The sequence below is a fragment of the Bacteroides sp. AM16-24 genome (assembly GCF_003471885.1).
Taxonomy (GTDB): Bacteria; Bacteroidota; Bacteroidia; order Bacteroidales; family Bacteroidaceae; genus Bacteroides.
On the sequence record NZ_QRKI01000016.1, the window covers coordinates 57,672 to 115,342 of the forward strand.

The following is a 57,671-nucleotide window of genomic DNA, read 5'->3' on the forward strand; positions in this document are numbered from 1 at the left end:
TATCCATCTTATAAATCAGAGAATCTCTTATCCAGTATTGGAGTGTATCAATGCGGCCGGTAGGCTTCTCCACGATAAAAGCATCGGTTTCATCGAAATTCAGTCCCTTCAATAATGGTAAGCTATCTGCCGGAGCCGAGAAATAAAAGGAGAACTTCCGGGGTTCGGGTCGCTCACTCTTAATAAGACGTTGCGATAAAGCAAGTTCCTTGAAACAGCGCAATATGACATCATCCGGAGAATAGTGGGTATACATCTTCTCCATAATCGTATCTATCGTCAAAGAGTCTTTCCAGAGTGTATCAAAACGCATCCGCTGATCCATAGAAGGAATAATCAGGGAGTCTTCGAAAGCAATCACCTCGGTGGGCTGACTATAATAGAAGTTCTGGTCGGCATCCTGCAATCCATAGATACGGTATTCACCCGGAGCGACACCTCGAATCGTAAAACGTCCGCGGCTATCGGTGCGACCTACACGTTCGAAAGGCAACGTTGTAAAGGCCGAATCCGCCAGATTGGAATGCATACCTACCAGCATACCTTTCACCGGTTCCAGATTGAATGCATTCAATACGGTACCGGATACCGCCATCGAATCGATTACAGAACCGGTAGAGAAAGTAAATCCGAAATCAGGTAACGGATTACCTTCATTATTGTCCTGAACAGCATCCGAAAAGTCTATCGAGTAAGTAGTATTCGGTTTGAGAGTATCCTTCAAAGTAATCACAATTTTCTTTCCATTGGATTTTATCTCCGGCTGCTGCACCTGTGGAGGAGAAATCACAATCTTCTCACCCGGTTTATCAAGCTTGATGAATTCATCGAATTCAATCGTTATCTTTTTCCGGCTATTATTGAGTGCACCCGGCAAAGGCGTACTACCCACAAAGCGGGGAGGAGTTTCATCAATAGCACCACCCTCCGGACGACCGATGCTGGCGCAGGAATAAAGCACAGCAGCAACGATGACAACGCCTGCCAAACGATTGAAAAGAGATTTCATATTTGAATATCTGTTACGTAACATGCTGCAAAAATAAAGGTTATCCCTTAATAAGCAGTATGCTTTACAGTATTTTAATCAAAAAAGAGCAAGAAGGTATTAAATTATAAGGCTTTTGCCGGAAAAGGATGCAAAAGATGTCGCATCGACACATTGGAGCTGATACGTTAAGTAAGCCCGGATGAGGGTATAAATGAGACATGTTCTTTACGGGAGTCAATATATCATCAATGCCATTGATGATAGGCATCAATGGCATTGATGGTGGGCATCATCGGCATTGATGATTATCTCAGTACGAAATTCATCCTGCTTCAGCTACGGACTCAGCCTATTTCAGTCCTACTCTTAACTCTGCTCCATCCCTCCCCTTTATATAATATATGTATAAAACATAGTTAAAAATAGCCAGTAATAGAACCAACCTGTTCAAAAATAGATAATTTTGCAGCCGGAAAACCCGAAGAGTGCTTCTAGTTTTCCCCTTTGCCCTCCGTATTATCCAACTATGACAAAACATAAAAAGCCTTTTTACCAAGATAAAAAAATAAACCAAAAGACAGAGAATAATTACAAGTATGAAGAGTAGATTGATTTTATTGGCATGTTGCCTGTCACTGTTCAGTTGCGGACAAAGTGACAAAACTGCGGGTAAAGCACCCGAATTTGCAGTGATTACAGTGGAAACAACCACTGCCAACTTGACGAACAGCTATCCAGCTACGATCAGAGGTAAACAAGATGTAGAAATCCGCCCCATGGTAAGCGGTTTCATCACCAAGTTACATGTAGACGAAGGTGCAGTAGTACGTAAAGGGCAAGTGTTGTTCAGCATTGACCCTGTACAGTATCAAGCAGCCGTAAACTCAGCCAAAGCTGCTGTTGAAACAGCCAAAGCAGCCGTAAACACGCAAGAACTTACCGTAAACAACAAGCGTGAGCTGAACAAAAAGAACATCATCAGCAACTACGATTTGCAGATGGCGGAGAATCAACTGGCACAAACAAAAGCACAATTGGCACAAGCTGAAGCACAATTAGTAAACGCCAAGAACAATCTGTCGTATACCAGTGTAACCAGCCCCAGCGATGGCGTAGTGGGTAGTATCCCCTACCGTGTAGGTAGTTTGGTCAGCCCTTCCGTTGCCAGCCCACTGACTACCGTAGCCGATATCTCTGAGATGTACGCCTACTTCTCCATGACCGAAAGACAATTGCTGTCGCAAATCCGTGAAGGTGGTAGTATCAAGGAAATTCTGGAAAGAATGCCCGATGTACAGCTACAGCTTATCGATGGAACCATGTATGCCGACAGCGGACGTGTAGAAACCATCAGCGGCGTTATCGATCAGACTACCGGTTCGGTAACTATGCGTGCCCTCTTCCCCAACAAACACAATGTGTTGCGTAGCGGAAGTACCGGTAATGTGGTATTCCCCAACCCGATGACAAATGTTATTATGATACCTCAATCAGCTACTACAGAAATACAGGACAAGAAATTCGTATTCGTAGTGCAGCCCGACAACACTCTGAAGAACACGGAAATCCAGGTGTTCAAGCTGAATGATGGTAAGTACTACTACGTAACCGAAGGTTTGAAAGCCGGTGATAAAGTAGTAATGGAAGGTGTGCAAAACCTGAGAGACGGGGCATCTATCACTCCTATCACTCCTGCTGAAAAAGAAGCTGAATATCAGAAAGCACTGAAAGACCAGAAAGAAGGTAATATCCAAACTGCGTTTAATTAAGAGTTGACGTTTCTGAAACCGAGTCAACTTGCCAACTAAAATAAAAGAGACATGAAATTAGATAGATTTATTAATCGTCCGGTACTATCTACGGTAATCTCCGTGCTGATAGTGATCCTGGGTCTTATTGGTCTGGCAACCCTGCCTATCACCCAATACCCGGACATTGCACCGCCAACCGTATCAGTGCGCGCCACCTACACGGGTGCCAATGCCCAAACGGTGTTGAACTCCGTTATTGCACCGCTGGAAGACCAGATCAACGGTGTGGAAAACATGATGTACATGACTTCCAATGCCACCAACAGTGGCTCTGCCGATATTTCCGTTTACTTCAAGCAGGGAACTGACCCGGATATGGCTGCCGTAAACGTACAGAACCGTGTATCCATGGCGCAAGGTCTGCTACCTGCCGAAGTAACCAAGGTAGGTGTAACAACACAAAAGAGACAGACTTCCATGTTGATGGTATTCTCTATTTATGATGAGACGGACCAATACAACATCGAGTTCCTGGAAAACTATGCCAACATCAACCTTATCCCTGAAGTAAAACGTGTTGCCGGTGTAGGTGACGCAATGGTGTTGGGTACTGACTACTCCATGCGTATCTGGCTGAAGCCCGACGTAATGGCTCAGTATAAGCTGATTCCCAATGACGTAGCAGCAGTTTTGGCTGAGCAGAATATCGAGGCTGCCCCCGGACAGTTCGGTGAACGTGGTAATCAGACATTCCAATATACAATACGTTATAAAGGACGTCTGCAGCAACCGGAAGAATTTGAGAACATCGTTATCAAAGCGATGGAAAACGGAGAAGTACTTCGCTTGAAAGATATTGCAGAAATCGAGCTGGGACGTCTGACCTATAGCTTCAATAATACCGTAAACGGTCATAAGGCCGTCAGTTGTATCGTGTTCCAGATGGCAGGAAGTAATGCAACACAAACCATCAGTGACTTGGAAGCATTATTGAATGACTACTCCGAAAAACTGCCTTCAGGTTTACAAATCAATATCGCACAGAGTGCCAACGACTTCTTGTTCGCCTCTATCCATGAGGTTATCAAGACTTTAATCGAGGCCTTTATTCTTGTGTTCATCGTGGTATACATCTTCTTACAAGATTTCCGTTCCACATTGATCCCCGCTATTGCTATTCCGGTAGCATTGATTGCGACATTCTTCGTACTGAAGCTGATTGGCTTTAGTATCAACTTGCTGACCCTTTCGGCCATGGTGCTCGCCATCGCGATAGTCGTCGACGATGCGATAGTCGTCGTCGAGGGTGTCCATGCGAAGTTAGACCAAGGGTATAAATCTGCCCGTACCGCTTCCATCGACGCCATGAGTGAATTGGGTGGTGCCATCGTTTCTATTACGTTAGTCATGATGTCTGTATTTATCCCTGTAAGTTTCATGGGTGGTACGGCAGGTACATTCTACCGACAGTTCGGTCTGACGATGGCTATCGCCATCGGTTTCTCCGCATTGAACGCATTGACATTGAGTCCGGCATTGTGTGCTATCTTCCTGAAACCGCATGATGAACATGGTGAAAAGAAATCGACATTTATCAGCCGCTTCCACACAGGCTTCAATGTGGCTTACGACAAGATGTTGAAAAAATACAAGAATAATGTATTGTTCTTCATCCAGAAGAGATGGTTGAGTTTCGGTCTTGTAGCAGGTTCTATCGTATTGCTGATTTTCTTTATGAAAATTACCCCGACGGGCATGGTGCCTAATGAAGATACGGGTACCATCATGGGTGTAGTAACACTGCCTCCGGGTACTTCACAGGAACGCGCACAAGAAGTGTTGTACCGTGTGGACAGCCTGGTAGCAGCCGAACCTGCCGTTGCATCCCGCACGGTAATCTCCGGTTATAGCTTCATCGGCGGACAAGGGCCTTCTTACGGTTCTATCATCATCAAGCTGAAGAACTGGGAAGAACGTTCCACAATGCAGAACTCTAACATTGTTTACATCACGCTCTTTATGCGTGCACAAAAGATTATCAAAGAAGCACAGGTACTGTTCTTTGCTCCTCCTATGATCCCAGGTTACTCCGCATCCAGCGATATCGAGTTGAACATGCAGGATAAGACTGGTGGTGACCTGAACCACTTCTTCGACGTAGTAAAAGATTACAATGCCGCATTGGAAGCACGTCCGGAAATCAACTCCGCAAAGACGAGCTTCAACCCGAACTTTCCGCAATATATGTTGGATATTGACGCTGCTGCCTGTAAGAAAGCGGGTATCAGCCCAAGCGACATCCTCAGCACTATGCAGGGATACTTCGGCGGTCTGTACGCTTCTAACTTCAACAGTTTCGGTAAGATGTACCGCGTAATGGTTCAGGCAGAGCCCGAAGCAACCAAGAATCTGGAATCATTGTCCAGCATCAAGGTTCGTAACGGCAATGAGATGGCTCCGATTACTCAGTTCGTTTCCATCAAGAAGGTATACGGACCTGATATCATCAGCCGTTTCAACCTGTATACCTCTATGAAAGTAATGGTTGCTCCTGCTTCCGGATATACTTCCGGTCAGGCACTGGCCGCTATCGCTGAGGTTGCCAAAGAGAACCTGCCTGCCGGTTTCGCTTACGAATTGGGAGGTATGGCACGTGAAGAGGCTGAAACCAGCGGAAGCACCACGGGATTGATCTTCGTTCTCTGCTTCGTATTCGTTTACCTGTTGCTGAGTGCACAGTATGAAAGTTACATCCTGCCGCTTGCCGTACTGTTGTCTATTCCGTTCGGTCTGTTAGGTAGCTTCCTGTTCGTCAACGGTATGAGTGCCATCGGTAATATCTCCATTCTAAAGATGATAATGGGATCCATGTCCAATGACATTTATATGCAGATTGCATTGATCATGTTGATGGGTCTGTTGGCGAAGAATGCCATCTTGATTATTGAGTTTGCTCTCGACCGTCGTAAGATGGGTATGAGTATAACGTGGGCAGCCGTACTGGGTGCCGCAGCCCGTCTACGTCCTATCCTGATGACATCATTGGCTATGATTGTCGGTTTGATTCCGTTGATGCTGGCATCCGGCGCAGGTGCTAATGGTAACCGTACGCTGGGTACTTCTGCCATCGGTGGTATGTTAATTGGTATGATCCTTCAGATCTTTATCGTACCAGCCCTGTTCGTTGCATTCCAATACCTGCAGGAGAAGATTAAACCGATGGAATGGACAGATGTGGATAACTCTGACGCAGAACCTGAAATTGAGCAATACACGAAGTAAATTAAGAATGAAGAATGGAGAACTTCGTTCATCATTCTTCATTAATATAGAAAGATTATGAAGAAACAGATTATAACTTTGATGTGTGCAACTGCTCTTCTGAGCAGCTGCCACATCTACAAATCATACGACAGACCCGAAGATATTACGGCTGCCGGACTGTATCGTGATACAACATCTGTGAACGATACACTGGTTGCGGATACAGCAAACTTCGGTAATCTGCCTTGGAGGGAAGTATTCACTGACCCTCAGTTGCAAGCGCTCATCGAACAAGCACTTGCTAATAACCCCGATCTGCGCAGTGCCGCTTTGAATGTGAAGAAAGCAGAAGCTGCCCTTATGTCCGCACGTCTGGCTTATGCTCCCACGCTGGCATTGTCTCCGCAGGGAACTGTCAGCAGTTGGGATAAGGGAAAAGCTACACAGACCTATTCACTTCCTGTTACAGCAAGCTGGCAGATTGACCTGTTCGGCCAGATACTGAACCCGAAACGTGGTGCACAAGTATCTCTGAAACAGACACAGTTCTATGAACAAGCTGTTCAAACTCAGGTGATCGCCAATGTAGCCAATATGTACTACACATTGTTGATGCTCGACCGCCAGTTGCAAATTACAGAATCCACAGCCGATATCTTGAAAAAGAATGTGGAAACCGTAGAAGCGATGAAGGATGCGGGTATATATAATACGACTTCTGCCGGAGTAGAACAAACCCGTGCAGCTTACGCACAAGTATTGGCATCTCTGCCCAGCATGCGTCAAAGTATCCGCGAAACAGAAAATGCTCTTTGCCTGATGCTGAATCAACCAGCACAGGAAATAGAACGTGGGGTGTTGGAAAGCCAGCAATTACCGACAGAATTCTCAGCTGGTATTCCTTTGCAACTATTGTCTAACCGTCCCGATGTAAAAGCTGCCGAGATGTCTCTTGCTGCAAGTTATTACAATACTAACAGCGCACGTGCAGCTTTCTATCCGCAAATTACATTGAGTGGTTCGGCAGGATGGACTAACAGTGCAGGATCTGCAATTGTGAATCCGGGCAAATTATTGGCTTCAGCTATAGGATCGTTGACACAACCGTTGTTCTATCGCGGTGCTAATATCGCCCGTCTGAAACAGGCCAAAGCACAAGAAGAACAATCCAAAATCCAGTTCCAGACCACTTTGCTGAAAGCTGGAAATGAAGTGAGCAATGCTTTGTATCAATACCAAATGACCTCCGAAAAAGCCATTTCTCGCGAGATTCAAGTAAATTCTGCCCGTAAAGCTGCGGAAGATACAAAAGAATTGTTTAACTTAGGCACGTCAACGTATCTGGAAGTTCTGTCTGCTGAGCAATCTTACCTCAGTGCACAAATCTCCGAGGTATCCGACACTTTCGATCGCATGCAAGCCGTTATCAGTCTGTATCAGGCGCTCGGAGGAGGCAGAAAGTAATAACTAAAAACTAATTACTATGATAAGTCCATTAGCATTTGTAGATCCTGCCGCAAAGCTCGGCAAGAATGTAACGGTCCAGCCTTTTGCATATATCGAAGGCGATGTAGAAATTGGAGATGACTGTATTATCATGTCCGGTGCACGTATCCTCAACGGTACGCGTATGGGGCAAAAGAATAAAGTGCATCATGGCGCCGTACTCGGTACCACCCCACAGGATTTCCACTATACGGGTGAGAAAAGTCTGCTAATTATCGGTGACCAGAACGACATTCGCGAAAATGTAGTTGTGAGCCGCGCTACACATGAAGGAGATGCTACACGTATCGGGAACGAGAACTTTCTGATGGACGGTGTACACCTTTGCCATGACGTGCAAATAGGTAATCATTGTGTATTAGGACTTAAGACTATCGTAGCCGGCGATTGCCGTATCAGTGACTTTACCATTCTAAGTAGTAACGTCATTTTGCAACAGAAATGCCACATCGGAAGCTGGGTATTGATCCAGTCAGGATGCCGCATTGCGAAGGACGTTCCACCATATGTTATCATGAATGGTAACCCGGCAGAATATCATGGTATCAATGCAGTTGTACTGCAACACAAGCATCAGGTAACAGACCGCATTCTGCGTCATATCGTAAATGCTTACCGATTGATTTATCAAGGTAACTTCAGTATACATGATGCTTTGCAAAAGATTGAAGACCAGGTGCCGATGAGTGACGAAATACACAATATCCTTAACTTCGTGCGGGATTCTAAAGGGATTGTGAAATAAAGGAATACTCCTTATTCAGAAGGCGGTCGGGTTTACTCGTCCGCCTTTTTTGTTATCTTTGCACCACTTTACCCATTCAATTATGAGAAAGAAGAAGAAAAAACAAACGAATAGCAAGAAACAACTGTCGTTCCTGATTGTCCTGATCCTATGCGGCATCATCACCGCTTATCAGACAACGAACTCCAAAGAAAAGAATACTGCCCCTGAACAGACAGAAGGCACCGTTCAGAATGCTCCCCAAAATTCCGATATATACATCAAGCAAACCACTGCCCCAGGCACCCCCGAAATACTGCTGCAACGCACCGGATACCTCGTATCCTATAACTCCAATATCCGCATTGCCAACTGGGTAGCCTGGAAACTGACTCCCGAACGTTTAAAAGAAAATACCGAGCGAATCAATAACTTCCGTCCCGACCCCGACCTGCCCAAAAGTAAAGCCGTCACCACGCAAGACTATAAAGGTAGTGGCTGGGACCGTGGGCACCTTTGTCCGGCAGGTGACAACAAATGGGACCGTGAAGCCATGATAGAAAGTTTCTACATGACCAACATCTGCCCCCAACACCACAACCTAAACCGGGGTGACTGGAATGAACTGGAACAAAAATGCCGCAAGTGGGTGAAAAAAGACAGTTGTCTTTACATTGTAGCCGGTCCTGTCTTCTATGACCGGAAGCCACAGACCATAGGCGAGCATAAAGTGGCCGTACCGGATGCTTTCTTTAAAGTGATACTTTCTCTGTACAAGAAACCGAAAGCCATCGGCTTTATCTATAAAAATAATGAGGGGAACAATCCGCTGGACTCTTATGTAAACACTGTGGACGAAGTGGAACGGATTACAGGGATAGACTTCTTCCCCGCCCTTCCCGATGATATAGAAAAGGCGGTAGAAGCAAGCTATAATTTGAAAGACTGGAAATAGTTACTCAAAATTCAATGTACCGAAGAATTCGGGACAGTGGAAATTAGGTTTTTCCAGATTAATGGGATTCCATGAGAGGAAATGAGGCGTTTGTAATTTATCACCGCATTTGTAGAAATTGGCACGAACCGTCTTTCCTTCAAGACTGGTGATCTGATGCTTGAAAAAAGCAGAGTATGGAATAACCAATGCCAGTTCCCAGTTACACTCTCCCACACGTTCCTCAAAAGAATGGCGTCCCAAAGAAGACCAGCGTTGCACTTTGTCCATTACTTCTTGCGGGGCATGTTCACGGTTCTCACGTCCGGCACCGGCACCAACCAGGAGAGTTCCGGCACAGTTACATTCCACATTATAATAAATTCCATCCCCTGCGGGGATAGAAAAGAACTCTACGCAAGCATCTTCCCATACTGCACCATTATCTCCGGCAGCTACAGCACGCACACTGGCTTCTTTTACTTTGTAGTGAACCCAAATCGCATCATCCGTATGAGCTATACGGAACTGCACCTCCGGCTGATAAGGGAATGCTTTCCAATTCACCGTATTGATCGACTGAAAAGCCACCTTTTCTTTATCCAACAAAGCAGGAATGTTCTCTACTGCTACATTAGACAGACTTACTTTTTTTACATTCAACTCTTTCATTTCTTTCTTTTGGGGGTTAGTTGCAGACAAAGGATAAAAACAGAGCAGAGCTACTAACAAGACTACTGATTTCAATACCAAGCATGCAGGGATTCTTTTACTCATATTTTACAAGTTACAAGCTACGAGCTACAAATGGCTGCGCTACGTACCGAAAGGCACTCATAGCTTGTAGCCCGTAACTATTATAATGACGACTTTATAAACTCCTGCATTTCCGGTGTATGTTCTTCCACACTCTGCAACAGTTTGAATTGCGCTTTTGTACGTACAAGGTTGTGTTCCGGATATTTAATCTTATAATAAGTATCACCATTAATATAATCCGCCAGGAAACGAACGCATTGCATATAGGGAAATAATGCAGCTGCATACGGCAGGTTCTCAACCTCTATCGGAAGCAGGAAGACTTTCGCAGATTCCAGATAACCTTTTGCAAACGCCTTGAATATCTCCATATTGAAATTCACATTATCCAGATTCTCATCATCCTCGGCACCTGTATTGGCTGCAGAACGAAGGAAATCGCCGAAATCAGAAAAGATAAAGTTAGGCATCACCGTATCAAGATCAATGACGCAGAGCACCTTACCCTCTTCATCAAACATCATATTATTCACCTTTGTATCGCAATGACATACACGTTTTGGCAATTTGCCTTCGTGATGCAAGCGTTCACCTTTGCACATCTCCTCTGCACGTTTTTCTATCTCATCCAGATAGTACTGCACTTCTTTCACCCGGCCAACCGCATCCGCAGCCACCGCATCACGAAGTTGTTTCAGACGGAACTCCATATTGTGAAAATCAGGAATAGTCTCTCCCAGTTCATCAGGAATATCTGCAAGCATTGCCTGGAAATTACCAAAAGCTACACCGGCATAATAAGAATATTCTGCATCCACCATCTCATAAGTCTTTGCATTAGGAATGAATGTCATGATACGCCAATAGTTTTCACCATCGTACCAATACGTTTTTCCGGTATCAGCAGGAATAAAAGAGAGCACTTTACGATCTATATCATCCGCACCTTTTTCCACAAGCTTTTTACGGATATGCCGGGTTACGGCTTCAATGTTCGCCTGTAACATCTCCACATTCTGGAAAATAGCATGGTTCACACGTTGCAATACATAGTCGGGGGCATCTGCTTCAAGAGTAGTCACTTTATACGTGTCGTTAATCAGCCCGCTGCCTAAAGGCTGGATTTCATTAACTGTACCCTTCGTATTAAAATGGGATACAATGGATTGAAGGTTGTTCATGATATTCTATATATAGATTTAAAATTAGTATGCAAATATACGTCTTCCTCATCAATGAAAAAGTCCAAATTCGTCCGACAAACGCCCAAAATTATACATTTCAATAGACATAACCATAAAAATCAGATAATAAACTCCCCCCTTTAAGCAAAACGTCTTATATTTGTGTTTGAAACCTTAAAAATACCGGAGGAGAAGTGCAAAAGTTTATCAGAACGCTGTTTCTTGTCTTAGTAAGCATAGCTACAGCAAACCTACACAGCCAGAATATTACTTTCAATCATCTGACAACCGATGACGGTTTATCTCAGTTTAGCGTCAACAGCTTGTACATTGACGAGAACGGTATCTTGTGGATTGGTACGCGCGAAGGTTTGAACCGCTACAATGGTAATGATATACAAACCTATAAACTGAGCAAAAACGACCCTTACAGCCTTTTCTGCAATACCGTGTTGCGCATGGCAGGTGACCAAAACGGTAAAATCTATCTGCTCTGTACCGAAGGCATTGCCCAGTTCGATCTGACTACACAACGTTTTACGACTCTCCTTCAAGGTAGTATTAACAGCATCTATTATAAAAACGGACTGTTCATCGGGAAAAAGAATGAGATTTACCGCTACAATGAACAAACTGATAACTTCGACCTCTACTATCAGATGGCGGGAGAAAACATCGAGATCTCCTGCATGTTCGAGGATAAAGGACACATGTGGATAGGAACCACCAGCGAAGGAGTCTTCAACCTGAAAATAGACGGACATCAAGTCACCCACCCCATTGAAAAAGGAAACATTACCAGCATCTACCAGGATAGTTCAGGTGAATTGTGGATAGGCAGCTGGGAGAAAGGACTCTTCCGGATAAAAACAGACGGAACTATCAAGAACCTGCGAAATGACCCGAAGAATCCGCACAGTATATCTTCCGATTTCGTAAGAGCTTGTTGCGAAGATAATCTTGGCAATATCTGGATAGGAACCTTCAACGGCCTGAACCGCTATAATAAGACAACAGGACTTTTCCAGAACCATACTTCCAACGACATGCAGAACGAAGGTCTAACCCACTCTTCCATCTGGTGCATCGTAAAGGATAATCAGGGAACACTATGGTTGGGCACTTACTTTGGTGGCGTCAATTACTTCAATCCTGAATATGAAATCTACACCCGGTATAAAGCCTCCAGAAATGAGAAAGAGGGTCTGAGTAGTCCTGTAGTAGGGCGTACCATTGAAGATAAGAACGGTAACTTATGGATCGGTACAGAAGGTGGCGGACTCAATTTCTATAACCGCCGCACACGTGAGTTCAAATGGTATATTGCCGGAAAGGGGCACAATAGTATCTCCCACAGCAATGTAAAAGCCCTCTATTACGATCCTGCCAAAGAAATCATCTGGATTGGTACTCATCTCGGTGGACTGAACAAGCTCGATATCCGTACAGGAGCATTCACCCATTATCTCATGGAAGAAGGTAATCCGGAAACGCTTCCATCAAACATTGTTCGTGATATAACACCTTATCATGACCAGTTAATTGTCGCCACCCAGAATGGCGTATGTTTATTTGATCCCCATAGCGGAAAATGTCGGCAACTCTTCAAAGACACCAAAGAAGGACGCAAAATAACCATGGTGGCCGATGTAGAAGTAGATAACAATGGCACACTCTGGATTGCCGCCACGGGCGAAGGTATCTTCTCCTACCGTTTCGATACCAACAAGCTGGCCAATTACCGGCACGACGTGGCACAACCGCACAGCCTCAGCAACAACAATGTGAACAACATCATGCAAGATAATAAGGGTAATCTCTGGTTTTCCACTTCAGGAAGCGGACTCGACCTGTATCGCCCTGCCAGCAATGACTTCGAGAATTTCGACAAAGACAAGAACGGACTCATCAGCGATTGCATCTACGATACGCAGGAATCCCCTGTCAGCGGCAAACTGATACTTATCACCAATCAGGGGTTCTCCATTTTCGACCAGAAAACAGAGAAGTTCCAGAACTATAGTGTAGAGAACGGCTTCCCGTTAACGGCAGTCAATGAAAATGCACTGTGTGTAACGCGAGATGGCGAAGTATTCCTCGGCGGTACACAGGGTATGCTTTCGTTCAATGAGCTGGAACTTAACTTTACTCCAAAGCCATACAAGATTATCCTTTCCCGCCTCATCGTAAACGGCTCCGAAGTAAAAGTCAGCGATGAAACAGGCATTTTGACGCAATCCTTATGCCATACCCAAGAGATCACCCTGAACGCAAACCAGACCATGTTCAGCATTGAATTTGCCACTTCCAACTACGTGGCAGCCAATAAAGATGAAATTATTTACAAACTGGAAGGCTTCTCCGACGACTGGAACAGTACGCGTGGCCAGCCCATCATCACTTATACGAACCTGAATGCCGGAACGTACAACCTGCTGATTAAGCCCAAAGGGAAAGAAGAATCCCTTTGCCCACAGGTGCATCTGACTATTCACGTATTGCCTCCTTACTACAAAACCCCACTTGCCTATCTTATTTATCTGATAGTGACTGCTATCCTTTTATGGTATCTTGTAAGAACGTACAAATCGAGAATCAAACTACGTGAATCGTTGAAATATGAGCAAAAGCACATACAAGATGTAGAAGCCTTGAACCAGTCCAAGTTACGCTTCTTCACCAACATCTCACACGAATTCCGCACCCCGCTTACCCTTATCGTGTCGCAAGTGGAAACCCTGATGCAGTTACAAAACTTCACACCCACTATTTATAATAAGATATTGAGTATTTACCAGAATAGTATCCAGTTGCGCGAATTGATTACCGAACTCCTCGACTTCCGTAAACAGGAACAAGGACATATGAAGGTAAAAGTCAGTCCGCACAATATTGTGCATTTCCTCTATGAGAACTACCTTATTTTTATGGAATATGCCAGCAGCAAGCAGATCAATTTCAAATTCGAGAAAGATAGCGAAAGCCTTGAAGTATGGTACGACCAGAAACAGATGCAGAAAGTTATAAACAACCTCCTGTCCAATGCCATCAAGCACACCCAGGCAGAAGATACCATAACCCTTAGCATCACCACCGAAGGTAACGAAGCCGTCATCCGTGTGACTGATACCGGTAGCGGCATCGACGCCAAAGAGATAGATAAGATATTCGACCGCTTCTATCAGACGGAACAAATGAATAGCCTTACCACCGGCGTTGGCACCGGCATCGGATTGGCTCTGACCAAAGGAATTGTCGAACTGCACCACGGCACTATCAAGGTAGAAAGCGAACTCGGCAAAGGTAGCAGCTTCATCATTCGTCTCCATCTTGGAAATGCCCATTTCAGCCAGGAAGAAATCAGTAAGAAAACCGAAGCCGTGCAACAAATAGAGCAGACACAAATTTCTGAAATCGATGCTTCACTCAAAGCAGAGTTGGAAGAGAATGCTCCGATAAAACGCATGTCCGACGTTAAAATGGTTATCGTAGAAGACAACGCCCCCATCCGTGAAATGCTGGAGAATATCTTCCGCCCATTCTATCAGGTACTGACTGCCGCAGACGGAGAAGAAGGTCTGGAGCTGGTACAGAAGGAAATGCCAAACATCGTAGTAAGCGACGTGGTTATGCCTAAGATGTCCGGTACCGAGCTATGTAAACAGATCAAGAACGACTTCAACACCTGCCACATTCCGGTAGTGCTGCTTACAGCCCGGACTGCCGTAGAACAAAATATCGAGGGTCTACGCATTGGCGCAGATGATTACATCACCAAACCTTTCAACACGAACTTGCTGATTTCCCGTTGCAACAACCTGGTAAACTCACGTATCCTCCTACAAGAGAAGTTCAGCAAGCAACCGCAAGCCTATGCCCAGATGCTGGCAACGAACCCGATAGATAAGGAAATCCTGGATCGTGCTATCAGCATCATTGAAAAGAATCTGGATAATACGGAATTCAATGTCAATATCTTCGCCCGTGAAATGGCAATGGCCCGTACCAACCTGTTCACCAAGCTGAAGGCCATCACCGGACAAACACCGAATGATTTCATCCTGACCATTCGCCTGAAGAAAGGTGCCTTGATGTTACGGAACAATCCGGAACTGAACATTACCGAAATCTCAGACAAGATCGGATTCAGCTCTTCCCGCTACTTCTCAAAGTGTTTCAAGGATGTATACCATGTAAGTCCGTTGGCTTATCGCAAAGGAGAGGATGCGGATACAGGCAGCAAGGATGAAGAAGACGAAGAAGGTTAATAAGCCGTATTAACCTTCTCATCTTTCTCACCATGGTGAGAATCTTTTCTCATCAAACAGAGAATCTATTCTCATCGTATTGAGAAAAAACTCTCACCCTGTTGAGAAAAGGTTCTCTATAAGGAGAGAATATCTTCTTCTGTTGTATATTCCAGCGTTCTCATTAGCATTATGTACATTTTCGTCCTTCCCTTGTATTCCCTTATACACTCAATTCCGGAAAAGCCACTACCTTTGACCTCAGAAATAACAATCTAAAGTCAAAGAGCTATGAAACATTTTTCTCCTTTATGGTCCCTTCTTCCGGGCGCAGCCCTGATAGCCGGATGCGGAAATCCGTCGAAGAAAGAAGCAGCCGACACTACCCGTCAGAAACCTAATGTTATCTACCTGATTGCCGACGACCTGGGTATCGGTGACCTGAGTTGCTATGGCGCCACTAAAATAAGTACCCCCAATATCGACCGCCTTGCCGGACAAGGTGTACAGTTCACTAATGCCTATGCCACTTCTTCCACCAGTACCCCTTCCCGCTTCGGTCTGCTGACAGGTATGTATCCCTGGCGACAGGAAAATACAGGAATCGCCCCCGGCAACTCCGAGCTTATTATTGATACAGCTTGTGTCACCATGGCTGACATGTTTAAGGCAGAAGGATATGCTACCGGAGCCGTTGGTAAATGGCATCTGGGACTTGGCCCTAAAGGAGGTACAGACTTCAACCATCTTATCAAGCCGAATACCCAAGATATAGGATTTGATTACGAATACATCATTCCCGCCACAGTAGATCGTGTGCCCTGTGTATTCGTAGAGAACGGACACGTTGTAGGTTTAGATCCCAACGACCCCATTACCGTCAATTACAACCATAAAGTAGGTGACTGGCCTACCGGACTGGAAAATCCCGAACTCGTAAAACTGAAACCCAGCCAGGGGCATAATAATACAATCGTAAACGGTATTCCCCGTATCGGCTGGATGACCGGTGGAAAATCGGCTCTTTGGGTAGATGAAGACATTGCAGATGTCATCACCGGTAAAGCCAAAGACTTTATCATAAAACATAAAGACGAACCTTTCTTCATGTATATGGGTACACAAGACGTACACGTTCCTCGCGTACCTCATGCCCGTTTTGCCGGCAAGAGCGGCATGGGAACCCGTGGCGACGTAATCCTGCAACTGGATTGGACTGTAGGCGAGATTATGAATACTCTGGATAGTCTGAACCTTGCAGATAATACCATCTTTGTGTTCTGTAGCGATAATGGTCCCGTTATTGACGACGGCTATCAGGATCAGGCTTTCGAATTGCTGAACGGCCATACTCCTATGAAACAATACCGTGGCGGTAAGTATAGTGCTTATGAAGCCGGAACGCGTATTCCCTTCATTGTACGTTGGCCTGCTGGTATTCAGCCTTGCAAACAACAAGCTTTGTTCTCTATGATCGACGTGTATGCCTCCTTGGCTACCTTACTGAACCATCCACTTACCCCCACAACCGTCGCTCCCGACAGCCGTGACCAACTGTCTACTTTCTTAGGGAAAGATAATACCGGATGTGATTATGTAGTACAGCAGAATCTGAATAATACCTTATCAATTATTCAAGGAACATGGAAATACATCGAACCGAGCGATAAGCCCGCCACCGAATATTGGACGAAGATGGAATTAGGAAATAATCCCGAACCCCAACTGTACAATATTTCCATCGATCCATCGGAAAAAGACAATGTTGCAGCAATGCATCCGGAGAAGGTAAAAGAACTTTCAGCATTACTAGAGCAGGTGAAAGCTGGTAAGAACCAAGGGATAAGGTAAGGAATCGTACAGAACAGGTCTTCTCTATCGAGAATGTACAAATTCGTACTTTTTGCGAACTATTAGCGAAAGTCGCCTTCTATCCAATCACATACATTTGCATTGTGATTCGAGTCGTTTAACGAGAAAGAACAACCTTTTTAATAACTAATTAATTTAATATTTATGAAACAGAAAGTAACCTTAATTCTATTGGCAACTTTTCTCTGCTGCGTATTAGGCGTACAAGCACAGACAGGTAGCCAAGTTACAGGTAAAGTTGTTGATGCTATGGGAGAACTTCCCGGAGTCAGCGTCGTTGTAAAAGGAACTACTAACGGAACTATCACTACACTCGACGGTAGTTTTAAACTGGACAATGTTAAATCCTCTGATATCCTGCAATTCTCTTTTGTAGGTTATAAAACTCAAGAAATTAAAGTTGGAAACCAAAAGACTTTCAATGTTACTCTGCAAGAAGATGCGCAGGCATTGGATGAGGTAGTCGTTGTGGCTGTTGGTTATGGTGACGTAAAACGTCGCGACTTAACCGGAGCTATCGGTAAGGCTAATATGAGCGACTTGACCAAAACCCCTATCAACAACGTAGCAGAAACACTGGGCGGACGTATCGCCGGTGTACAGGTATCTTCTACAGATGGTGGTCTGGGCGACAACTTCAATATCGTAATCCGTGGCGCCGGTTCTTTGACTCAGAGTACTGCTCCGCTATACGTTATCGACGGTTTCCCAAGTGAGACTTCCGGAATGAGCGCCCTCAACCCGAACGATATTGAATCCATCGACGTATTGAAAGATGCTTCTGCAACAGCGATCTACGGTTCTCGTGGTGCCAATGGTGTTGTTATCATCACAACCAAGAAGGGTAAAGCCGGAAAAGCTACTCTTACTTATAATGGTAGTGTCAGCGTAAGCAAGGTTAAGAACACAATGGATATGATGAACGGTTACGACTTCGTCAACCTGCAAAAGGAAATCATGGAAGGAAACACCAAAGAAGTAGATGGAGAAAAAGTGGATGAGTTTGCTTACTACTATCTGAAAGATGGTATCACTCTCGATGATTATAAAAACTTCAAGAGCTATGATTGGCAGGACGAAGTTTATCGTACAGCTATCAGCCACAACCACTATGTAGGTTTAAGTGGTGGCAGCGATAAAATGGACTACTCTGCATCACTCTCTTACAGCAACCAACAGGGTGTCATCATCAACTCTGACCTCTCTCGTTACCAGGGCCGTTTTAACTTCAACCAAAGAATCAATAAGAGCATAAAGATCAATGCAAATGCAAACTTTGCAAGCAACGTGCAGAACGGTCCCAATCCTTCCACCGCAGAAACGACAGTATCCAACTCACTGATGTATAGCGTATGGGGTTATCGTCCGGTTTCTCCTTCCGGTTCCGATCTTCTGGCCGAACTGTACGATAGCGATGTGGACATGAGTAATGACTACCGTTTCAACCCGGTACTCTCTGCAAAGAATGAGTTCCGTCGTACCACAACCAACCATCTGCAAGCTAACTTAGGCGTAGAATGGGAAATCATCAAGAACCTGAAGTTTAAAACTACTGCCGGATATACCGGTCGTGACATCAAAAGAGAAGAATTCAACGGAAGCCAAACCAGTACCGGTAATACGCATCCGTCCAATACACGAAGCAAAGGTATCAATGCATTCCTGAGACAACAGGAGACAAGAAACTACCTGAACGAAAATACATTGTCATATGTATATGCCAAGAACGACCATAACCTGAATGCTTTGGTGGGTGCCACTTTCCAGAAATATACAAGTTACCTCAGCAGCATCACCCAGGAACAGATTACAAACGAGGCTTTCGGTATGTCCGGTATCGGTAAAGGTTCTGCTACTCCGGTTGTAACGGCATCACAAGGCGAAAATGCCATGATATCTTATCTGGGACGTATCAACTACAACTATGCATCCAAGTATTATGTTACAGCATCTATGCGTACCGATGGTTCTTCCAAGTTCTCTCCGGACAATCGTTGGGGCTATTTCCCATCGGCTTCATTAGCTTGGGCTTTCGGACGCGAAAAGTTTGTTTCCAATCCACTGCCTTGGTTGTCTAATGGTAAATTGCGCGTAAGCTGGGGTCTCACAGGTAACAACCGTATCGGTGACTTCGACTACATGGCACAATTGGTGACTAGCTCTAATGTGTACAAGTATCCTTGGGACAGTTCTTTCTATCCCGGTTATGTATTAGGCTCTATGGCCAACGAAAAACTGAAATGGGAAACAACCGAGCAATATGACCTTGGTTTGGATTTAGGCTTCTTTGACGGACGCATCAACGTGACGATGGACTACTACATCAAAACTACCAAAGACCTGTTGTTGGGCGCAGACGTTCCGGCAAGCTCCGGTTACTCCAGTGCTACACTGAATGTTGGTAAGTTGCGTAATAAAGGTTTTGAGCTCACTCTGGAAACCATAAACATCAAAGAAAAGAACTTCACATGGACCTCTAACTTCAACATTGCCTTCAACAGTAATAAGATTGTAGAGCTCAACGATGGACAGGATGATATGATCAGCTTCGTCAATTGGGATAATAAATACAGAACAATGCCTGCTTACATCAGCAAGAAAGGTGATGCAGCCGGAAGTATGTATGGTTTCATCTATGATGGCACTTACAAGTATGAAGACTTCAACACTTCGGTAGATGCAAACGGAAAGACCGTCTACACACTGAAAGATGACGTAGTTCGTATCTCGGATGCCGCACAACCGGGTGACCCGAAATACAAAAAGCTGAGCGACAAGGACGGTAATTTAATTACTGATGCCGACCGTACAATTATTGGTAACGGACAACCCAAGCACACGGGTGGTTTCAGCAATAACTTCATTTACAAGAACTGGGATCTCAACATCTTCCTGCAATGGAGCTATGGTAACGACATTTTGAATGCCAACCGTATGGTGTTTGAAAACCCGCAAGCTAAGAAGAATACGAATATGTTCGCCTCTTATACAAACCGTTGGAGCGCTGAGAATCCCACCAGCAACATGCCGCGTGCAAGAGCTATCGGTGCAGAATATTACAGTTCTCTGTATGTGGAAGACGGTTCGTTCCTGAAGTTAAAGACCATTTCACTGGGCTACAACTTCACGCCTAACACTTTGCGTTCTTTGGGTATCAGTGCAGCCAGACTCTTTATTTCGGCAGAGAATATAGCTACCATTACAGGTTATTCCGGTTCCGACCCTGAGGTTTCTACGCGTAACAGTGTATTGACCCCCGGTTTCGACTGGTCCGCTTATCCACGTTCATTCAACGCTTCACTCGGTGTTAACATAACCTTCTAATCACCTAAAATCAAGAAACTAATATGAAAAGTATCAAGAATATCTTCAAAAAAGCCTGCATCCTAGCAATAGTTGCTTCTATGGCGGGTTGTGACATGCTCGACACCAAGCCTTACGACTTTGTAGCGCCCGAAACATTCTATAAAAATGAAACTGACTGTACAATGGCACTGGCCGGCGTATACTGGACAATGGCAGCAGAGCATGTATATGGAAACCGTTACTCCTGTATGCTGTCCAATACCGATGACTTGAGCTATTACTATCGTGCAAACCAGACCAATGCAGTAGTTGCTAATTCACACAATACAGGTAATACTGATTTATGGTATACATGGGAATCTCTTTACTCAGGCATCAACAATGCCAATGTACTGCTCGATAATATAGATGCAGCCAGCATCTCTGACAATAATGTGAAAACACGTATTAAGGGAGAAGCTAAATTCCTGCGTGCTTACTACCACTTCTTACTGGTGCAAGGTTGGTATGAAGTGCCTATCCGCAAAGAAACAGTAAAAGATATCACCGTCAGCAGTCTGGAGGCTACCCCCCACGCCGAAGCACTCGACTGGATCATTCAGGAAATGGAAGACTGCCTCGATATGGTAGATAACAGTAGCTATGATCAGTCTCCTTCTCATGTAAAGAAAACTGTAGTAGAAGGTATTCTGGCCCGCGTATGTTTGTGGCGTGCAGGCGAACCATCAAAAGGTGGAAAGCCATATTATGAAAAAGCTGCCAAGTATGCTAAAGCAGTATACGACTCTAAAAAACATAAGCTGAACCCGGATGTATATGCCATGTGGAAAGCCTTAGCTTCCGACAAATATGAGACTACATACAATGAAAGCATGTGGGAAGTAGAATTTGTTGGAACACGTGACGACGGTAGTTATACTGAAAGCCGTATCGGTAATGTAATCGGCAACCTTCAGGAAAACTCTGCAGGAATAGGCGCCGGTTATACGTATGCATTCTATGCCGGTAGTTTGATTCTGTGGGATTTGTATGATGCAAAAGATGCTCGCCGCGATCTTGCTATGGCACCTTACAAACTCAATAACAAAGATGTACAGGTTGCTTGGAAAGATAATCAGATTGTAGACCGTCGTTGTGGCAAATACCGTCGTGAATGGGAGAGCAGCAGCCCTAAGCATAAGAACTATACTCAAGAGAACTATTGTCTCCTGCGTTATGCTGATGTACTGCTTATGCTCGCTGAAGCTGAAAACGAAGCAAACCAAGGCCCTACAGTATTAGCTTACACATGTATCAACGAAGTACGTAAACGTGCAGGAATTGACGAAGTGAAAGATTTGTCATACGGTGACTTCCAGAAATTGATCCGTGATGAACGCGGTCGTGAACTTTGCTTTGAGTCTCTTCGCAAGTACGACCTGGTACGTTGGGGCATTTACTACAAGGCTATCAAAGAGAATTTGGGAGCAGCAGTCAATGACGCACGTTGGTCTACTGCCAACAATGCCAAAGGAGCGGCTCAGTATGTAAGTAATACAACTGAAAAGAACCAGTTCCTTCCTATCCCCACCAAGGAACTGGGTGTAAACACCAAATTGGAACAAAACAAATATTGGAAATAATCATTTAATTACACAGAACTTCTAACCTTAAAATGAAATCAAATAGACCTTAATCAATTTGATATGTGTGGAGGAGAGTGACCGTGAGGTTCCTCTCCTCTTTTATAACTTTTAAAAAACAATATACCTTATGACCAGAAAACACTTGCTATTCACCCTTGCGTTGCTATGCAGCCAAGTATCTTTTGCTCAATTCATAGGTTTTGAGACAGAAATCCCCAAAGAGTTTACAACAGCCGATAAGGGAAAAATCGCCCTGTCCACCCGGTATTATAAAGAAGGGAAACAAAGCCTGGAATGGGATTTCCATTCCGGTTCCAAACTCAATGTTTCTCTGGAACAGCTTCTCACCCTTGATGAACAAATGGAAAATTCATACGGAATAACTTTATGGATTTATAATGAAGTCCCCCAGCAAGATTCCATTCGTTTTGAGTTCCTTTCCCCCCAAGGAGATGTGTCTTATTGGTTCAGTTTTCAGTTGGCATCGGCTGGCTGGCGCGCTTGCTGGATTGGCTTCCAACACATGAAAGGAAATAAACAAAACAAAGAAATAGCAAGTTATCGCCTGATAGCCCCTGAACGAAAAGGCCGCATATTTCTGGACCGTTTGACTTTCCCTGTGAAAAAGATGAACGACCGTACTACCCCCGACTTGCAAATACCTTACAATAACTCCCTTTCCTATCGTGACCTGTGGCATTGGTGCCGGGTTTGGCAATGGGAACAATATAAGTATGATATCCCACTACCTGCCACCCTCACTCAAGCAGAAAAAGAGGAACTGTGCACAGTGGAACAACGGTTGACCACCGCCCTCGATATTCAAAAAGCACCGAAAGAAGCAGTCTCCAAAGCATACGATGTTTTTCAGAAAACCAATATTCAGCGCTCCGGAACAGGATTCACAGGTGCTCCTATCCTGACTCCCGATGAACTGGACCGTTCTAAAGGAGAAATATCCTGGAATGACTTGGAAACAATGCTCTCCGGATTCGCTTACGATGCTTATTACAATCATTCCGAATCTTCCCGTCAGAATTACTTCACTGTCTGGGAGTTCGCCATCAATCAGGGATTCTCTTTCGGTAGCGGAATGGGAACCAATCATCATTACGGCTATCAAGTACGGAAAATATATACTACAGCCTGGTTAATGCGCGACGCTATCTGGAAGACTCCCAACCGGGATAATATCTTGTCTACCCTCATTTTCTGGTCTGCCTTGCAAGAAACCCGTCGGCCTTATCAATACGGCAGAGATGAATTGCTGGACAGTTGGCATACTCTTTTAATGGCTAAAACAGTTTCAGCACTGCTGTTCACTGACGAGCGGGAACGAGTACGCGCACTGAAAGGCCTTTCCCGTTGGGTATCCTCTTCTCTTCAATACACTCCGGGCACTATCGGAGGCATCAAAGTAGACGGAACCACTTTTCACCATGGCGGTTTCTATCCGGCCTATACCACAGGTGTGTTAGCCATGGTAGGACAATTCATCTCCTTAACCAATAAAACGGTCTATGAACCTACCGAAGAAGCCCGTCAAGTACTGAAATCCGCCTTTATTGCCATGCGTAACTACTCCAACAAATATGAGTGGGGAGTTGGCATCAGCGGACGACATCCTTTCGGCGGCTCGATGAAAGCGGATGATGTAGCTGCTTTTGCTTATCTTGCCTTGTCAGGAGACTTATCAGGAGAAGGTAATGCCTTCGATCATCATCTGGCAGCAGACTATCTACGGCTTTGTGAAAAGGATACCCCCGAAGCGCGTTACTTCAAAACGCAAGGTATCACTCCCGCCTCTGCCCCACAAGGATTTTTTGTATATAACTATGGGGCGGCAGGTATTTTCCGGAGAAGCGATTGGATGGTAACCTTAAAAGGGTATACCACTGACGTCTGGGGATCTGAGATTTACCGGAAAGATAACCGCTACGGACGTTATCAGAGTTATGGTTCCGTCCAGATTATGGGATACCCCTCACGCCTTTCCAGCGGTTACGATGAGAACGGTTGGGATTGGAATCGCCTACCGGGAACTACAACCATCCACTTACCATTCGAATTGCTGGATAGCCCGCTACCGGGAACTACCATGGCACATTCCAAAGAAAATTTCTCAGGCAGTAGTTCACTGGAAGGGAAAAACGGCATGTTTGTTACGAAACTGATGGAACGTGAACTGAAAAACTTCACCCCGGATTTCGTAGCCCGCAAATCAGTCTTCTGTTTTGAAAACAGGATGATCTGTTTAGGAACAGGTATTCATAACAGCAATAATGAATATCCAACCGAAACAACTCTCTTCCAGAGTACATTCCAAAAAGGAAAAAGCACCATCCTCGTTAACGGAGAAGAAGAAAAAGAGATTGGCTTCAAAAAGAAACTTTCCGGTACTACTGAAAAGTTACTTTCCATCCGGGACGGTTACAATAACCATTATTTCGTGAAAGACGGTAATGTACAAATACAGATCACAAAACAAGAATCCCGTCATGAAAAAACACGCGCTGTAACACAGGGCACTTTCGCTTCAGCATGGATTGAACATGGAAAAGCCCCTAAAAATGGAACGTATGAATACCTCGTATGGATACAGCCAACCGATCAGGAATTAAAAAACTATGAGGCTGCGCAAACATACGAAGTATTACAACGGAATGACAGTGCACATATCGTACACGACCGATTAACTGATATTACCGCCTATGCTGTCTTCGAAACCTATCGCTCGCAACGGGATAGCCTGCTTAGTCTTATTCCGGCAGAAACGATGGTTATGTATAGGAGGGACAAAGCGAATTTCATTATGAGCGTTTGCGATCCCAACCTAAATATTGAGGAAAAGGCATATACCACCAAAAATCCCAGCCGCGTTCTTGAAAAGAGACTGGAATTAAAAGGAAAATGGAAAATCAGTACGCCCAATGAAAAAGTAACCCTGACAGCAGACGGAAAGAATACCATTCTCACTGTTCATTGCCAACATGGACAACCTGTAGAATTCAGCCTACAGCAAAATTGAGAATCACGAAAGAATATTTGTAGTAATTACTCGGCTACATACCTGAGCCAGACTTGAGCTATACTTAGACCAGACTTGCTCCGTACATTCTCCACTCAGAGGTACCTCTACACGGAGAAAGTATGGGATTGGTACGGAGCAAGTATGGCTCAAGTATAGTTCAGGTATGATTTTAATGAACATGGTTATTCCGCTAAAATAGTTACCTTTGCAGAAATATTGAATAACTGATTGATATGCAGAGTACCCTCCCCATTCATTTTGCCCCGTTGCAAGGTTACACCGAGGCTATTTACCGACAAGCGCATGCCCGTATATTCGGTGGTATAGAGAGCTATTATACCCCTTTTGTACGTGTAGAGCACGGAGAAATCCGAAAAAAAGACATGCGCGAGATTGCTTTGGAAAACAACCGTGGCGTGCAGCTTATTCCGCAACTCATTGCGCCCGATGTGGACAAAATGGAGCAGATAATTGCCCTATTCATCGAAAAAGGATATAAGAATGTGGACATAAATCTGGGATGTCCTTTCCCTCTTTTGGCTAAACGGCACAATGGTTCAGGAATGCTTCCTTATCCCGAAGAGGTACGGGAGTTGCTGACTGCTGCCATAAAGAATCACCCCGACCTTCAGTTCTCTGTCAAGATGAGGTTGGGTTGGGAGAATGCGGAAGAATGTCTGGCTTTGCTACCCTTGCTGAATGAACTGCCACTGACACATATCATCATGCATCCCCGACTGGGTAAACAACAATATAAGGGGGAAGTCGACTTAAAAGACTTTGAAGCCTTCTACAACGAATGCCGCCATCCGCTTATTTATAACGGTGATTTACTTACAGTAGAAGATATACAGGCCATCAGAGAACGTTTCCCACAACTGGCAGGTATCATGATAGGTCGTGGACTGCTTGCCAATCCCGCCTTAGCTTTGGAGTATCAACAGGGACATCCGCTTTCCGAAAAGGATATGCAGGAGAGACTCAGACTGTTCCATGCTGATGTATTTGCCCAGTATGGTAATCTTCTGGAAGGGGGAGACAAACAGCTGCTGACAAAAATGAAGAACTTCTGGGAATATCTAATGCCGGATGGAGACCGGAAAGCAAAAAAAGCAATTCATAAGTCCAACAAGCTGGAAACTTACCAGGCGGCAGTCCGCAGCTTGTTGGGGTAATCATTGATCTTATTCCGGATTTACGCCCGGAATCGTATGTACATCTTTACGTATCTGCGCTACATGATGCAATTTCATCCAGTCGTGCAGGTACTCACGGTGTTGCAGCAGGATCTCTTTGTATCTCTCCTCGATGGCGAGATTGCGCATTTCACCGCGGTCTTTTTCCATATCAAAGAGTTGTTCACGATAAAGACCTTTGTCGTACAACACATATTTGTAGCGAGAGGTACGTAAAGCCCAGCCACGTGTGTTCCCGCCTTTATCGAAAGTGGTTTCAGTCACAATGTAGTCCTGATGCTTCAACGACGGATCGGCTTTCTCTACCAACGGTCTGAAAGAGACACCATGCAGGCCTTCAGGAAGCCGGATACCTGTCCAGTCACAAACTGTTGCAAAGAAATCCACACCATTATTCACGAGTTGCGGCATCTCCTTGCCGGCATTCTTCTTCCCCGGTAAGGTTACAATCAAAGGGATATTTACCACCTCTTCATACAAAGCCGATTTCTGGTTCCAATGGTGTGCTCCCACTCCGTCGCCATGATCACTGGTGAATATCACGACTGTATTCTTCCATAAGTCCTGTTTGTCCACAGCATTCAGAATCTTACCGATTTCTGCATCCACCTTTTCAACCAGACGGTAATAGAGGCTCCGGTAACGGCGCCAATCATCCGGAGTGTAGTTACGGGTAGGATAAGCCGAATAATTCAAGCTCTGCTCATAACTGATAACATCAGCGTCATAGGGATTCTTAGCGAAATTAAGAGGTAGTCCCGGCCACTCATTCTGTGGAAGGTCTTCTATATTTCCCCAAGGCAAATTCTGGCTACGCGCGTACTCACAGATATTATGCGGGTTATCGAATCCAGCCACAAGGAAAAAGGGTTTGGTATGTTTTTGTTCCAGAAAACCGACACAGGCTTCTGCCAGCCCATTATCACTATGAGGATGGATAGTAGTAAAACCGAACTCTTTATCCGGCATGGAGGCTGTATGTACATGCCATTTACCGGCATAGATACAATCATAACCGGCATCCTGCATCAATGTTCCCAAAGTCCGGGTACGCAATGAGTCCGGTATCGGCGTACCGTTTCGGGCAAGTCCTACTTCGTGCGAAGTATAGCCTGTAAACATAGCCGCTCTGGCAGGCCCACTCAGGGGCGTAGAGCAATAGGCATTACGGAACAGGATACCTGCCTGTGCCAGCTTATCCATATTCGGGGTATGCAAGTCATCGTTTCCCATGCAACTCATCGCAGAGGCGGTCTGCTGATCGGTTACAATATAGATGATATTAGGCAACTCTTTCGCCCAAACCAAGGAAGGAGCGAGAGCCGTTGCACACAACATTATATTCTTTACTTTCATCACAGCGCTATTTTAAGGATTAATTTCATTATCTCTTCAGCTCCACATCGAAGCTGGCGGCATCCCTACATATAAAACGCAGAACCGTTTGCTGCTTATCTTTGGAAATCATTTTGCAATAGGGAGTTTCTGCAACATTCCATTCACCCTTTAAAGTAACGGTTACAGGTATTTCACCACTATCATTGTCAATCCAGGGACGTGAATAGATGCTGCGTTCTATGCGTTTGCCATCCTTGTCAAAGGCCTCGTCACTCGAACCCCGGTACAGTGCCAGGTCCGGTTGGGAAACGGTCAATAAAAGTTTATCTCTGTCTTCACGTATCATGACGAGGCAGGAAGTATCGGCTTTCTGCAGCAATCCCTCCTCAGGCAATGCCTGTGGTGTTTCAAAAAGTACGTATGAGGTCAGCTTATCAGTCAGAGAACGAACGATATGAGCGTTGTGATCCTGTTGCAATACCCTGTAAGACGGTTTCTTTGCGAAAGCTTTCAAGGAAACTGCATCCGTACGGGGCAGGACAGCATATTCATAGGAAGCACCTTTCGGAGCCTTTCCATGCTCTAATACCAATGAAACCCAATCACCGGAAGTAGGTTTCGGATTACGTTCACCTACGGTAACTTGTGGGAAATTCTTTTCATATTTTGCCACTTTCATCGAGTTTTTCGACAAATAATAACCTACTCCGTTAGGATCGATATAGGTCTGTCCGTCACTTTTATAAGCTGCCCAGTAATCATGCATTTCGGGAGTAGTGGCTGCCAATTGGAAAACGGTAGTCTCTGTCGGGAACTCTTCATTTGTATTCTCAATATCCGTACCCAGACATACAATCGTTCCATTGAAGAAGTGATAAGACTTGCGGGCACGGTGTGAGCCGTTGTACTTGTCATGCTCATGAAGCTTCATACCGAAGTTACCATTTAATTTCGCCTGAGACAAGCCACCAGCAAAAGCCTCATCGGAATAAAGCATTTCTTCCATGCCGGAGAAAGTATCTACATTCATCACTTTAGCGCGAAGCTGATCGAATGGTAAATGAATAGTCGTCGTACCGGGGAAACGGTTCCAATCGAATCCTGCTTCTTGCCAGCCACTGGTGGTAAAAGTAACCATTTCATCGGGCTTTCCGGTTAATATTTGCATGCTGCCGTGAGCCAAATAACGACCGAAGAAGTTGGCATCCAGATAATGTTCTGCTGCCCAAAGGTAACGGGAATGTCCGCGTACCACAGCTGCCCAGTTATCCCGGCGCTGTACTGAAACACAACCGTACCCTAACGCCAGATTACCTTGCGGATTGGGTTCGGGGCGGAATCCCTGTGCTTCAAATAGCTGTTTTAGCTTTTGTTCGTAAGCGGTAGATGCCTTCGGCAGATAGTCAGGAGCATTCTTATCAGGAGTTTCCGTATAAGAAACCAGACGCAGATAAGCAGCAGCCAATTCTGGATCGTATTTTTGTTTCCCATCGGGAGTGCCAGCTAATGCCAAAGTAGCATATTGTACGGGGATCAATTGTCCCTTTCCATTGGGATGGCGTCCTGACATGGAAAGAGCCCATTGCTTGGTATTACAATAGAAACGCATGGTGAGCAATACATTCTTTACTGTTTCGTGTGCTATTTCAGATACTTTGAATCCTGTTCCGCTCAACAGATAAATCATATTTGTGGCACCATCCAGACCGCCGACCGCATAAGCCGGATAGTTATTGCGATGATGGAAACAAGCACCATCTTTTTTGAAAGAACCGGCCAATCCGAGTGCCGGACGGCAACCATAATCTATCCAGCGGGAGAAAGAACGGAGGTATTGAAGCTTTTCAGGGGTATCTTCCATAATCAGGATACTTGCCATGCGGCCCTGTGTCTGTGTATTGAAAGTATCTATATCAATGCCATTGATCGTGGGTTTAGGATATACTTCATTGGTAATGGCATACCAACGCAAGGTGCGTTCCGCTTCATTCAGCTTTCCGGTTTCCCTCAATACGTCTTTCATCAGGAAATAGGCCACATACAAACCGCGCATGCTGTATCCGTAATGATGGATATTCCCCCAACAACTGCCATAGGCTACTCCCTGATCGGTGATATGGTCGTACATGGCCAGGAACTTCTGTTTCAGTTCATCCTTTGTCACAGCATCCGAAGCATTGTTATAGGCATAGGCTATCCGGCGCATCAGATTGAAATACTCACTCATCTCCATCCCTAACTTGGTGAACATACCTTTATCCCAGTTGGGATACATACGTTCGTAAGCTTCTGCCTGTCGTACCATGAAGATGGGTAGTCCGCTTACAACACCTTCCTTGTAAGTAATCCCATAGAAATCATATTTCTTACGAATGCCTTCCATCTCTTTTTCTGTAAGTTTAGAAGGAGTATAAAGCATATCACGGAAACGTTTTTCCATCAACTGCATATCTTGTCTGTCCTTCTCACTAACCGGAGTAAGGGCTATTTCCGGTTTCCACAGGGAGTGTTCATAAATCACCAGCCAATGGTTGGTGGTTCCTTTATTAACGAAGGGTACCTGCACATCGGCTGTTTGCTGACGGGCATCCACCTTACTGGCAGTTATCAGATGGTCAATGAACAGCTCTCCTTTTACATCAGGTGCAATGATGCGCAGTTCATTCATCCCGGATTCAGGAATACCTTGCATATCACGCTCATAGCAGACCCAGGCAGCACGCCAGCCGGTGAAGTTAATACCGAAAGGAAAAGAAGTGCACTTCTTTCCGTCTTTCAAGAATTCAAACTCAATAGTAGTATCTTGGGCTTTTGCGTTGTACACCCAAACAATGAAAGCGGAAAGGTAAGTATCTTTTCCGGTAGGGTCTTTCTTCTCGAACTTCAGATCACGCTGAAGAGTCAACACAGAGCCAGGTTCGAAGGTCCATCGCAAACTGTGTGTACCGTCTTTATAATGTCGGTCGCTGATGCCGAGCGTGGCTTTCGTTGCGCTTAAACCGGTAGGAAGCTCGGGTTGTTCAAAAGAGAGTAACCGTTCATTCCTTACAATCTGTGCCGACAGGTTAAAGGAAAATAGTACAGTACATGCAGCAACAAGGGTAGATTTCATCAGATTAAGTTTCGTCATCATGGTATGAGAATATTAATAGAGTTAATTCAAATGTTCGGTACGGAAATTCGTGAAGCGGACATGATTTTGAAGAAGGCGCAAGCCAAAATGTCCACCGCCTGCACCGGCTTCAAGAGGCAGACGGAAAAGTTCCTCATCATCTACTAAGAAAGTGGTGCTATTATTTCGAACACGAATCCGGATATGATACCACCGGTTCGGCTTCAATAGATGAACGGGATCGGTATATTCTTTAATCAAAGGTTTGATGCGAGCTTCATCTATATCGTAAAACTGACCGTAGTAACGACGGAAACGGGTAGTGGTATTATCATTACCACCATAGCCTACATAGAACAGATTCAATGTATTATAATTACGGAAGATACCATTTCGCCAAGTGGAGCGGGCTAATAATTTGCCGGGGTGTTTCGGATCATTTGCAGCCCAGAAACAGTTCATGTCGCTCAGGCGGTCGTGTTCTCCGCCATTCATCACCATGCAAATATGATAACTGATTTCATAATCACCGGTCAGGCGGTCTTTATACCATAAAGTAAGCCCTTCGGGGACAATAAGTTCAAGCGTATCTTCACGGATAGTGAAGTCCATCATTCCCGACTGGTCTTCGGCAATCCAATGACCTAAGGAAGCGCGCTCTTGCGCCAATAAAGTACAAGGGAGAACAAGGAAAATACATTTCCACAGAATATGTATGAAAGTTGAATGTGTCATTTCCGGTATTAGTTTCGTTTACAATATTTCCACATTGCAAAGAAACGGTACTTTTTAGAGAAAAAGACACATAAATCGTACAGAAAAAGTATATTTTAGTAATTTAAGGATGCATCTCCTCAAAGGCCTTATTCTCTTCTTCTATCATAGTGATAGTTTCCGGCAACTCACTGATAGGAAGATCGAAGTTATACCAATCGGTATAGCAATCGGTGACATACCACTTTCCGTCAATTAGTTCGAACACCACACGAAGGGAAGCTTCCGACTCATCATAACCTGCCTCAAATTCTTTATGTTTGGGGTTGTTTACTGTGAAACGGGAGACATAAACTCCTCCTTCCTCGTCTGTGATACGCTCTTCTTTGAATGCATCTTCGCCCAGCAAAGCCCACTTCTCACGTGTAAACGGAAAAGTTTTCTCCGTCTCACCATCTTCCTCTAACAGGGCAATGGGAGTTTTCAGCGGAAACTTGATACGGGAATACTGGAAAGAGGCACTAGAAGTAAATTTCTTGAGGAATACTTGGAAGTCCTCATTAGTTGCGGCAGCATGACCATTCATAGTCGTCAGCATAAGTACCGCAAAAAGACAAAATACAAAGTGAATTGCCTTCATCTGGTTACAATGTCAAAGGGGTTATTAATCAGGCGCAAAGATAATGCAAAATCCGAAAGCGATACAAAAATAAGCAAGCTTATTTTTGCCGCAGATACTCAAACCCAAAGCGACAGCGCAGACAGTCTTTCTTATCGCAATACTCTTTCTGAAGTTGCAGTAAGGCTTGCGAGTCGGCAGCAGTAGATACAGGCAGCCCTGCCCCACTCCAATGGCGAATGATGTGATTATCTTCTGCCTTCAGGCTCTCAAGAAAACGGGTGGCACGTTCGCAGAGTGCTTCGTCTGCTTTATGCAAACCGTAAGCATAGAGGAAAGGAATGACAGTGTTAATCACAATCAGGTTTTGTGCATTCTTTCCGACTTGTTTTTCCTGTCTGGGAGAAGTCTTTTTAAAATTAAAATGCTCTTCCCAATACGGAGAGGTACTAACAGTCAGTAGTTTCCGGACAGCTTCCAGCGTTTCCGCTTCCATGATGCGGGAGAACAACGAACGTTCCCTATAATATAGGCTTGCCAACTGTGCCAGCCGGACATGGGGAAAATTGCCGGGACGCAAACGGAGAAAACGCCATTGGGTGGCGGGCATTGGAGCTGATAATTCAAACTTATGCTGCAAATAGCTGAACTCTTTCTGTAACTTCCGGTAATATTCATCCTCATCCGGCAATTCCTCATCCAGCAGCCCCGCTTGTCCGAAGAAGAAAGCTTCCACCTGAAAGAGATTATCTCGGTGCTTATCTATCGCCCGGAAAGGTAAATGATTGGCCCATGCCTCAAAAGCATCCCCATTCAGCCCGAAACCAAAGTTACGGGACAAGGTAATGAAGAATACATCTTCCCAATGATTATTGCAATGCTCCAATCGGGCGGCAATAACACGGGCCTTCTGTTCAAAGCGTTCCACCTGCAAAGCAGAAAGCCAAGAATGGACTGTTAATTTCGGAAGAGAAGCTAATATGGAATAGCAAGGAGGATAAATCTCCGCATGGCTCAGCTCGGTATAGTGCCGACGGATGGACTCGGGGCAAGAAAGCTGCAACTGGGGTACCGATGCACCGTTCGCACGAAACACTTCGCAATCTACAGTCTCCGCTACATGCAGGATCACATTATCATAAGCAACATCTTTATCGTGCCCATGCCGCATCCAGTCGGAGGCAACAGTATGTACTTCAACGTTTCCCACCCAGAGGGTACCGTCTATTTTCAGTTTGGCATTAAAGAAGTCGGGGCCTGCATTCGTGTTCGGTAGTCCGGCATCTATCACCTCAACCGGCTTGCCGGTAGTCGTCCGAAGCATCTTCAAAGGAAAGATTTTATGCTTCCAGACATAATGCAATAGTAGTTCCATTGTTAACAAGAAGTTAATATTGCCCGCAAATGTAAGAAAAACATTACCTTTGCGACCTATAAAATGTTGATAAAGTGAATTAAAACAGAAGAAAGAATGAAAATAGCATTAATCGGTTATGGAAGAATGGGTAAGGAAATCGAGAAGATTGCCCTTAGTCGCGGACACGAGATTGTCAGCATCATCGATGTAGATAACCAGGAGGATTTTAAATCGGATGCTTTCAAGAGCGCTGATGTTGCCATAGAATTCACTAACCCCATGGTAGCCTACAATAATTATATAAAGGCTTTCGAAGCCGGTGTGAAGTTAGTTTCCGGCAGTACGGGTTGGATGGATGAACATGGCGATGAAATCAAAGAGCTTTGTACCAAAGGAGGTAAAACGCTATTCTGGGCGTCGAATTTCAGTCTGGGCGTCAGCATCTTCTCTGCTGTGAATAAATATCTGGCAAAAATAATGAACCAGTTTCCGGCTTACGATGTGACAATGAGCGAAACACACCATATCCACAAACTGGATGCTCCAAGCGGTACGGCTATCACGCTTGCCGAAGAAATTCTGGAAAACCTCGACCGTAAAGAACGCTGGGTGAAAGGAACCATGCAGGCAGCGGATGGAACCGTTTCAGGTTCTACCGAATGTGCGGCCAATGAACTACCCGTCAGCTCTATCCGTGAAGGGGAAGTGCCGGGTATCCACGTAATCCGCTACGAATCGGAAGCTGACAGCATTATCCTTACGCACGATGCCAAGAACCGCAAAGGTTTTGCGCTGGGTGCCGTACTCGCTGCCGAATTTACTGCTAATAAGGAAGGTTATCTGGGAATGAGCGACTTGTTCCCTTTCCTGAAATAATAAAACAGACCATAAATAACAAGCTAAAATGAGAAAAGCAACTCGCGCCCAATGGGTTAAATTCGCAATCGTCACCGTACTTTACCTCGCTTTCCTGATATGGGTGAAAAGCTGGCTGGGATTGATCGTCGTACCTTTTATCTTCGACATTTACATCAGCAAAAAAATTCCCTGGGGCTTCTGGAAAAAATCAGAAAACCCGGCTGTACGCAGCGTGATGAGTTGGGTAGATGCTATCGTGTTTGCATTGGTAGCTGTTTACTTCGTCAATATCTACGTATTCCAGAATTATCAGATACCTTCTTCTTCACTAGAGAAATCATTGTTGGTAGGCGATTACCTCTACGTCAGCAAATTAAGTTACGGTCCGCGCGTGCCCAATACGCCGTTGTCCATGCCGCTGGCTCAGCACACCCTGCCACTGGTAAATACCAAATCGTACATTGAGTGGCCCCAATGGGACTACAAACGTGTTCCGGGTCTGGGTAAAGTGAAACGGAATGATATCGTCGTCTTCAATTTCCCTGCGGGAGATACCGTAGCCACCAACTATCAACAAACGGACTTCTATTCCCTTGCCTACAACGAAGGGCAGCGAATGTATCCGAATCCTGTAAATATGGACAGTCTGACGCGTAAGCAACAACGTGCCGTTTACGATTTGTACTACAATGCCGGAAGAAACCTGATACTTTCCAATCCTAAAATGTATGGTGACGTTGTTGTCCGCCCTGTAGACCGCCGCGAGAATTATGTAAAGCGTTGCGTCGGATTACCGGGAGATACACTTGAAATCAGGGATGCCCAAGTCTATATCGACGGGAAGCCTCTTGAAAACCCGGAAGACATGCAACTCAACTATCTGGTACAGACCACAGGCCCGTACATCACAGAAGATATGTTCCGCGAACTGGGCATCAGTAAGGACGATCAGGCAATGGTCACTAACGAAAGCCTGTTAATGGAGATGGGATTAACCCACCGTGATGCACAAGGGCGCCTAGCTCCTACCTACGATCTGCCGCTGACAAAGAAAATGCTTGAAACGCTATCTGCAAATAAGAAACTGGTCAGCCGCATTGTCATGGAACCGGAAATGTTCACCGGCCAGATGTATCCGCTGAATCTCTATACAAAGTGGGATCGCAATAACTACGGCCCAATCTGGATACCGAAGAAAGGTGCTACCATCAAACTGACCGAGGATAATCTGCCCATCTACGAACGTCCTATCAGAGCATACGAAGGCAATACTCTGGAAGTAAAAGAGGATGGTATCTACATCAACGGCAAAAAGACAGACGAATATACCTTCAAGATGGACTATTACTGGATGATGGGTGATAATCGCCACAACTCTGCTGATGCCCGTTCCTGGGGATTCGTTCCGGAAGATCATGTCGTAGGTAAGCCAATTGTAGTTTGGCTGTCACTCGATAAGGATCGCGGCTGGTTTGACGGTAAAATCCGTTGGAACCGAATATTTAAGTGGGTAAAGTAAGCACCTGAAATGAAAAAGGCATGGAAGATAACGGGAGCAATCATCGGAATAATACTCGTTGTAGTGTTACTCCGAGGTTGCGTTATGACTTCCTACCTTATTCCCTCATCGGGTATGGAGAACTCCCTGTTTCAGGGAGAGCGTATCCTAGTAAATAAATGGAGCTATGGGTTGCGCCTTCCCCTCATGGCGTTGTGGAATTATCATCGTTGGGGAGACAGTCCCGTAGAAAAGGAAGACATTATCGTCTTCAACAATCCGGCTAATCTTTCAGAGTCTGTCATTTCCCGACGTGAGGTTTTCATCAGCCGTTGTATCGGCGTGCCGGGGGATACGTTGCTGATAGATTCCCTGTTTTCCGTCATTCCATCGGAAAAGAATGCTCCCGATCAGAAGTTCCTGTACGCCTATCCCCGGAAAAAGGAGAAGCAACTTGATTCATTACTCACTCTCCTTTCCATATGTGATAATCGCCTGATGGGACAGGACAGCGTAAAGAATGTACGTAGTTTCAGCCGTTACGAATATTATCTGCTGGAACAAGTCATGAACGGAAACTGCTGGATAAAACTACTGGATAAGAAAGACTCCATAGAGGCCTTACGTCCGCTGATTGTTCCCGGTAAGGGAAAAGCTGTACGTGTATATCCGTGGAACCGGACTCTGCTACGCAATACCTTGGTGCTGCATGAAAATAAACAAGCTGAGATTAAAAACGATACCTTATATATAGAAGATAAACCTGTGCAACATTGCTACTTTACCAAAGATTATTACTGGGTAAGTGCCAATAACTCCATCAATCTCTCTGATTCCCGTCTGTTCGGTTTCGTCCCTAAAGACCACATTATCGGCAAAGCCTCGCTCATCTGGTTTTCTAAGGAAAGTGAAACCGGACCGTTCGGAGGGTACCGCTGGAAACGTTTTTTCAGTCCCGTACAATAGAAAAGGAAAAATTGTAAGAGAACTACCAAAGAATGAATTCAAAATGAAAACCGTATATCTTTCTTCTGCCTATCTGGCACCCATAGAATATTATGCCAAGTTACTGGCTTATGACAAGGTCTTTATCGAGCAGCACGACCATTATGTGAAACAGACCTACCGCAACCGCTGTACCATTGCAGCACCGGACGGTGAATTGGCACTTTCCATCCCTACCGTCAAGCCCGGCACCCTGAAATGTCCACTAAAAGACATCCGTATCTCCGATCATGGCAACTGGCGGCACCTGCATTGGAATGCTCTGTCATCTGCTTATAATCATACGCCTTTCTTTGAATACTACAAAGATGATTTCCAGCCTTTCTATGAGAAGAAATATGAGTTTTTAGTCGATTTCAACGAAGAATTATGTCGTCTTGTCTGTTCACTGATAGATATACAGCCGGATATGGAACGCACCGATATGTACAAGTTCGACTTTACATCCGAAGAAGATGATTTTCGCGAACGAATTCATCCGAAGAAAGATTATAAAGAGGAAGACCCGGACTTCATAGTCCAGCCTTATTATCAGGTCTTCCAGGAACGGCTCGGCTTTCTGCCCAATCTCAGCATCGTCGATTTACTGTTTAATATGGGACCAGAGAGCTTACTGATATTGCAACGTTCATTTTGAAAATTTCTGCAGGGACAGGAAGAATCACGCCTGACCAATAATCATAGTACGCAGGCCATTGATTTCATTGGCATCTTCTTGATGGCAGGAAAATCGGAATCTACCCCAATAATTTATGCAGACTATTATTTTCTGAAAGCATTAGTCCAAAAAGACGCTTTTAAGCAATAATTAATACTTTTTGATATAAGAGTTCATCTTTTTGAGACGTTTGTTATAGTAAACAAGCTACTTTTCCACTATTTTTGTAGCACAGAGATTTAGAATAAACTTATAAATGAAAAGACATGAAAAACTTATTCGACATTAAAGACAAAGTGATTATCGTTACCGGCGGTTGCGGTATCCTGGGTAAAAGTATTGCTAACTATCTTGCAGAACAAGGTGCCAAAATCGTAATCCTTGACCGTGTAGAAGAAATTGGTAAGGAACTGGAAGCAGAACTAAGTCAAAAGACAGAAGCTATGTTTCTTGTAACAGACGTTCTGAATAAAGAAATATTAGAAGAAAACAAAAAAGCTATCCTGAAACGTTTCGGCACCATCGATATATTGCTGAATGCTGCAGGTGGGAATATGCCCGGTGCTACTATCGCCCCGGATAAAACGATTCTCGACCTGGAAGTAGATGCTTTCAGAAAAGTAGTAGACCTGAACCTTTTCGGTACGGTATTGCCTACAATGGCATTTGTAGACGTGATGGCAAAGAATAAAAAAGGAGTTATCGTAAACTTCTGCTCTGAATCAGCTCTGCGTCCTCTTACACGTGTGGTAGGATATGGCTCTGCCAAAGCTGCCATAGCCAACTATACCCGTTATATGGCTACGGAATTGGCCACTAAATTCAGTCCTGAGCTTCGTGTAAATGCTATTGTTCCGGGCTTCCTGCTAACAAACCAGAACCGTGCCCTGTTGACTAACCCGGACGGGTCTTATACCGACCGTGCAAAGACCATCATCGCCCACACCCCATGCGGACGTTTTGCCGAACCGGAAGAATTGTTCGGAACCATCCACTACCTCATCAGCGATGCTTCCAGCTTCGTAACAGGTGCTTTGTCAGTAGTAGACGGTGGCTTTGATGCTTTCTCTATCTAACACTTACAGAGTGTTCTATATTTGCTTCATAAATATCTATTTATCAACATAGTACAAATCAATAAATCAAGCCTATTCATTATGATATTATGTGAACAAACCTGGCGCTGGTACGGTCCTAACGATCCGGTCAGCCTATGGGATATCAAACAAGCCGGAGCAACCGGTATCGTAAACGCTTTGCACCACATTCCCAATGGTGAAGTGTGGACAGTAGAAGAAATCATGAAACGCAAAGAAATGATCGAAGCTGTCGGTCTGCGCTGGTCAGTAGTAGAAAGCGTACCTGTGCATGAGCATATCAAAACCCAGACTGGAGAATTCCAGAAATACATTGATAACTATAAAGAAAGCCTGCGCAACCTCGGTAAGTGTGGCGTGAATATCGTAACCTACAACTTCATGCCCGTACTGGACTGGACGCGTACCGACCTCGCTTATGAACTGCCTGATGGTAGCCGCGCCCTGCGCTTCGAACGTGCCGCTTTCATAGCCTTCGACCTTTTCTTGTTAAAGCGTCCCGGTGCAGAAAACGACTACACCGACGAAGAAAAAAACAAAGCAAAAGCCCGCTTCAAGCAGATGACGGATGCCGACAAGCAGCTGCTCGTTCGCAACATGATTGCCGGACTGCCCGGTTCGGAAGAGAGCTTCACACTGGAACAATTCCAGCAAGAGCTTGATCGTTATAAAGACATCACTCCGGAAAAGTTGCGTGCCAACCTGATTTACTTCCTGCAAGAAATCACTCCTGTTGCCGACGAAGCCGGTGTAGAGTTGGTTATCCATCCGGATGATCCCCCTTGCTCCATCCTTGGACTGCCTCGTATCATGAGCAGTGCTGCCGATTTCCAGGCATTGATTGACGCTGTTCCTAATAAGAGCAATGGCCTTTGTCTCTGTACCGGTTCCCTCGGTGTCAGCAGTTCCAACGATCTGGAAGGTATGATGAAACAGTTTGGTGACCGCATTAACTTCGTACACTTCCGCAGCACACAGCGCGATGCAGAAGGTAACTTCTACGAAGCCAACCATCTGGAAGGTGATGTAGACATGTATCATGTTATGAAAGCTTTCCTCGAACTGCAACAAAGAAGACAAGTATCCATCCCTATGCGTCCCGACCATGGGCACCAGATGGTAGACGACCTGAAGAAGAAAACCAATCCGGGATACTCCTGCATCGGTCGCCTGCGCGGACTAGCAGAATTAAGAGGTTTGGAAATGGGTATAGCAAAATCTATCCTCAAAGAATAGATTCCAAAACCACATAGTTTAGACTAAAATAATAAGGGTATGCCTAAGGAGAAAAGCACATCTCCGGCATACCCTTCGCTCATTTCATAGAGAACTTAAATCAAAATAGAGAGCTTATATTAAATCACTACAACTCCTCCTGGCAAACAAACTTACATATCTCTCTTCAAGCACTTTCAATCTTATTGGCAAGGTATAAGTAAAGTCAACCTTCCCACCTGCGTGAATCATCATTATCGGAGAATATTCTCCCGGCTCCAAAACAGGCAGGATCACCAACACCTCTGTGTCAGTATACTTAAACACTCTTTTTACATGTATCAATGTGCCCTTATCGGAGACGGGAGAAAGCCCCAAGTAAATTGTTCCAAGCGAAGATAGACACAGATTCTCACCTGTAATTACGACTGGCGCATTCGGGGTGATAGTTCCGTCACGCAAACCCGTCAACGGATCATATACCTCTTTGATAACAGGAACTTTCTTTCCAAAAATCATTGGATATTCATTCCTTTCCTGATTCTTATGATGCAACTCGACCGCTATTTTCTTTCTATCTTTCATCATTTATTCTATTCCATTTTAGTTAGTCATTACAGTCTCCTAAACTGCACTACAAAATTACACCGCAATCCATATACTTTTGTGACAAGAAAAAGAAAGATCAAGTACTCAGACTTTCTATATATGACGATTCTAATCAATCGCAGCACCTTTTTCGGAAATGAGGTACTTCTAAAAATAAATGTTACGATTTTCGAAACAAGTAGCCCTCCAAAAGTGTTAAATAGACAATAGACAAACCTCTAACTCAGACAGAAGATTATGATAACAAACGAGTTAAACACAGGATTAGTTAATGCCGTCAGAGAAAAGCTCCCATCCAAAGAAAATCTTGCCAATACTTTAATGGACATTCTTTATATAGGCAAAGAAGCTATCTACCGCCGGCTCCGCGGTGAAGTACCTTTCACCCTGACCGAAGCCGCCATTATATCCCGTAAACTGGGTATATCGCTGGATAAAATGATAGGCGTGAGCTTTCAGGATAATGCCGTTTTCGACATGAATATAGTGAGTAGCAGCAAGCCTCTTGAAACCTACTACTCTATTCTGGAAAAGCAGGTAGAGTTATTCCGGAAGGTGAAGGATGAAGAGTACTCGGAAATCGGGACTTCATCCAATATCATTCCGCTGACCCTTTCACTGAACTATAATATGCTTTCTAAATTCCGGCTGTTCAAATGGATGTACCAGAATGAAAACATAAAGTGCAAGCATTTTGAAGAAATGGAAATCCCGCAGAAGATAGTGGACAAGCAGAAGGAATACGCCCATGCGGTAGACCATATCCACTCCGTAGATTACATCTGGGACAATATGATTTTCAGCCATCTGGTCAATGATATCCAGTACTTCTGCGACGTGCATCTCATCTCCGACGAAGATAAGAACCTCCTCAAGGAAGAACTGCTTTTAGTAGTGGACGACTTGGAAGAACTGGCCTCCCGCGGAAAGAGCAAGACGGGCAACGACGTCAAAATCTATATTTCGAATATTAACTTCGAGGCCACTTACAGTTACTTGGACACAAGCAGCATACAGCTCAGTCTGATCCGGATATATTCCATCAACTCCATCACCACGCAGGACAGCGAGATGTTCCGCGGTCTGAAGGAGTGGATTCAGTCGTTGAAGAAGTTCTCTACGCTGATATCAGAAAGCGGTGAAATGCAGCGCGTCCAATTCTTTAAACAACAGCGAGAAATTATCGGTGCATTATAGCCTTTACTTTCCGAAAACTGCAATTGTTCAGACAATTATTCTCTATTATCGAAAACAGATAGAACCCCTATCTGTTTTTTTTCGTCATTCAACTATTTCATATTTCATTCTTTTCAAATAGAAAATACTCACGTTTTCATCACATGATTTCAATCACAAAAGTTCCGTTAACAAGCTCTATATTTGTATATGCCACAAAATCGAGCTATGCATTTGATTATTAACAAAAAAAGAATAGGCTATGACGAAAAATTATATTGTAAAAGAGTTGATTAATGAGATGAAGGAGAGGATTCCGCAAGGGCAGAACTTAGCCAACTATCTCACGGATACGCTGTACATGGGAAAAGAAGCCGTTTACCGCAGGCTACGCGGCGAGGTTGCATTCACCTTTGATGAAATAGCCGTAATCTCCCATAATCTGGGCATCTCCATTGACCAGATTATCGGAAACCATCTGTCGAATCGGGTCACTTTCGACCTGAATCTGCTGCATTCGCCCAACCTGTTCGAGAGTTATCATGAAATCATCGAACGCTATCTACGGATTTTCAGTTCTATGAAGGGGGATAGCAATGCCGAGGTATATTCGGCTACCAATACCATTCCCTTTACCCTCTACTCATCTTATGAGTACCTGTCCAAGTTCCGTCTGTGCCGGTGGATTTATCAGAACGGCAAGGTGAAGACTCCCAATTCCCTGAGCGAAATGCATGTGCCCGAGAAAATAATTACTGCTCACAAGAAGTTGAGCGAGGGGCTGAGAAAACCCAAGAAGACATTCTTCATATGGGATAGCAACGTCTTCCAATCTTTTGTAAAGGAGATAAAGTATTTTGCAGGGCTGAACTTGATATCCACCTCGGACATGATGTATCTGAAGAATGAATTGCAACAATTACTCATCGATCTGGAACACTTGTCGGTGAAAGGAGAATATGGTGAGGGACATGAATTGTTTATTTATTTGTCGAACATTGATTTTGAAGCGACTTATACATATGTAAGCAACCGGGATTTCCAAATCAGCCTTTTCAGGGTATATTCCATCAACTCCATGGATTCGCAAAGTCCGCAAATCTGCGAAATACAAAAGAACTGGATACAATCGTTGAAAAGACATTCAACACTGATCTCAGGGAGTGGAGAAGCGCAGAGAATTGCATTTCTGGAAAAGCAGAGGAGTTTTATTGAAATGCTATAAGAAGAGGCAGCACCGAAGTACTATGAAAATGAGCTGTATCAGAAATGACTTAAATAAGGGGTATTTTATAATACAGCTCATTTAGTTAGTCTTATGGTATTGACGTTACTGTCCTCACGCAACGGTACCAAGCCCAATCTACCGATCCGCTCTCTGTCCATGCACTAAACTCATTACGCTGACGGTCCTTAGTCCAGTTATATCCAACTAACCAATATTTGTCTTCCCGTTCGGTCAACGCCCAGTGCACAGCAGCAATTTTCTGATAATTAATTCCCCAGTTCACCATACTGCCAAAACCTTGATTGTCGAGGCTAAAGAGCGAACCTCCCAGACTGTGAACCAGATACAGCTCACGCTGCGTGGGCAGACGCCAGCCATTTCCCTTGGCCTCACATGCAGCCTTTGCCTCTGCCCAAGTCTTACCATTACTGCTGGTGTTCTCTATCTGAAACATCGGAGCCACTTTGTTCATCGCTTCGGTCTTATCCGGAGTTACACCTGAAGCAAACAACGCCGAAGGGTCCACTCCTCCATTCGCATCCCGGGAAACAACAGTAACCCCTGAGGCACCCTCCGAAATATAAGGGTACTTTGTTCCGCTATTGGTATTGTCTCTCACACAACGGAAATAATTGGTAGTAGCATTGAATTGCGGATAACCTACCGTAAATCCCAGTTCAAAATAAGAGCCGGAAGTTCCCGTCGGATAATAGGACGAAGACCAGTAGTTACCACTCCAATTCCGATACCATCCATATATACCCTGCTCATACCCGGCATTGCTTCCTGTTGCATCACCACCCACAGCATCCAGATAGGCAAATGATAGTAGCAGCTCACTTGCAGTAGGCAAGCGCCAGCCATCACCTATATTTTCACATATAGTCTGTGCTTCGTCAACACTTGCTTTACGTCCCTCGTACCGTTGTCTTGTAACACCATTATCATCATCATAATCATTAAGAAGAAGCCGATTGTCGAACCGGATTGGGTAAAGGTAGAAAAGAGGATCTCCTTCAGTTGTATATGACTTCTTTTCGGACACCATCTGAAGTTCAAGCGTACGATAAAAAGGGAAAAAATCGTTTTGCGCAGTATGCATCACATTCCTAAACGTAATTCTTATTGTTCCCTTTTTCCCTTCTTTCCACTTCCCGGCATGGAGCTTTAGCCTAAAGTCATATCCACGCTTCCAAACATCCCATCCCTTACCATCATCATCAAAATCTACGACAGACTCCTGATACATCTTCGGTTCCGCATTCGTTCTGCCCACCACTATATCACTATCCGCGTCGGGCCGCATCAATCCGGTTCCGTCGTCACCGGTGATATCCAGTATTTCAACATTTTCAATTGTCCAGTTATTATTGACAAACAGTTGCAGATATTGCTCTGCTCCTAAAGGAACCTTAAAGGTACGACTATTACCAACAGTGGGGTAATATCGGAATGAAAACTGCAATTCGCCCTGATTGATAGGAAGGGGTACTTCATTAAGGTAAGTGCCATCCTTATCAAACAGATTGAAAACAAGATTGTCCCAACGCCACCACCAACCACCGGCACTTTCACTGGTACCGTCACCCGCACGCCTCGGATTGGGTTGCACGGTAAACGCCTGCACTTTTTCAGTGAATGGTTTCCTGCTATCCCTATACAATTGAGGAATCAGACCACCGTCAGAATACCGGACTCTGTCGATGCCATCGTCTTTATATAACTGGACATCCACTTTATCTACGGAAAACATCACATATACCGTCTGCGCCTCGATAGGAAGATCATCACCGTCAGGGTTTTTGATCGGGAAAAAAAGGCCATTCTCTAACTCATTCCCGTATGCATCGACAAATTTGATAATCCCCGGGTCTATCACTCCCTGCGTCACTTTAATATCGTAAGTCAACCGGCCTGCTGTCAGAGTGACGGTCGCCGTGCGGGTGGTTCCGGTAATTCCATTATGATAATAAGGAATTCTCAGCAAAAGTTGTGTATCCTCGTTCGCAACACCTGACACTGTAGCAGTTCCCGCAGAAAAGCCAAGCCAATCGCTCCCTTCCGTAACAGTAGCCTTCCAGCCACCGAGGTGGTCGGTAAAGACGTTGATAGCGTAACCGTTATTCTGGTGCTGCGTCACACTGATTTCCGATTCACCCACACCAAGCATATACTGCCCGTTGTAGACTACATCCTTGACCTTATCCCGGTCATAAAGTATCAACCGGAATTTAAGATTGGACATGACTGTATAGGATGCCAAAGCCTCCCTGAAACTTTCATAGCCAATGCCCGAAGCTTCCGTTACGGTAATAATGTATTTATAGTTTCGCCTCAAAGACAGGTATTCAACTTCCTCTCCTATCTTTTCGTTTTTTGTGAAATCCACACGGTAGAAGGTTGATTTACCGTCACCTATTTTTCCCTTTACAATCAGACAGACAGCGTCCTTACGGCTCGAAGCTCCGTCTTGTCCCACGCCACCGGCATTCTTCGCAGCAGGTGCCTCGAATGTATAAATCTCTCCGTTATAGGGCGTGTTTCCATTCACGGAATAAAGGATTGCATCCCCTTCCTCCGTCTTTTTGCCACTGTCGGCCGGAAGGTTCGGATCATCCGGAACCGGATCTTTAAGCTTTCCATTCGCATCCCATGCCGGAGCAATATATCCGATAGTATTATAATTAGCCAGATAAACCTCTTCGACCGTGAAGTTCGATGCGGAATTACGAATGTCGATACGCGCCAGCATACGTTTCATGTTGATTCCTGTTATAGAATTCATCGAAGGAGTGATTTTTGCCACTTCTATCTCACCGTACATAGGAATCCGTGTGTAACCATCAGCCGAGGAACCGTCTGCCGTCCATTTGCCGGTGTGGCTGTGAAGCAGATCTTTCATCACCTTAACTTTAGTGGTTTCTCCTTTCCTGAATTCCGACGCAATAGCGCCAAGTTCCCTATTCGCCACAACCACAATACAGGTTGATGCGGTAGTGGGAGAAAGCACAGCAGAGAAACTCACCGTAGAGTTATTATTAGCCAAATCCTGTGTAACTCCCATGCCACTAACCCATTCCAAATATACAGCAGGAGTTTTCGATGCATCAAAAACAAGTATATCCACGGTCTTTATTTCATCTTCCTTCTTGGCTACTCCCGTTCCGGCCATTGTACGTGAAGATACGGATGGCATTTCAACGTCGGGAACCGTCAGGGTGAACCGGACACCATTTCCTGTTTGGGGAGGTATTGACTCAAACTCCTCTTGCACACAACCGGTAAGCCATATTAATGCCAACAAGGCTGCCAAGAGAAAGTTCTTTCTAAAAATTAAAGTCTTATATTGCATATTCTTATTTCCTTTCTTTTATATATCATGTATCTACCACTACGGTACAGTCAATATTACCAGCATGGGTGGATTATCACCGTTCGTATTGCTCAGTGTAAGCGTGGCTTCTTTACCGGTCACAGCATTTGCTTTGAAATAGAAATAAACCGCATCACCGCTTATACCGCTTGACTCTATTATGGTTTCTGTATTGAGCAGAATATTATCAGCATCTTCCACTTGGGTTATTTTCCACTCCCACCAACCCGGATTGCCCGAGGTAAAAACAATCTTGCGACGTTGCATGATCCCACTTCCTCCATCACTGCTGTCCAATTGTACACCGTAGTGCATCCACACTCCGTCTACACTCCATTGTTGTAGAGACACTTGACGCCGCAGATTACCTGCACTAACATAGAACCTCGTCCACCGTTCAGATTCAGTATCAGAATCAAACTCGAGCAACATGACATTGATATTATAAGTATACACACCTTCCGAAACAGATGGCGGGGTTATATTGACCGTTGCCCACTTTTCCATGCCATCCGTGTCTAATTGCGCACCCGGATCATAGCCCGTATTCGTAATCGCGTTGTAGTTCGTTTTCACTTCTATATCAACTGTGGCAGGTTTACCGGCTGTCTGCACCTTGGTCTGCGATAACTTAAGATAATACTGCTTGTCGAAAATCACATTTACCGGGCTCTCGTCCCACTCAAGCGGAGTGGCTGACAGTTGATAGGTCTCATTCGATATCGTAAAGTTATAGTTGATATATTCTCCCGACTCCCAAGTATGCGGATTCTTAGTGACAATCTCGCTGAGCAGGAATTCATAATCGCCATAGTTAGTGGTGACAACGATCTTGGCTGTTGCTGAGAAGTTGTCGGTAGGCAACATGAGGAATGTATCACCAATCAAGGTGGCATCCTCGGTCACCGTCTTATTGCCGGTGGGGGTAGAAGCGATACTTCCGGTGGTAACATCGCTCCAGACAAACTTCGGTTTGTTATTCTTCGTAGCAGTGGTTGGTATTTCAGCCACAGTGAGCTTGCCGCTTTGTCCCACATTCTGAAACTCTATTTTCTCGATGGTTACTTCATCAGGTACCGGGGCCACCTTTTTGAATGTAAAGGTAACCTTAGTCAGCGTGTGGTAGAAGTGTATATTCACACCTTCAACCCATGCAGGTCCCGATACAGCCGCCAGTACATCCACATGATTAGAGGTTGCCGCATTCGTTGTATGGCTCAGCACCATTTCACCGGGGTCGGTGAAATCCGTAGTGGGTGCATTCGCACCGCTGAACGGATACCAGGAAAAGAACCTCATGCTCGCATTTTGCAAGCCGGGCCAATATTGCAGCGGCGAAATCGTAGCTGTCAGGTCGGTGTTTACTCTGGCACTTGCATTGAAATATTGTTGAGGAGCAGAAGAATTGGGTGTCAGAGAACCAAAAAGACCAAATGTTTCTCCTTTCAGGTCGGTATTCGAGGAGATAACCGTACCACGAGTGTCGACATTGCCGCCTTCTCCGATACGTTGCACAACAATCAATTCCTTATCGCACGTCATCTCTTCGCCGATACACGAATAGAGGACAGCCGAAAGGATAGCCGCTGTTATAATCATCCTGATATTATTTATAGTCTTTATCATCTTACTTCTTTTCCGAAATTAAAAAACACAACCGGTGAAAGGCATTACAAATCCATATCCAGATCAATGTCTTGCCTGTCACCCCAATCTTCTACGGTTATCGTCAGTATCTGAATACCGATTTTTCCTACACGTGCCGTTATCTGGTACACGTTGTTCCGCCGGATCTCCGTAAAAGGCTGCGCTGTCGGGCTGCCTTTATCATCAACCTTCGTTATGGTTTCAATCACCTTTTCAGTGATCCCGGTGATGTCCGAAGGCCCTTTCGGGACATTAGCCATACTGACAGCCAGCCGGTCGGAATAATCCGACTTGAATATACGCTCGGCAGTATAGAACGAGCAAAGTAATTTCCGGTTTTTAGCCCCGGTAGCCGATGAATATGCCCACGTTTCTGATGTTGTTGCCGTCCAGGCACCCGGTAATAAATCGCTTTCCGGCACGTCTTCCTTCACTTTTCCGTAGTTCTTCGAAGAGTCGGCGTTATCACGCGTACCGTTATCCACGTTTCCCATCACGAAGTAACTATCGCGGGAGAGATTGTGCAAAGTGACACTGGTACTTCCGGCTGTATATCCGGTCACCGCCCCGCCGTCTATAGCTTCGAGAAAGACATCTACCCGGGCTACGGCACGTTCGATTACCATTTCTACCGTTTTGGTTTCGGCCGGTGCTACAGATATACCTCGAATCACTCCTGTCATGGGCATTCCGGTCGTAGAAGCAATTTCACCATTGCTGTCCAGTATAGAGGCAATGGAGTAATCCAGTTCTTGCAACAGCGGTAGTTCGGTAATGCCGTTAAGTTCTGCAGTGAGACTTTGCGGCTCATTGGCTATGACTATAACTATTATATCCTTGTTGGGAACCACTTTGAGAAGTTGTGCGGTTATATCGGTGGCTGTGCCCGGAGTATCCAATATGACGAGTTTATTCACATCCAATATCGCGCCACTAGTCGCGTTACCGAATACGATAAACCGGATGGATTTTATCTCCTCCTGCCGTTCCGCATCTCCATTGTTCACCAATCCGATGCTGAGCTGCGCCCGGGTAAGGGTAGGCAGTTCATCGGCCGCATCTCTGCTACATGCGAACAAAAGAGTTGTGAATACCAAACAAATGATATGTAATAGCTTTATTCTCATTCTTAAATTTCAATATCATGAAGCCAGTAAATCCAGGCGCTCACGACAAGACCGATTTGAAGGAATCCTCCTCCGGGTTTTTCGACAACAGTAAATATCAAGCTCCATTCACTTTGACGGTCGAGATATTCCTGAAAAGGAAGTTCCGTTCCGTCGTAACGAGAGGTCGGCCGGGCAATACTCAACAATGTCATCAAGCTGTAGCTCCAGACTTCTGCACCAGTATCCGCATTTCTTATAATGAACTTATAGTCCCATCCGCTCCTGTTAAGCAGGCGCATGGTATTGAGACGTGCGGATACAACTATATCGGGAATTTCGCCCGGACCCGTATAATAAGGTATATAAGTAACGGGACCTTGGCCTGTGGGTTCATTTTCCCAAGAATAGGCTGCACTTTCCGGCGCCTGAATTTCAAACGTATATTGCGTTCCACTTGTTTCGTTATCTTCATATCCCATCAACGCGATGTTAAACCGATTGGTATTGCGTATCAAATTCACCGGATAAACCTTGTGACTGGTATTGGACGGCAAATGGTTCACATCCACAACTTCTCCAAAGTAGAGGTGCTGAAACTCGAAATCTACGGTGTCCGTCCCCCGCTTCAGGGCTACAATGACCTGTTGGAGAGTGGTTGAACCGGGAACCAGTTCACTGCCCGCATGGTTCGAAATCCGGAAGTTGTCGGATAAACTACCAACAGTCAGCACCTTATAGCTTCCGAATTCAAGTTCATCGGTCAGCGACATCCGGTTTCCTCCGATCAGTGCAGCAGCCTCGGCTCTTTTGGAAAAGAGCAGTTTATCATCGCTGTCGAACACAAGTACATCCACCGATTTGACCTGCGGATTGAACGCGTCTGCGTATTCCATATTGTAGTCGAACGTAAATTCCAGCCAAAGTTCGCAACGGGGTAAATCCTCGCGTATACTGTCACACGAAGCTAAATACAGCATCGAAACGACGATAAGGAACAGCGATTTAGTTTTTCCGAACATCTCTTTTCTTTTATGGGGCAACTTTGCAAAGTTGCCGGTTATATAGTCAGAGAACCTCTTTTAAAGTGGTGCTCCGGTTATTTCCGTTTTAGGGGGGCGCTTCTATCCATATATCACCTTTTTTTGTGAAATGATGCGCCAATGTATCTTCATGCTGTTTTTTTGAAAGCCTGTCATCGGCTTGTTTTTACTTATTTTCCAATGGCTCATGCCGTACGGAATATTAAAGGATATAGGGCAGGCAGATTTGCACTGCCCTATATCTTTTTAGTCAGAGAATTTATTAGATTTCAAAATCAGTTGCCCAAGATATCCATGGAGCTACATTAATTTCGAAATGAAGATAAGCACCTTCTTTATCGATTTCTTCTTCCGGCTCTTCAACCTCCGGATACCAAGGCGTACCTGCACCATTCACCTTTGTCAGTCGGAGTGTGTAATAGTTGTTGCGCACTACACCATACTTTCCATACTCCATGTGTCCCAAAGCACCGTTATCGTGACGAACCTCATAATAGTAATAGTTAAGGCTCTTCTGGAACCAACGAACTCCGGTTCCCTTAGCGATTTCACCACCATTGGTAATGCCAAGGTTGTCGAGGTCTGTTTGAGTAAGAGCTGCAAAATCAGCAATAGCTGAAATAGCTGAGTATATACCATCCAACTTCGTTTTGAAAGCTTCGCAAGAAATCACCAATGCTTTTTGTGCCGCATCCCTCTTATCTTCATCCAATGCCTTAGCAATGCCATAGGCCTCTTGCAGTTTTATCAACGTCTCATAATTCGTATAAACACCATTGAGAGAAGACTGATACCAGTCCTGTCCCATAGTATATCCGCTAGGCACGTAATTGGCTTTAAGCACCAGACGGGTAGCTCCGCCCAATTTCTGGTCAGCGGCAGCCATCGTATTCTCCGTACTGTAGGCAACTTTCTTAACTTTCTCATCTGTTACGTTCTCCTCATTCGCATCATACCATTTCACCTTAGGTTCGTAATCCTCAATCTGATTCAGAATGATACTGGTACGATGGTTAGGACTCGCAAAGTTAGGGTCTACTGTGTAGAAGTTTGTCTTATACTCAGTACCCGTATGAGAGGACGTCAACTTCGTTTTTTTCGCAAACGGGAAGAACTGGGAGTTCACGTAATCAATAGTCCACTTTGCGAATGCAAACTTGGCACCGGCAGGCAGTACTTCTATATCAACTCCGGCAGCTCCCTTAAGCGTAACCGCCATTTTTGCTGAAAGGCGTTCTATCTGAAGCTGCGCCCGATTCTTCACAGCATCAGCTTTTGCTTCTGCCTCAGTCTTATATTTACTGGCATCAATAATGGAGCCTGACACATCAAGCAGACAATCGTCCTTCCATTTATGATTGGCAGATGACGGATCGCTGTCATCGAACTCACCAGCATTAATCATGGTATACCCTGCATTAGGGCCGGTGGTACGTGCCACCTCTTCTATAAGATAAAGGTTATCGTCCGCAGTGATATCTTCAGCTACACTAAACACTGTATTTATATCAGTGTATGTTGCATTCTCCACCACCTTAGTAGCTATATGAGCCTTCATTTTTTCGCCCGGATTAGCTATAACAAGCAAGTATTTAGTAGCGAAAGACACCTTGAATGGTTCTAACGGACTAGTCCCGTCAGCTGAAAGGTGTGATGAATTCAAGATACTGTAATACGTGGATGCATCTTTATCCTTAACCACTTTCTGGTTTTCATCAAACAGAATCAGATAGACCTCGTTGATCTTTGTTTCAGATTCCAACGCACCTGTTTCAGTAGAACCGGCACGCGTTCGCGAAGCCTTAGGAACAGACAAGCTGATCGACATATAAGCCGCATCATAGCTTTTTTCATCACCGCCGCCAGGAGTGGTTTCACCATTATCCGAGCAACTCGCCAATGCCGCTACCGCCAGCAATGACACTAAAATAGATTTAATCTTTAGCATAAAACAAACATTTATTAGAATTAATACATATATAATTTACTCACTTTTATTCCTTCTCTTTATCTCGGCCGCATTAGCCTTTTTCTTAGCTAATTCTTCCAGATTTCCCTTTGCCGCATCCAGTCCCGACTGTTCGGCAGCCTTCAAATACTTTTCCGATGATTCATATTCTCCTTTCATTAATAGTAAAACTCCCATTGCATTGTTATATTCAGGCAGACAAGCGTCCGACTTCACTCTTTCCAGATAGCGTTCCGCAGAAACCAGGTCATTGCGTGAAAGGGCTGCGGCAGCCGCATTCATATTGGCAATCTCACTTTCCGGATAGATGCGGACGGCAGATTCAAAAATATCGATAAACTCCTGCGAACCCTTCGGATAGGTATTGGCCACCATGAACATCTCATTCAAGCTCAGATTCTGCGGACGTTTCTTGATCACCTCCTTCGCCTCCTCCAGATTGAAATTCCTCACATCGTAACTCACCTTACAGATAGCTACACGCAGACTTGGAAATATATGTTTCAGCATAAACCGATAAGGCACTCCCGCACGAAGCTGCATCAACTTCGTTTCCCTTCCCTTTTCAATAGAAATATTCGTAATGATGTCCAGCACTTCGTCCTTGTAATCCATCTCAAACGTATCGAGCGCCTTTATCAGCCCGTCCCAGTTTTCACCGCCGAAGATGATGTAATACTGGTCGCGCGGGAAGTCGTAGCGGGCAGCCAAATAATTACGCAATGCCATGGCACGACCTTCGGACAAACGTTTGTTCGCTTCCAATGTTCCTTCGGGAGAAGCATAGCCGATGATATCCAGACGCTTCACCTTCACGTTGGCATCAGACTTCAGATCGTCAATCATCGCACGTATCTTAGCCAGTTCCTGAGGATTGTTCATATACTCGGGACGGATATTCACCTTATTCACTTCGAAATTCAGAAAACATTCCGCCTGCACATCACGGCTCTTTATCTCCTCCACCGTAGGCTCTACGTACGAGAGATAGGGAGTCACCACATACGGCACCAGCATACGTTCGAGCGTAACCTTATCAAAAGTGTACTCCACATTCATCAGTGTGCTTTCGCCACAACCGCACTCATCACGCTGCACGTTCAGACGGGCATTCGCCATCCAAGCCTCGTAAGGCAACGTATATCGGTAGCGGATAACACCACTCTTCTTCTTCTGATTTTTCTCTATCAGATAAGGTGCCTTGTAGCTCTTCTTCGCCTTAGCGCTCATCACCGCCAGCCTGCGTTCATAAACCAGATACTCGTTTTTCCCCTTGATGGAAACCCGCGGAAGATCGTAGGTAACGGTGGGAGAAACCAATTGCGGGATAAAGTCCACCCCATGAGATGATTTCACCTTCACATTATCCATCACTATGTCAAAATCTATATGGATAGTTTCCCCCAGTTGCTCCAGTCGCACAGGCTCTATAGTGATAGTTCCTTCATAAGAGCGTTCCTGAGCCATGACTCCGCCGAGATTCAGGCATAAGGCAGTCAGCACCCATATGATGAATTGCATATTTCTTTTCATCCTTCTCATTCTATTTAATTACGTAAATAAGTGACACACTCGCTTTAGTAGGGCCCAGGTAGTTCTTGCCAGTATCTTTCAGTTTAGTGCCACACGTTGCACAGGGATACTTTTCATACACAATGCGTGCATATCCCAAACCGAGGGAAGCCTCTATACTCCAGCGTTTCCTCAATATCCATGAGTGGCCTATCGAAATGCCACCGCCATACAAGCGCCCTTGATAGCGCATATTCTGCATATTCTCACTGACGAACGGCCAGTCGGGCCATCCGCCCACATTGAAGTCTGCGTAATGGGCGTGCAGCCCGATGAATGTACGGTTGAAATTTTCGCAGAACCAGTACCGAAGTTCCGGCTGTATGCCCCAGTGCTTCAAACGGGTATCATCAAACTTCCAAGGGTTATAATTGACCGGAATATCCAATGTCCACTTGCGTGCCAATGCTACTTCCAGACCGAGATTCATAGTAGTGGTAGCATCATAAAGAAGGTTGCTTTTTACGGCAATCTTCTGAGCTTTACTTTCAGTCGGCAACAAACCCAATATGAATAGTATGCATACTAATATCTTCTTCATTCAATTCTCATTTTTATTATAAAATCATTTTATAAACCGGATCCGCATTCTCGCCTCTGAAACGTACCGAAAACAGCCTAAAATCTCAGTATGCAAATATCGGAGTAATAAGGGAGACGGTAAATTGTATCTATTTCTGTTATAGGCATTAAAAAAGTAAGGAGACTACTAATTAAGCGATTGCCCGGCAGAGAAGTTGCTGAAATAAGAAAAAGAAGGTTTTTGAAGAATTCATTTGCGCTATATGAATATTTAATATCCAATTGTTCCAATATCCGAAACTTATGAGAGAAAGATTATCAAATTATTTAATATATGAAAAGGAAAAAGATTATCAATATATACAAGTTAACGATACGTAAATATACAAGTTTACAGTTAAGATATGCCCTACAAGTATTTCTTGAGCCTTTTAGAAGGAATAAAGGCAAAATTCTATATGAAACAATTTTGTAATAATTACTGCATTAAAGGCTTTTATTCTTACTTCAATTATAAGAGATGGAGGAACTGCCACCGCCTACGGTCATCATCTTCACGACATTCTCACCGATAACGGCAATCTTTTTCGCTTTATTCAGGTCGATGGGCAATACGCCACCGTTGTTTTGCAACAGCACAATGCCCTCTTCACCAATGCGGCGTGCCGCCTCATAATGTTCGGGAGAAAGTATGGAACCTAAAGGACGGTTCGCATCCATCGTAGTGCGGAATGCCAGACGCAGGATGCGGCGCACCTTGTCGTCCAGTTCTTTCGTTCCTACCTTACCGGACTTAATACGTTCGAGATAAGGCATAGCCAGATAATAATTATCGTAAGCATTGCTATGCCCGTTGGAAAGGCCATCCGTCCAGCTGCCGAACTCCATATCGAGGCCGTTCGTAATGGATTGGTCGGTATCGTGCGTGCCGCCCCAGTCGGATACGACTACACCGTCGAAGCCCCATTCGCCTTTCAGAATATCGTTCAGCAGATATTGGTTGTGGCAGGCATGCTGGCCTTTATACAGATTGTAAGCACCCATAATAGACCACGTCTTGCCTTCCTGAACGGTTGCCTTGAAAGCAGGCAGATAGATTTCATAAAGGGCACGGTCGTCTATGATGACGTTAGTGGTGTGACGGTTGATTTCCTGATTGTTCAGCGCATAGTGCTTCACACAGGCAGCTACGCCATTCTGCTGCACGCCTTGCACGTAGGGAACTACCATGCGGGAAGCCAGATGCGGTGTACGGTAGATGTTGACTCCGGGGCCTAAAAGGACGGTCTTGTTGCGATAACGCGCTTCCTCACCGATGCTTTTTCCATAAAGCATGGACATATCGGGATTCCAGGTAGCGGCCAGACAGGTCAAAGCCGGAAAAGCCACACAGGAGTCGTTGGTCCATCCTGCCTGATCCCATTCATCCCAAAGAACTTCGGGGCGGATACCGTGAGGTCCGTCCGTCATCCAGAATTCAGGAATACCCAAGCGGGGCACGCCTGGACTGCTGAATTTACTTTGCGCATGCAGCATAGCCACCTTTTCTTCAATAGTCAGCCTTTTCAACGCATCTTCTACTCTTTCTTCAATAGGTTTGTCCGCATCCAGATCACAGGTTTCTGCTGCGCAAAGAGCGGAAGAGCAACAGCGAATGCGAAACCGAATAATACTTTCTTCATATTGATATTTATTAATAAGTACTCAATCAAAATTAATCCGTAATATAAATGATAATTTAGCGGTGTGATTTACGGGGGTATCTCCACTCCCCTCCTCCAGTCGGAGGAGGAGAATGGAGATAGTATCACTGTTTCATACCTAACGATTGTATATATCCTTCCTGCACCACGCAGTTCTTCAGTTTACATGCCTCGATAAAGTCCATCATTGCCTTGCGTGCTATCACCTGGTTGGGACGTGCATCGCGGATTTCCTTGTAGGAAGGTACGGGGAGCCTCGGAGAAATAAACGATATTCGCCCAATTCTTCTCACGCATCGTCTGGCAGAAAGCGGCCTGCCATTCATCCGTGTTATGACCTATTTCGTCCATATACATCGGCAGATTCACTTTGTCACGGAAATCAATAATACTCTGGATAGCTTCTTTTGTAGGATCGCCCCCATAGCGGTGACAGGTATACATGATCTTATCATCAAACTTAGAGTCCTTGAACGGCTTGAAGTTACCGTTCAGTTCTTCCATATTAGGGAAGTACGGAGCAATGGGTTCATTGAATAGCTCATAACCGAGGATAATCGGCTCATTCTTATACCGGTCTGCAATCTTGCGCCAAATGTCGCAATACAATTGCTGACTCGTTTCGCTTTCAAACAGCCAGGGATATCCGTAACTATCGTCGATATTATCGCCAGTCTGTCCATCCGGAGCATCGTACATATCGAGAATCAGATAAAGGTCAGCTTCACGGCACCATTCCACTACACTGTCTACACGGGCAAAGCCGTCCTGAGCGATGGTCAGGCCCCACCAGCTGGCTGAACATTTCATTGATGAAACGGGGCGAGTTGGTCTTGCTGAACTTAAACATATACCCTTCCGGGTTCAGCCAGTTGCCCAGGTTGGTACCCATGATAAAGAGTTTCGTACCATCAGGCTTTATCAGGTCTTGCCCCTGAATTGTTATAAACGCAGCAGAATCCTGTATTTTTTCTGCCTTTTCACCGCAACTCCCCAACATCAGAGAAGCTACTAAAAGGGATGTACCCACTAAAATCGATTTCAACATGGTATTTTAATACTATAAGATTATTTTTTCCAACGATAAGAAGCAACGGTTCCATCGGTATTTTCAAATGCAGAATACATTAACCCTTTTACGTCAGCACCTTTACAACCACCTTCACGCATATCCTCCATCAAACGCCTTTCCTGATTGCGTTCGTCATTCCACATGCCGATAGAAGTTTCCGTAAAGACAAGTTCTTTATCAGGACGTTTCTGCTGAATGTTATTCAATTCCTCACATCTGCCGCCATAGTTGTGGTAAGCAGTGGCAACCAACAAACAGCATCCTAATAAAAAAGGCAATTTCAAATTCATGGTATGTTTTTCAAGAGCTAATTAATCTCCCCCAAAGGTAGGCAAGATAAAGGCATTACGTACCTCCACATTATGAATATGTGGATAAGATGAAATATACAGTGACGATAACTCTCTAAAGAACAAGCAGATAAAAATCAATAGAGAAAGTGAAAAAGTGGATAGGGAATAAGGTCATGACGTATACTTAACGTATCTTCATAACGCATGTTTCAAAGTCATCGCGCGAAATACAGGCTTTATTTTTCACTTTAGCACGATAATTATAAATTGTATTGACGGAATAACGGAGGAACTCAGCAATCTGCGAACTATCATCAATAGCCAATCGAATTAAGGCAAAAATACGTAATTCTGTATTCAGAAGTTCGCCTTTGCGAAGTATGATCCGTTCCTCCGGTTGGAGCAGTTTATTGAATTTTCCTACAAAATCAGGGAAAAGGTGTAGGAAAGCCGTATCAAAGTTCTCATATAATTCTTTCAAATCCGTGTCGAGCACA

At 44.8% G+C, this 57,671-nt stretch carries 35 protein-coding genes and 4 pseudogenes (2 of these 39 cut by a window edge); 19 read left to right on the forward strand and 20 right to left on the reverse strand.

From position 1 onward, the window contains the following. Window positions 1-1,009, reverse strand: partial view of an Ig-like domain-containing domain gene (locus tag DW182_RS17060; protein WP_118296279.1) — the 5' portion only. Its footprint begins 914 nt before the window's first position; the window shows 1,009 of its 1,923 coding nt (coding positions 1-1,009); its start codon is at window positions 1,007-1,009; the stop codon falls past the left edge of the window. A gap of 578 nt (window positions 1,010-1,587) precedes the next feature. Here DW182_RS17060 and DW182_RS17065 point away from each other — a divergent pair. The 5 genes from DW182_RS17065 (at window position 1,588) to DW182_RS17085 (ending at window position 9,191) form a co-directional block, all read left to right on the forward strand. Next, entirely contained in the window at window positions 1,588-2,760 is a 1,173-nt protein-coding gene (locus DW182_RS17065) for an efflux RND transporter periplasmic adaptor subunit (RefSeq protein WP_007661493.1), read from the forward strand. Window positions 2,761-2,811: 51 nt separating this feature from the next. Beyond that, window positions 2,812-6,024 (forward strand): efflux RND transporter permease subunit, encoded by a 3,213-nt coding sequence (locus tag DW182_RS17070; RefSeq protein WP_115502375.1) that lies wholly within the window; start codon window positions 2,812-2,814, stop codon window positions 6,022-6,024. 57 nt (window positions 6,025-6,081) lie between these two features. Further along, window positions 6,082-7,470, forward strand: a complete 1,389-nt coding sequence (locus DW182_RS17075) for a TolC family protein (protein WP_007661489.1) — start codon at window positions 6,082-6,084, stop codon at window positions 7,468-7,470. A 19-nt stretch (window positions 7,471-7,489) separates the two neighbouring features. Then, window positions 7,490-8,257, forward strand: coding sequence for an acyl-ACP--UDP-N-acetylglucosamine O-acyltransferase (lpxA, locus tag DW182_RS17080; RefSeq protein WP_118296280.1), 768 nt, complete (start codon window positions 7,490-7,492; stop codon window positions 8,255-8,257). Between the two features lie 82 nt (window positions 8,258-8,339). Next, a complete protein-coding gene (locus DW182_RS17085; protein ID WP_118296281.1) occupies window positions 8,340-9,191 on the forward strand; it encodes a DNA/RNA non-specific endonuclease in 852 nt (283 codons plus the stop codon). On the opposite strand, the gene DW182_RS17090 is transcribed toward DW182_RS17085, so the two are convergent. Together DW182_RS17090 and DW182_RS17095 are read right to left on the reverse strand one after the other, a co-directional pair. Beyond that, window positions 9,192-9,947, reverse strand: a complete 756-nt coding sequence (locus DW182_RS17090; protein ID WP_118296282.1) for a carbohydrate-binding family 9-like protein — start codon at window positions 9,945-9,947, stop codon at window positions 9,192-9,194. Window positions 9,948-10,027: 80 nt separating this feature from the next. Continuing rightward, window positions 10,028-11,110, reverse strand: coding sequence for a phosphotransferase enzyme family protein (locus DW182_RS17095; protein WP_118296283.1), 1,083 nt, complete (start codon window positions 11,108-11,110; stop codon window positions 10,028-10,030). A 197-nt stretch (window positions 11,111-11,307) separates the two neighbouring features. Between DW182_RS17095 and DW182_RS17100 the strand changes: the two genes are divergently transcribed. From DW182_RS17100 to DW182_RS17125, 6 genes are all read left to right on the forward strand, one after another. After that, window positions 11,308-15,381: a two-component regulator propeller domain-containing protein gene (locus tag DW182_RS17100; protein WP_118296284.1), complete on the forward strand. Its 4,074-nt coding sequence runs from the start codon at window positions 11,308-11,310 to the stop codon at window positions 15,379-15,381. 270 nt (window positions 15,382-15,651) lie between these two features. After that, window positions 15,652-17,211 carry a sulfatase-like hydrolase/transferase gene (locus DW182_RS17105; RefSeq protein ID WP_118296285.1) on the forward strand — a complete coding sequence of 520 codons (1,560 nt, stop codon included), beginning with the start codon at window positions 15,652-15,654 and terminating at the stop codon, window positions 17,209-17,211. 165 nt (window positions 17,212-17,376) lie between these two features. After that, entirely contained in the window at window positions 17,377-20,556 is a 3,180-nt protein-coding gene (locus tag DW182_RS17110; RefSeq protein WP_118296286.1) for a TonB-dependent receptor, read from the forward strand. 23 nt (window positions 20,557-20,579) lie between these two features. Continuing rightward, window positions 20,580-22,160 carry a RagB/SusD family nutrient uptake outer membrane protein gene (locus tag DW182_RS17115; RefSeq protein WP_118296287.1) on the forward strand — a complete coding sequence of 527 codons (1,581 nt, stop codon included), beginning with the start codon at window positions 20,580-20,582 and terminating at the stop codon, window positions 22,158-22,160. Window positions 22,161-22,290: 130 nt separating this feature from the next. Continuing rightward, a complete protein-coding gene (locus DW182_RS17120) occupies window positions 22,291-25,191 on the forward strand; it encodes a chondroitinase family polysaccharide lyase (RefSeq protein WP_118296288.1) in 2,901 nt (966 codons plus the stop codon). A 236-nt stretch (window positions 25,192-25,427) separates the two neighbouring features. Beyond that, complete coding sequence (locus DW182_RS17125; protein ID WP_118296289.1) at window positions 25,428-26,369, forward strand: tRNA-dihydrouridine synthase family protein; 942 nt, start codon at window positions 25,428-25,430, stop codon at window positions 26,367-26,369. A 9-nt stretch (window positions 26,370-26,378) separates the two neighbouring features. Here the strand turns inward: DW182_RS17125 and DW182_RS17130 are convergent, their stop codons facing one another. The 5 genes from DW182_RS17130 to DW182_RS17150 all read right to left on the reverse strand — a co-directional run bounded on the left by DW182_RS17130 (window position 26,379) and on the right by DW182_RS17150 (window position 33,548). Continuing rightward, window positions 26,379-27,746, reverse strand: a complete 1,368-nt coding sequence (locus DW182_RS17130; protein WP_118296290.1) for a sulfatase — start codon at window positions 27,744-27,746, stop codon at window positions 26,379-26,381. A 28-nt stretch (window positions 27,747-27,774) separates the two neighbouring features. Next, window positions 27,775-30,840 (reverse strand): chondroitinase family polysaccharide lyase, encoded by a 3,066-nt coding sequence (locus DW182_RS17135; protein WP_199678609.1) that lies wholly within the window; start codon window positions 30,838-30,840, stop codon window positions 27,775-27,777. A 42-nt stretch (window positions 30,841-30,882) separates the two neighbouring features. Continuing rightward, a complete protein-coding gene (locus DW182_RS17140; RefSeq protein ID WP_118296292.1) occupies window positions 30,883-31,575 on the reverse strand; it encodes a DUF6250 domain-containing protein in 693 nt (230 codons plus the stop codon). A gap of 103 nt (window positions 31,576-31,678) precedes the next feature. Beyond that, on the reverse strand, window positions 31,679-32,194 hold the full coding sequence (locus DW182_RS17145; RefSeq protein WP_118296293.1) for a DUF4348 domain-containing protein: 516 nt from the start codon (window positions 32,192-32,194) through the stop codon (window positions 31,679-31,681). A 79-nt stretch (window positions 32,195-32,273) separates the two neighbouring features. After that, window positions 32,274-33,548 (reverse strand): DUF2851 family protein, encoded by a 1,275-nt coding sequence (locus DW182_RS17150; RefSeq protein WP_118296294.1) that lies wholly within the window; start codon window positions 33,546-33,548, stop codon window positions 32,274-32,276. Window positions 33,549-33,644: 96 nt separating this feature from the next. On the opposite strand from DW182_RS17150, the gene dapB reads away from it, so the two are divergent. The 6 genes from dapB to uxuA all read left to right on the forward strand — a co-directional run bounded on the left by dapB (window position 33,645) and on the right by uxuA (window position 39,882). Beyond that, window positions 33,645-34,406 (forward strand): 4-hydroxy-tetrahydrodipicolinate reductase, encoded by a 762-nt coding sequence (gene dapB / locus DW182_RS17155; RefSeq protein WP_118296295.1) that lies wholly within the window; start codon window positions 33,645-33,647, stop codon window positions 34,404-34,406. Between the two features lie 28 nt (window positions 34,407-34,434). Further along, window positions 34,435-35,907: a S26 family signal peptidase gene (locus tag DW182_RS17160; RefSeq protein ID WP_118296296.1), complete on the forward strand. Its 1,473-nt coding sequence runs from the start codon at window positions 34,435-34,437 to the stop codon at window positions 35,905-35,907. Window positions 35,908-35,916: 9 nt separating this feature from the next. After that, window positions 35,917-36,852, forward strand: coding sequence for a signal peptidase I (gene lepB / locus DW182_RS17165; protein WP_118296297.1), 936 nt, complete (start codon window positions 35,917-35,919; stop codon window positions 36,850-36,852). 43 nt (window positions 36,853-36,895) lie between these two features. Next, window positions 36,896-37,528, forward strand: coding sequence for a WbqC family protein (locus tag DW182_RS17170; RefSeq protein ID WP_118296298.1), 633 nt, complete (start codon window positions 36,896-36,898; stop codon window positions 37,526-37,528). 287 nt (window positions 37,529-37,815) lie between these two features. Continuing rightward, window positions 37,816-38,625, forward strand: a complete 810-nt coding sequence (locus tag DW182_RS17175) for an SDR family oxidoreductase (RefSeq protein ID WP_007661421.1) — start codon at window positions 37,816-37,818, stop codon at window positions 38,623-38,625. A gap of 81 nt (window positions 38,626-38,706) precedes the next feature. Next, entirely contained in the window at window positions 38,707-39,882 is a 1,176-nt protein-coding gene (gene uxuA / locus DW182_RS17180) for a mannonate dehydratase (RefSeq protein ID WP_118296299.1), read from the forward strand. A 114-nt stretch (window positions 39,883-39,996) separates the two neighbouring features. On the opposite strand, the gene DW182_RS17185 is transcribed toward uxuA, so the two are convergent. Continuing rightward, window positions 39,997-40,449, reverse strand: coding sequence for a DUF4469 domain-containing protein (locus tag DW182_RS17185; protein ID WP_118296300.1), 453 nt, complete (start codon window positions 40,447-40,449; stop codon window positions 39,997-39,999). A 258-nt stretch (window positions 40,450-40,707) separates the two neighbouring features. Between DW182_RS17185 and DW182_RS17190 the strand changes: the two genes are divergently transcribed. After that, the gene (locus DW182_RS17190) at window positions 40,708-41,667 is read left to right on the forward strand and encodes a hypothetical protein (RefSeq protein ID WP_118296301.1); all 960 of its coding nucleotides are present in this window, start codon (window positions 40,708-40,710) and stop codon (window positions 41,665-41,667) included. 241 nt (window positions 41,668-41,908) lie between these two features. Beyond that, window positions 41,909-42,871: a hypothetical protein gene (locus DW182_RS17200; RefSeq protein WP_118296302.1), complete on the forward strand. Its 963-nt coding sequence runs from the start codon at window positions 41,909-41,911 to the stop codon at window positions 42,869-42,871. Between the two features lie 91 nt (window positions 42,872-42,962). Here DW182_RS17200 and DW182_RS17205 read toward each other — a convergent pair whose 3' ends face one another. The 11 genes and pseudogenes from DW182_RS17205 to DW182_RS17255 all read right to left on the reverse strand — a co-directional run. After that, a complete protein-coding gene (locus DW182_RS17205; protein ID WP_118296303.1) occupies window positions 42,963-46,226 on the reverse strand; it encodes a fimbrial protein in 3,264 nt (1,087 codons plus the stop codon). Between the two features lie 39 nt (window positions 46,227-46,265). After that, window positions 46,266-47,873 carry a fimbrillin family protein gene (locus DW182_RS17210; protein ID WP_118296304.1) on the reverse strand — a complete coding sequence of 536 codons (1,608 nt, stop codon included), beginning with the start codon at window positions 47,871-47,873 and terminating at the stop codon, window positions 46,266-46,268. A gap of 44 nt (window positions 47,874-47,917) precedes the next feature. Then, on the reverse strand, window positions 47,918-49,021 hold the full coding sequence (locus tag DW182_RS17215) for a hypothetical protein (RefSeq protein WP_118296305.1): 1,104 nt from the start codon (window positions 49,019-49,021) through the stop codon (window positions 47,918-47,920). 2 nt (window positions 49,022-49,023) lie between these two features. Beyond that, the gene (locus DW182_RS17220) at window positions 49,024-50,022 is read right to left on the reverse strand and encodes a FimB/Mfa2 family fimbrial subunit (protein ID WP_118296306.1); all 999 of its coding nucleotides are present in this window, start codon (window positions 50,020-50,022) and stop codon (window positions 49,024-49,026) included. 283 nt (window positions 50,023-50,305) lie between these two features. Next, window positions 50,306-51,991 (reverse strand): Mfa1 family fimbria major subunit, encoded by a 1,686-nt coding sequence (locus tag DW182_RS17225; RefSeq protein WP_118296307.1) that lies wholly within the window; start codon window positions 51,989-51,991, stop codon window positions 50,306-50,308. 36 nt (window positions 51,992-52,027) lie between these two features. Then, window positions 52,028-53,545, reverse strand: a complete 1,518-nt coding sequence (locus DW182_RS17230) for a DUF3868 domain-containing protein (RefSeq protein WP_118296308.1) — start codon at window positions 53,543-53,545, stop codon at window positions 52,028-52,030. A 10-nt stretch (window positions 53,546-53,555) separates the two neighbouring features. After that, window positions 53,556-54,125 (reverse strand): DUF3575 domain-containing protein, encoded by a 570-nt coding sequence (locus DW182_RS17235; RefSeq protein WP_118296309.1) that lies wholly within the window; start codon window positions 54,123-54,125, stop codon window positions 53,556-53,558. A 500-nt stretch (window positions 54,126-54,625) separates the two neighbouring features. Continuing rightward, window positions 54,626-55,788 (reverse strand): annotated as a pseudogene (locus DW182_RS17240) (glycoside hydrolase family 3 N-terminal domain-containing protein); the annotation flags it as partial. A gap of 125 nt (window positions 55,789-55,913) precedes the next feature. Beyond that, window positions 55,914-56,857 (reverse strand): annotated as a pseudogene (locus DW182_RS17245) (glycoside hydrolase family 5 protein). Window positions 56,858-56,877: 20 nt separating this feature from the next. Beyond that, window positions 56,878-57,132, reverse strand: a pseudogene (locus tag DW182_RS17250) (glucosylceramidase); the annotation flags it as partial. Window positions 57,133-57,358: 226 nt separating this feature from the next. Next, window positions 57,359-57,671: pseudogene (locus tag DW182_RS17255) on the reverse strand (DUF6377 domain-containing protein) (it continues 1,258 nt past the right edge of the window).

What these genes read in the sequence shown, in the direction of transcription:
- DW182_RS17220 (WP_118296306.1), bottom strand. Translation starts at nt 50,022, where the DNA reads ATGTTCGGAAAAACTAAATCGCTGTTCCTTATCGTCGTTTCGATGCTG.
- DW182_RS17205 (WP_118296303.1), bottom strand. Translation starts at nt 46,226, where the DNA reads ATGCAATATAAGACTTTAATTTTTAGAAAGAACTTTCTCTTGGCAGCC.
- DW182_RS17135 (WP_199678609.1), bottom strand. Translation starts at nt 30,840, where the DNA reads ATGAAATCTACCCTTGTTGCTGCATGTACTGTACTATTTTCCTTTAAC.
- DW182_RS17230 (WP_118296308.1), bottom strand. Translation starts at nt 53,545, where the DNA reads ATGAAAAGAAATATGCAATTCATCATATGGGTGCTGACTGCCTTATGC.
- DW182_RS17160 (WP_118296296.1), top strand. Translation starts at nt 34,435, where the DNA reads ATGAGAAAAGCAACTCGCGCCCAATGGGTTAAATTCGCAATCGTCACC.
- DW182_RS17190 (WP_118296301.1), top strand. Translation starts at nt 40,708, where the DNA reads ATGATAACAAACGAGTTAAACACAGGATTAGTTAATGCCGTCAGAGAA.
- DW182_RS17185 (WP_118296300.1), bottom strand. Translation starts at nt 40,449, where the DNA reads ATGATGAAAGATAGAAAGAAAATAGCGGTCGAGTTGCATCATAAGAAT.
- DW182_RS17125 (WP_118296289.1), top strand. Translation starts at nt 25,428, where the DNA reads ATGCAGAGTACCCTCCCCATTCATTTTGCCCCGTTGCAAGGTTACACC.
- DW182_RS17215 (WP_118296305.1), bottom strand. Translation starts at nt 49,021, where the DNA reads ATGAGAATAAAGCTATTACATATCATTTGTTTGGTATTCACAACTCTT.
- DW182_RS17085 (WP_118296281.1), top strand. Translation starts at nt 8,340, where the DNA reads ATGAGAAAGAAGAAGAAAAAACAAACGAATAGCAAGAAACAACTGTCG.
- DW182_RS17070 (WP_115502375.1), top strand. Translation starts at nt 2,812, where the DNA reads ATGAAATTAGATAGATTTATTAATCGTCCGGTACTATCTACGGTAATC.
- DW182_RS17210 (WP_118296304.1), bottom strand. Translation starts at nt 47,873, where the DNA reads ATGATAAAGACTATAAATAATATCAGGATGATTATAACAGCGGCTATC.
- DW182_RS17200 (WP_118296302.1), top strand. Translation starts at nt 41,909, where the DNA reads ATGACGAAAAATTATATTGTAAAAGAGTTGATTAATGAGATGAAGGAG.
- DW182_RS17120 (WP_118296288.1), top strand. Translation starts at nt 22,291, where the DNA reads ATGACCAGAAAACACTTGCTATTCACCCTTGCGTTGCTATGCAGCCAA.
- DW182_RS17235 (WP_118296309.1), bottom strand. Translation starts at nt 54,125, where the DNA reads ATGAAGAAGATATTAGTATGCATACTATTCATATTGGGTTTGTTGCCG.
- DW182_RS17145 (WP_118296293.1), bottom strand. Translation starts at nt 32,194, where the DNA reads ATGAAGGCAATTCACTTTGTATTTTGTCTTTTTGCGGTACTTATGCTG.
- DW182_RS17115 (WP_118296287.1), top strand. Translation starts at nt 20,580, where the DNA reads ATGAAAAGTATCAAGAATATCTTCAAAAAAGCCTGCATCCTAGCAATA.
- DW182_RS17170 (WP_118296298.1), top strand. Translation starts at nt 36,896, where the DNA reads ATGAAAACCGTATATCTTTCTTCTGCCTATCTGGCACCCATAGAATAT.
- dapB (WP_118296295.1), top strand. Translation starts at nt 33,645, where the DNA reads ATGAAAATAGCATTAATCGGTTATGGAAGAATGGGTAAGGAAATCGAG.
- DW182_RS17110 (WP_118296286.1), top strand. Translation starts at nt 17,377, where the DNA reads ATGAAACAGAAAGTAACCTTAATTCTATTGGCAACTTTTCTCTGCTGC.
- DW182_RS17095 (WP_118296283.1), bottom strand. Translation starts at nt 11,110, where the DNA reads ATGAACAACCTTCAATCCATTGTATCCCATTTTAATACGAAGGGTACA.
- DW182_RS17130 (WP_118296290.1), bottom strand. Translation starts at nt 27,746, where the DNA reads ATGAAAGTAAAGAATATAATGTTGTGTGCAACGGCTCTCGCTCCTTCC.
- lepB (WP_118296297.1), top strand. Translation starts at nt 35,917, where the DNA reads ATGAAAAAGGCATGGAAGATAACGGGAGCAATCATCGGAATAATACTC.
- DW182_RS17075 (WP_007661489.1), top strand. Translation starts at nt 6,082, where the DNA reads ATGAAGAAACAGATTATAACTTTGATGTGTGCAACTGCTCTTCTGAGC.
- DW182_RS17105 (WP_118296285.1), top strand. Translation starts at nt 15,652, where the DNA reads ATGAAACATTTTTCTCCTTTATGGTCCCTTCTTCCGGGCGCAGCCCTG.
- DW182_RS17150 (WP_118296294.1), bottom strand. Translation starts at nt 33,548, where the DNA reads ATGGAACTACTATTGCATTATGTCTGGAAGCATAAAATCTTTCCTTTG.
- DW182_RS17090 (WP_118296282.1), bottom strand. Translation starts at nt 9,947, where the DNA reads ATGAGTAAAAGAATCCCTGCATGCTTGGTATTGAAATCAGTAGTCTTG.
- DW182_RS17140 (WP_118296292.1), bottom strand. Translation starts at nt 31,575, where the DNA reads ATGACACATTCAACTTTCATACATATTCTGTGGAAATGTATTTTCCTT.
- DW182_RS17065 (WP_007661493.1), top strand. Translation starts at nt 1,588, where the DNA reads ATGAAGAGTAGATTGATTTTATTGGCATGTTGCCTGTCACTGTTCAGT.
- uxuA (WP_118296299.1), top strand. Translation starts at nt 38,707, where the DNA reads ATGATATTATGTGAACAAACCTGGCGCTGGTACGGTCCTAACGATCCG.
- DW182_RS17175 (WP_007661421.1), top strand. Translation starts at nt 37,816, where the DNA reads ATGAAAAACTTATTCGACATTAAAGACAAAGTGATTATCGTTACCGGC.
- DW182_RS17225 (WP_118296307.1), bottom strand. Translation starts at nt 51,991, where the DNA reads ATGCTAAAGATTAAATCTATTTTAGTGTCATTGCTGGCGGTAGCGGCA.
- lpxA (WP_118296280.1), top strand. Translation starts at nt 7,490, where the DNA reads ATGATAAGTCCATTAGCATTTGTAGATCCTGCCGCAAAGCTCGGCAAG.